Origin of the sequence: Vibrio sp. F13 (assembly GCF_020806305.2) — a bacterium.
Classification (GTDB): Bacteria; Pseudomonadota; Gammaproteobacteria; order Enterobacterales; family Vibrionaceae; genus Vibrio; species Vibrio crassostreae_C.
Genome location: NZ_CP170176.1, coordinates 1,729,570 through 1,787,240, shown reverse-complemented (window position 1 = coordinate 1,787,240; position 57,671 = coordinate 1,729,570). Strand labels below are relative to the sequence as shown.

Here is a 57,671-nt window from a genome sequence, read left to right as displayed (position 1 = left end):
TTCTGTTTCATCGCCTGTTTCATTTACGTAAGTCATCACGTGATTCTGTTTTTTCTCAAACAGTTCAGCCTCAAACTTTATGAGTTCGGCTTTAAGCTTCTGTGACTGTTCAGACTCAATAGCGTGAGATCTAAAGGTCGCCAACCAACCATTCAAGCCTGTCAGCGTACTCTCTTTTTCGAGAGGATCTTGAATTTCATCGATAACAGCGAGTTGCGTTTCGATAGCAGTAATCTGTTCGGCAGAGCTAAGAAATTCCGTCCACTGAGTCTGCGCGAGTGTCGAACCATCGTGGTCGTCACTGATCCCCATATATGTATCCCAAAAGAAGTCTTCTTTCGCTTTATGAGTCGCAAGATACTTTTGATTCAATTGGTTGAGATAGTTCGTTGCAGTCATGACATTCCTTGAAAATTAACCAGTAATTTCAACATTATGACACATTCATTGAATGTATTTTGTGATGATAGATATAACTGAATGCAAGTCACAGCCTATCGGTTTACTTTACAGCGTATTAGTGATAATTAATTAACTGTTAATGATTTATAATTAATTAACTGTTAATGATTTGTTGTTTGCTAGTATTAATTAGAAATAGTTCGCTGATTTATCCAGCCTTTTATTGAGTAAATTGATGTACTCAAGGTCAGCGTTTTTGTAAGGAAGAGGTTTAGGATGGATCCTATTTTATATATCGAAGTTGGTGGTGTTGTTTGGCAAGTATTCCCTGATGGTACTTGGCTTCAATTACCTGCTACGCAGCCAAAAGTTGAAGGCGTGCAAGTCGTCAGCATTGAACCTCAGAACTTACAAGAGGCTCAGCCCTTAACTGCACCACAAATCGCCGCAGTTGAACAACAGTTGGAAAAGGTGGTCACCGAACTCGTCAACAACATTGAAAGCGCACCTCAACAGCCTAACTCAGTAAATGACCAACCTAGTTCCAGCGCCTCATTTATTGTTTATGTTCGTTCCACCTTAGATGAAACGCTCGCTGAGGCGGGTTTTGATACGCGTCCTGCAGAATATGCCGACGAAGATACAACCTCGAATGAGGGTAACCTTGATATTCTGTTACCTAGTGCACTATTAACCGTTGATATTTTGGATGGTGGAGACGGTTACGAAAATCAGTTTGAAGTACCAAGTGTCACGATTACGGGCACGGCAGTGGATGTTCGAGACGGGCGTACCGTTGTTCTGACCATCACTGATGTTAACGGAAACACAGTAACCACCACAGCCATCACAAGCGATGAAACGTATGTCGTCAATGGCGTCGACCTCTCTTCATTGGAGGAGGGGGATCTTCAAGTCGATGCTGTCATTGCTGATGATTTTGGCAATAGCATTGCAGCTAACGATTCCACAATCAAAGACACATTAGCCAACATTGAGGTTGACTTCGATGGCTTTGGTGATGAGTTTTACAATCAATTTGAAATATCGAATGGGGTGCTAGTTGGTACGATTGCCAATGTAGAAGATGGGCAAACCATCAACATTTCAATTACCGATAGCCAAGGAACGATACAAGAATACACAACGGAAGTATCCGGCGGAACTTGGACTCTGACTCTTCAAGACTACTCAAGCTTTGCAGAAGGTGAGCTAACCGTTGTTGCCAATACTATCGATATTGCTGGAAACCCTACAACAGCGACCGACACGATCGTGAAAGATACGCTAGCGGACATCACCGCTGCGGTTGATGATGGTGGCGACGGTGTCCTCAATAGCTTCGAAATTCAGTCGGCTAAATTCTTTGGTACGGTACAGAACGTAGAAGATGGCCAAACGGTCAATATTCGTATTTCTGACAGCACAACGAATGTCATTGTTCTGACGGCAACTGTGATTGATGGTGCTTGGTCAGTTGAAGGCGTGGATCTAACCAGCTTTTCCGATGGTGGCATTCAAATTGAGGCTGACACTGTTGACGTTGCCGGTAACCCTGCTTCTGCAATAAATAGCGCAGGGCAAATTGTTATTGATACTGTTTCGCCTGTTATAGACATTGATACGCTAGACGGTTTTAGTATTTTGGCATTTCGTGGCGGCCAACTTACAACCATGCAAGGCACAACCAATGTTGCCGAAGGTCTTCCTGTTTATATTGAAGTTAATGATGGCTCTCAGACTCTTGTGTTTGAGGGTGTTGTTGATGCATCAGGTAATTGGGTTGTTGAAAATATAGATGTCTCGTCCCTAAACTTGGCGTCAGAATGGACGGTTGATGCCAAAGTTTTCAATACGGTAGGCAATCAAGCTATCGATGATATGCCAAGCATTATACTGCCCGAGTCGGTTGTGTTCTCAGAAACTGTTGTCGGGATTTTTGGAAATCAAACTCAGACCTCTGATATTCGCATCGATTATGCGGACTTCTCTTTTAGCGATGATCAAAGCATCGCAGAGTCACTAACTTCTCAAACCCTATCGATAACCGTTGCTGTATCGGCTGATAAACAAAGCCTCATTGGCACACGAAGCGATGGGCAAAAAGTATTCGATGCGTCAATTTCCGGCAGCAACGTAAATATCAATTTTTATAAGGCGATTGATCAGGAAGCTGGGTTAGATTCAATTCTGACGGCTTTGCTCATCGAAGGTTTGCAAACCGATGCTGATGGTACAACGGAGTTAGTGATAGGACGTTTACCTATTGTCATCAAAGATTCTGAACCTCTGGTTTTTGATGAGTCTTATCAAATGATCGAGGGTGAGATTGCGTCAGGGAACGTGTTGAATAACGACATCGATTTGGATACTCAACTTACGATAAAAAGTGTTGAAGTTGATGGTACGACCAAGACGATTGTTGGTGGCTCTCCGGTTTCATTTGCTACTAGCGAAGGCACCTTGACCGTATTTGCGAATGGCCACTGGACGTTCGTCGCCAACAGGAATTTGGACCACACAGTTGATCAGAACATCACCTTCAACTATGTTGCTGGCGACATCAGTAATGATTTCGGAAACGGCACTGCGGTCATTGATATTTTTGATGGTGATGCAGGGCTAGTTGTTGATGGGACAACGACCAGCTCTGAAGGTGATGTGTCTGATGGAATTCAAACTGTAGTCGGCCAGTTTACCGTTTCCGCTGGATCAGATAATCCAGATCCCGCTTCTATTGTATTTAATGCTAATACTCCGGTGCAGTTAGACGCCTTGGGCTTGACGACCGGAGATGAGAACTTTCCTCTAACCTACACGTTAGCGAATGATGGTAAAACGATTACCGCACAAGCAAATGGTGAAACGATATTCACGCTAACGTTGAGTGCAGTCGCTAGTGGTATCGATGTTCTAGCAGATGTCACATTAGTGTTAGAACAGCCTATCAACCACCTGTTCAGCAACGACTCCATCACCCTGCCACTTATTATTGATGGAACGGATTTAGATGGCACTTCTTTAAAACAAGGGCAATTCGACTGGATCATCCAGGATGGAGCCGACCCAATATTAACTTCAACTAGCAATGCTGCTGTGGACGAATCAGATCTTATTCACGGCAGTGTTTCAGATACTGGCACTTTCAATCTCAACGTCGGAAGTGACTTTGTTGAGTCTGTATTTTTTGATGTTGGAGATCAGCCGCAGTTGTTTAGTGGGGGTGTACAGATCATCTATGTGGTCTCTGCAGACGGAAATGAACTTACTGGTTATGTTGGCTCTGAAAGTGCTGAAAATAAAGCGTTCACCTTGAGCTTTACCTCTCTGTCAGGTGAGACCGATACTGATGTCACTTACACCTTTGAACTATTCAAGGGCCTCGACCAAACGAATGGAACCGACCAAATTCCTTTTGTCATCACAGCAAAAGATGATGACAACGATGAAACTCAATTAACCTTGAACGTCTCGATTACGGATGGTGGGGAGCCTACGATTGGCTCTGGCATGGTCGAGTTGAGTGAAAACCCTGTTGCTGATACAACCCCGTCTGGTGTTGGAACAACAGCGAGTGCAAGCTTAGCCGTGAGTGCGGGCAACGATCCACTCGTGTTCTTGGGGTTAGATGTGACAACTGGCCAAGCCGTTCTTGATAGTGACGGTGAGGCGGTGACACGTAATGGTGAAGCATTGTCTTGGCGAGATAATGGGGATGGAACGTTTGATGCGGTATTGTCGAATGGCGATGCTGTTTTCCAAGTGAGACTTCCTGAAGATTTTAGCTTAGAAGCCAATGGTTCCACGAATGTCACGGTTGAGATTGATTTGTACCAGTCAATAGACCACGGAACCGGTGTGAAGGACACAGAGCTGTCGATTCCAGCCTCAATCGTCACAATCGATTCAGACGGTTCACGAGATACACAAGAATCTGATATTAAGATTTACGATGGTGCAAACCCTAAAATTACTGTTATCGGAAGCATTTCTGTTGATGAAGACGGTCTGCTTGGAGACAGCGAACAGGTTGGTGTTGAAGATTCTAGCCCTTCGTTAGGAATCATCGAAGGTTCCGATGATGTTGTCTCTGTGACGGTCGACACCGCTGCGTTTGATGCACTTTCATATTCGAGTGCAGGGAAAGACATTTCACTGCAAGCTGTCGATTCTGATGGTTGGTATTACGGTCAAGATTCTGATGGAAACAATATATTTAGGATTCGTTTTAATACTGACGGGACAACAGAGTTCGACCTTTATGCACCTCTCGATCACGCCAATGCTGATGGAGAGAATAATCTAGCCCTCAATTTTGAATTGGTGGTCAACGATGCGGACGGCGATAGCTCTGATCCGGCAATTTATTCTGTCAACGTAACAGATGCTGTCCCAGTTGCGCGTTCAGGGGCAATTGAAATGGTTGAGGGTGATGACCTTAATGGACAATTTCTAACAGAAAAATTCGCAGGTGCCGATGGCGCAACCATTGTAAGTTTTGACTATCGCGGTACTACCTATACCTTTGATAACGCAGGCACTCCTATCACGATTAATCTAATTAATGATTATGATGGTGGGTCTACTTACGGTCAGTTTACGCTTTCTTCAGATGGTAGCTACCAGCTGACTACAAATCCCAATGTATCAACAAACCCTGCAGATCCTAAGATCGTCGATGACATCGATTATCTGGTGCGAGATGCGGACGGTGATAAAGTTACCAGTACTGCTGAGCTTATTCTGGATGATAACGAAGGTTTTATTCGTTATGAAGATTCTGAAACCACAGAAGACAATGACGCGATTATCGTTGTAAGTGTGGCAACCGGCGATGTCGACCAAAGCGAAACCGTTACTGCTATCGAGTTCTCAGAAGCATCGCTAAACGGTGGTAGCTTGTACCTTGATGGGGTGTTGCTTCAAGTTGTAGACGGCAAGGTCACCTTGTCTGGAAGTCAATTGGCAGCGATTGATAGTCAGTTCACTGGGCCTAATGGACAGTTGACTTATCGTCCCGCGCTTCATGAATCCAATACCACCTCAACGGTTATCCTAGCGATCAACGCAATCATTAGCACTGATACGGATCCTAAAGAACTGACGGCTGATGTTGCAGTGTCTGTTTTACCGGTGGCTGATGCACCGGATTGGTCGGCTTCCGTATTCTCCTATCATTCAGTAGAAGATGACTCAGACCCAGTCAGTTTGGACATAACAGCTCAGCTGGTGGATCAAGATACGTCAGAAACATTGAGCTACCAGATTAGTGGGATTCCTGACGGCTTGAATTTGACGTTAAATGGCAACGCAGTCAAAGAAGGGAAATCTTACACACAGGCTCAGATTGATAAAATGGAAATCAGGGCTGACGACAACCTAGCGGGTCGCTTTGAGTTTGAGATTACTGCGGTTGCAACAGAGTCTGGCAATTCATTCGCTGACCCAGATGATAAAACGGCAAGTATTGTACATACCGTTACTGTCGATATTTCACCTGATGCTGATACTCCTCATGTGTCTGTTAAAGACTACAAGGGACTAGAGGATGAAGCTATTTACCTCAAAGACGTTATTGAAGGCGCTTTGGCGGACACCGATGGTTCTGAATCGTTAAGTTATATTATCCAAGTTCAAGATGGCTGGTCTGTTGAAGGTGATGGTACCGCAAAGATAGGCAATAACTCCTATTCAGTCACTGCCGAAGCTATCGCCAATGGTGTTGCTTATATTCAGCCTAAAGAAGACATCAGTTCCTTTACTGAAGATCTGTCAATAGACGTAACAGCAATAGCGACTGAGTCGACGATCGATTCACTTATTCCTATCAATGGGCAAGCGTCAAGTGATACAAAAACCATCAATATCTTTTTGAAAGGTGTTGTGGATGAACCTATCGCGGTAGACGGTGGTAATGGTCATTGGCAATACGACAGTGACAGTAAAGTCATCAGCAACCAATCGGTCTTGAATGAAGATGGGTTAATACAGCTCGACTTCCTCATACAAACGACGGATGACGATGTTTCAGAAGAGATCAACATACTGCTTACTAACATTCCTGAAGGCACTTTGCTGGTGGATGCGTTGGGTGAACCAGTCTCGCTGACGATTGCGTATGTTGATGATGTGACAGGGCCCGTATTCCAAGTTTCTAACGCTCAACTGGATGATCTGTATCTCAAGCCAGTTCTTGATTTTAGTGGTGAATTAGAACTCACCGTTATTGCTATCTCAACTGAGCCCGATGGTGATTCGGGCGAGTTTCCTATGACACTTAAAGTAGAGCTAGCGCCGGTCGTTGATCAAGAAGACGGTCAAGTGGTCAGTACTCAAGGCATCGAAGACAGTCAAATCGGCCTGAACCTTGAACCTTCAGTGAATCAGGATATTGATGGCAGCGAATCCTTGACGGGATATGTCATTGATAGCCTACCTGCAGATCTCACTCTTTATTTTGATGGGAGTGTTATTCAGGTCCCAGCTTCAGGCTTAGATTTGGATACTCTACTGGACTCAACAACGCCAACGCTTTCGGATCTTCTAAGCAGCGGCAGGCTTTCTGTTACAGCGACAGAAGATTTAAGCGGAACATTCTCAATTCCTATCACCTATGAAGTCACGGATACCTCTCCAACTGGTGCAACGGATATTAAAGATATTACTGGTTCTATTAGCGTGACTGTAGATGCTCGTGTCGAGCTAGATACTCGATTAGAAGGCTCTACAGAGCTGTTACAGAGTACAGACGGCTCGCCTGTTGATATCTCTAACGCCGTGACGTTCGTCGACGCGGATATCGATGGGTCAGAGTACCTCGATTATATTTTGATCGAGATTCCCGACGGCTATTCGTTGATTGTTGAGCACCCTAATGGTGCCGCTCAAGATAGCTCTGGGAATTGGATCATATCTGCGGATGGGTTAACGAGTGACTCTTTCCAAGAACTCGCAGCGTACATTTTAGATAATGCGACGATTTCCAGCCCAAGTGATACTCCGGTACTGGATATTGTGGTTCGTGCTCGTGTGATTGATGGTGATGATGCGAGATATATTGATGCGACTTTCCCGCTGCAAATTACTGGTCATGACGGCGGTGGCGGTTCTTGTGACCCTGTTGGCCCACCAAGCCCGATTCAACCCGATGGCGAAATTAAAACACCTGAAGGGGAAGATATTGATCTCACTGGCTTGCTAAACACCGATGTTGGCAGTGATCCAGACAATGAAATCTCTTTCTATATTCCTGCCGATTCACTTCCTGAAGGCGTTGAGATCTCCGGTGATGGTGTGATTGCTGAATACGATGCTTCTGGTGAGATCGTCGGTTATTCAATCACTGCAGATGGACTTTCGAAACTAACGTTAACGGGCTTGGATGAAGATTTTGCAGGGTGTATTGATTTCACCATAGAGACAATTGAGACCTCACCATGTAGCGGTGATACGGTGACGACGGCCCAAACCATTAGTATCCAAGTTCTGCCTGTGGTCGATGACATTACGGTTGAAGCCGACTCCACAACCATTCAAGAAGACATCGCGACAGACCTTAACCTTGAACTGGTTCTTGGTGATAGCGTTGAAGATGGACAATTAATCACTGGTGAAGGCAATAGCGCTACCGGTAAAGAAACCGTTAACTCTCTAACGGTGAGCATTTCGAATGGAGCGACCTTGTCTGAAACTCCAACTGACACCGGGTTGTTAGTTGATAATGGCAATGGTACTTGGACGGTAACGGATCCTAGCCGCTTGAGTGATGTGTTAGTTACGCCACCTGAGCATTACAGTGGTGAAATTACCCTCACTGTGACAGCAAATATTACCGATGAAGCGGATTGCGTGACAGAAACGGATACGCAAGATAAAACGACGGTCGTGACTATTACTGTTGAGCCAGTCGCTGATGCGGCGAACTTGATAACAGAGGATATTATCGGAGATGAAGATAATTACATTTCGTTGTCATCACTTAGCGCAGAGCTGATTGACCAAGATGGTTCTGAAAACATGTCGCTTTCGTTGAAGGGAGTTCCTGAAGGCGCAGTTGTCGCGATTAAAATCGGAGACAACTATGAGTTGGTTCCAAACAATGGTGCTGATGGCGGTACCTTCGATGGAAACCCTACCTATGAGTGGCAGTTAGATCCAAGTCAGTTATCTAATCTAGTCATTCTGCCACCAAGAGACTTTAGTGGTGACATTAATCTGTCTCTAGAGGCGATTACTCAAGAAATTGGTACGACGGATATCCGTTATACACAATCTGAATTTACTGTAGGTGTTAACCCTATAGGTGACAAAGTTGAGTTCTTCGATTTACCTGAACAGCTCACTGGAAGTGAAGATGATGGCATCGTGATTCCTCTTGATGCCAATAGCTTTGAAACTAACAGTGATGAGTTTTTAGCAATTACGGTAACAGTGAATGGAACTTCGGACCCATCAGGGTTAGTTGGGTTAGACCGAATTCGAATTGGATCAGAAACCAGTTCTTTCACCAGTGTTGGTGGCATCATACAGGCGACGATCCTCGTTAAAGCAAGTTCTGTTGATGAGCTCGAATTCTTTGCAGGCGATGCGTTTGGTAACCTCGATATTACGATTACCGGCCGAACGGTTGATCAAAATACGGTACTCGGTGAGTTAGTGGTCGACACGGGTGACCCGAGCTCGCAAGACATGACGCTTATTATCACACCAGAGCCTGATGCACCGTTATTGAGCGTTGAATATTCTTCGATCGTGGCAGAAGCAAGTGGCACGATTCCTCTTGGTTTAGACCTTTCTCTTGTAAACCCTGCTGATTCAGAAGTGGGCTTCATTACAATTCATGATATTCCCGCAGGTTTGACGTTCTCACACGGCTCTATGGTCGATGGTCAATATGTGGTGGACTTGGCAGATGTGCCTAACCTAGCGATTACCGGGGGCTACAACAGTGGTGATCAATTTGACCTAACGATAGAGCCGTCTGCAGAGATAGGCAATAACCAAGCGGTCGGGTTACCCCAAACCGTATCGATTGAGTTTGTCGCTGAAGGGGATTCTACGATTACCGCGACAGATGATAACGACCTGCTGATTGGCGGGACGGGCTCAGATAATTTTGTGTTCGCCTCTTCAGGCTTAGGGAGTGCAGAAGCACCAAGCTACGATGTGATTCAAGATTTTGATGCGTCTCCAGATACTGATGCAATTGACCTCTCGGGTATTTTGGGAAGCCTAGGGCTTAATACAGGGCTAGGGGCAACACAATATCTAGATTTAGAAGAATCTGGTGAAGGCGTGACCATTTCTATTAAACCTAATGGCGACGAAGACGTTCAACAAAACATCTTAATAGCCGATGTCACGTACGACGATCTGTATCAAGGTGACAGTAGCAGTGCATTAGAAGCACAAATTTTACAAAAAATGATAGAAGACAATAATTTAACGCTGTAAGCTAGATGTACAGTCTATAAAAGGAAGTTTAGATTGGTAGAACAAAAAGACAGCTGGCTAGCTTGTGTTGAGTGGTTGTGTGAGCATTTTAATGTTCGCAGTCACCCTTCCAAAATAGTGTCTGGCCTACCTTTAAATGAAGGCAGGCTCAATGAATCCCTTTTTCCAAGAGCGATTGAGAAATCGGGGTTAACGCTGAGCCACGTTAAAAAAGAATTATTGAATCAATGTCAGTTCCCTGTTGTTGCTGTTGAGTCCGCGACAGGGTCTCCTCTTGTCGTAACCCAAAGCTCCGTTGGCGACTTTCAAGTATTGAATTGTGAATCCAACTTAAGCCAACAAATTCTCCTTAAAGACTTAGTCATTAAAGTGGATGCATTTGTTTGGCAAGTGGGTGCTCAAGCGCTTGATGATGCGCGTGTTCAATCCCATGAACGTAGCGAGAATAAGTCCAACACCCGTTGGTTATGGCGTGTCGTCAAGGAAGTGAAGCCTTGGTATCGCGATCTGTTTATCGCTTCGTTCTTGATCAACGTGCTTGCGCTAGTGGTTCCGTTATTTACCATGAATGTGTACGACCGTGTTGTGCCAAACCAAGCGTTTAACACGCTTTGGGTATTAGCAGCAGGCGTTGGTATCGTTGTTATTTTTGATTGGGTATTGAGAAGCTCACGAAGCTCTGTGACTGATATGGCTGGGCGCTATATTGATAACAAGTTGTCTTCTCAGCTGTTCTCGAAAGTCCTTGGTATGAAGCTCGAAAATCGACCTCAATCGGTAGGCGCATTTGCCAGACAGCTTCAAGACTTCGATAGCGTGAAAGATTTCTTCACTTCTATCTCGTTAGTCACTTTAGTCGATCTGCCATTCACTTTGTTATTCCTACTGCTTATCGGCTGGCTCGGTGGCGCAATGATGTTCATACCTGTCGCGATCATGCTTGTTTTGATTGTGCTGAGCATCGCGATGAAAGGCAAGGTCGAGAAAACATTCGATGAAACCGCACGTCTCTCGACACAAAGACAAGCCCAGCTGTTTGATTGCTTAACAACCCTTCCGGATATCAAGCAAAACAATGCTGAGGGTATTACCCAGAAGCGTTGGGAACAGACGATTTCGTCGCTCTCTCAATGGCAGACTCAATCTCGTCATTACTCCAATATCGTGACGCACTCTATTCAGTCCAGTCAGCAGATCGTTACCATCACTCTGATCATCTTCGGCGTGTATCAGATCTCTGAAGGCTTGCTGAGTATGGGTGGTTTGATAGCCGTTGTGATGTTGAGTGGGCGCGCTGCAAGTTCGGTGAACCAGCTTTCTCTTCTATTGCTGAGGTTCCAGCAAACACGTTCGGCCGTTGAAGGGCTGAATCAGATTATGGAGCTACCTCAGGAAGAGTCCAAACACCAAGTTATCGACAAAGGAGACTTTGATGGTGGGGTTAGGTTAGATGAAGTGACGTTTACTTATCCAGAGACTCAAAGCCCTGCATTAAAGGAGATTTCCCTAGAGATCAAACCGGGTGAGCGAGTTGGTCTTGTCGGTGCGGCAGGCGCGGGTAAAACAACTCTACTATCGATTGTTGCGCGCCAGTATTTGCCAACAACAGGACAAGCTTTCTATCAAGAAATCGATGGGCAATTATGGCCAACCAGCGTTCTGCGTAGTGGCATGGGTTGGGTAGGGCAAACCACTAATCTTATTTTTGGCAGTGTTTACGACAACGTTACGCTTGGTGCGACCAACGTTGATGAAGAAAAGCTAAGACAAGCTCTTCAACAGTCGGGTTTGAATGGTTACATGGGGCGCCTAAGCAATGGCCTTGAAACACCTGTCGGTGAGGGTGGTCGGTTACTTTCTGGTGGTCAGCGCCAAGCCGTTGCCATTGCGAGAGCTCTGTATCGTTGTCCAAAGTTATTGATCATGGATGAGCCCACCAGCGCGCTAGACAAGAAGGCCGAGATTCAGTTCTTTAATGCACTTCAAAGTATGCCGAGAGAAACCTCAATGCTAATCAGCTCCCATAAGTCTTCATTCTTGATGATGTGTGATCGAGTGATTGTATTGGATAAAGGTCAAATCGTGGCAGAAGGTGAACCTAAAGAAATTCTCTCTTTACAGAAGAAAAGTGTACCTAAAGGTACGAGCCGGTTTAAGACGGTATCTGTGGTGAAGGGAGGTCGTCATGAGTAATGATATTCAATGGAACAACAACCACTTAGCATTCCGCTCTCGAAAGCTGATTTGGTTGAGTGCTCTACTCATTGTATCAATTATCGGTTGGGCTACGTGGGCAACATTAGAAGAAGTCGTGATCGGTGAAGGTAAAGTCGTTCCAAGTCTTTCGGTGCAAACCATTCAGAGCTTAGAAGGTGGACTGGTTCAAGAGATCATGGTGCGACAAGGCCAATCTGTAGTGAAGGGGCAACCTCTAGCTAAGTTAGAAGACACACGTTTTAAGGCGGCGTTTTTAGAGTCGGCTCAACAAGCGGATACCTTGCTTGCTCAGCAATTAAGATTAAAGGCTGAGCTGTCGACGGTCGTTTTAAATAACGATGCGAAAGAGTGGTATGAGCGAGTGGTCTTGGTGCCTCAAGATATTGCGGTTGATGTATCAAGCCACCCTGCGTTAATGAATGCCAAGGCGAACTACCGAGAACGTTTAGGACAGTTGAAGTCTGAACTGGAAGAGGCGGCACTTCGTATCGAGCAACAAGACCAAGCTCGTGTCGATACGTTTAACAATATCCAGACTCTTGAAAGCAGCCTCGAGATTGTGATTCGTGAGCGCAACATGCTGAAAGACGTGGTAGCGAGCGGTGCTGTTGCGGAAGTTGAGCTACTTAAACTCAACCGTGATGTAGTCAAACTCAAAGGTGATATTGCTAGCTCAAAAGTAGCAGCGCAGAAGCAGATAGCTGCCTACTCAGAGTCGATAGCGGATCATCGAAGTATCGCTTTAGATTTTCGTACCAAAGTGCAAGGCCAGTTGAATGAAGTGGCGAGCAAGATAGCGCAGCTGAACGAAAGCCAGCAGGCGATTGCCGACCAACTCAAGCGTACTGAAATTGTCGCGCCCGTTGATGGCACAGTCAAAGAGATCTTTGTGCGTACCATTGGTGGTGTAGTTCGTCCCGGCGAGCCGATCATTGAGATCATTCCATCAAACAGTGACCTGATTGTTGAAGCGAGAATCTCTCCGCAAGATATTGCGTTTGTTCATAACGGGTTAGGTGCAACAGTGAAATTCACGGCCTACGATTTCGTCATTTATGGCGGACTTAAAGGCGAGGTGATTTACGTGAGTGCCGACGCCTTACAAACGGAAGACGGAAACGCCTATTATCGTGCCCATATTCAGTTAAACGAAGACCAGCAACAAAACTCTGCCTTTAGCATTATCCCAGGGATGCAAGTCGCGGTCGATATATTAACCGGAGAGAAAACAGTATTGAGTTATTGGTTAAAACCTATTTTACGAGCTAAGGAAAACTCACTTCGTGAACGATGAAGTGGGTTAAAGCATAAATATAAAAGGAAGTGTAATGCATTCAAAATTCTTACTCTCTTCTTGCTTGCTAATGAGTGGGCTGTCTCAAGCAGCTTCATTAGAAGAGTCCGTGGCCTTTGCCATCGACTATAGCCCAGAGATATTGGCGCAATACTCCCGATACCAATCGGTGGTCAGAGACGGAGACGCGGCGAGTGGTTTGTATATGCCGCAAGTGAACTTGTACGCGGCAGCAGGTTATGAAGAAACGCGCTACAACAGTGGTAGCAAACTTGATACCGATGATCGAGGCCTAACGAGAACGGAAATTGGCGTTAAAGTATCCCAGTTACTATTTGATGGTTTTAAAACCACATCGAATGTCGATCGACTGACGTTCGAAGCAGAAGCTGAGCGTCTAACTCTGATTTCGCGAGCTGAAAACGTATCGTTAGATGTGGTGAGAAATTACCTCGATATCCTAAAAGCAGAGACGCTACTTGAATTGTCTAAGCGTAATGTAAAAGAGCACCAAGAGATCTATCAAGATATCCAAGATAAAAAGAGCAAAGGCTTGAGTAGCAACTCGGATCTGGCTCAAATCTCCGCCCGTGTCGCGACCGCGCAGTCTTCACTTATCGCCGCTCAGAACAACCTGTTTGATTTGCAAACTCAGTATCTACGCTTGGTTGGCAAACCTGCGGTGAACTTGGTTTACCCCCGGTTTGATTACGCTCTATTACCAAGCTCAGCACAGGTCGCACTTGAACAAGCTGTCGAGAATCACCCTGAAATCAAAGCCTCTTTGCTTGATATCGACGCGGCTCGTAAAGAGATGCGCCGCGAGAAAGGGGATTACTACCCAGAACTAAAACTTGAGCTTCATGCCAATAAGAATGACAACGTATCTAACCCGCCAGGCGGTGTCGATGAAGATGCACGTATCATGTTGACGATGGATTATGACCTGTTTAATGGCTTCTCTACCGACTCCAGGGTTGAATCGTCAGCTTGGCGAGTGGAAGAGGCAAGGGCGATCCGATTACGAACAGAGCGTGAGGTTCGAGAAGGTACACAACTGGCTTGGAACGCTTACAAAATGCTTGAGCAGCAAAAATCCTTACTTCAACAGAATGTTGATGCAGCGAAAATTGCAGAGCTTGGCTATATCCAGCAATTCAATGTTGGCAGACGAAGCCTTCTTGATGTACTGGATGCAAAAGTAGAAGTGTTTTTGGCTCGAAGAAACTTCATCAGCACTGAATATGATCAAACGTTAGCGGCTTATCGAGTGTTAAATGCGATGGGTATGTTGACGTATGCGTTGAGGATTGAACATCCAGAAGAGTGGCAAGGGGAGAATAAGTAATGAGATATTTTAAACTAGCGCTACTTAGCTCTATCTTGCTAATGGGATGTGCAGAAACGCCTGATACGACAATGACACGCCACCAAATTGATGACTTAGCGGATAATGACCGAGATGGTGTGATTAACCAGCGAGATCTATGTGCCGATACGCCAGAAGGTGTAACGGTAGACATTAAAGGGTGTGCCAATTGGAAAATTGTCGAAGACGTTGAAGTATTAAGTGTGGCATTTGATTTTGATAAGTATGACCTTAAACCTGATCATACCGCTGTATTAAATGAGTTGGTGCGTTTACTAGGAGAGCAGCCTGATGCTTCGGTTACCTTGGTCGGAGATACCAGTGCTGAAGGTACAAACGTGTATAACAAAGCATTGGCCAAGAAAAGAACGGGCGTGATTCGAGACGCATTGATTGATAGAGGCATCAATGGTGAGCGAATCTTTGAACAAGAGTTTACTCAGATAACCAGCTTAACTCAGCATCTTCACAAGCGTAAGCGTAGAACGATCGCGGTGATTAAAACAGAAAGCATGGAAGTGAACCCATCTTGGAACATCTTCACTTCAGAAATGCAGCTCGATAGTAATAGCGATGTTGAGTCTAAAACGTCGATTGATCCAGTAGGAGGCCAGTAATGAAATGTCTAGCTAATAAATCGGGCTTGCTGCTTGCTGCTGTACCTGCGTTGTTCTCTGTATCGACATTTGCGAATGATGCCAGTGACATTGGTTTGGTCGCGATTGAGCCGAATATGCAGGGGCTTGTAGAAGATCTGCTTAAGAGCCAAGAGATCGACTTAGAAATCTTGTTGAGTGACAGCGTCCCAGAACAGATGATCATGCAGCGCTCGCGTGTTGGTATCACTTCCAAAAAGTGGACTGACAAAGAGATGGCAAGGTTTGATATGCGTTACGGTTATAGGCCAACAGAGCTGATGTTTACCGCTGACGTGATTGCGATTCTAGCCAATGAAAATAACCCTGCGACATCAATCACCGTCGCTGAATTAATTGATGTGTTTGGTTGTTCTAACGATCCTAAACATCCAAAATGGTCAGCAAGTAGTGATATTCGTAACGGTGAAAGCCTAGATACTCATATGTTGCCCTTTGCCATTGATCACAACCTGAAAGGCCATACTACCTTTTCAAGTTGGGTCGAATGTGGAACAGAAGGAGAATATGCCCATACTCAGTTCTTAGCGGATTTACCTGATCTGATTAATAAGATTGAAGACGAAGATGCCGCCATTGGTTACACCGTTTACTCAGATCAGATCTCTGATGTGAAATGGTTGAGCGTGGTTGATAACCTAGGTGTGAACTACGACCTAAACAAAGAAACGATCCTCTCTGGTCGTTACCCGTTAGCAACGGTTTATTACATGTACTTGAATATTCCAGCGCATCGCAAAGGCTTTACGGAACAAGAGGAGTTCTTTGTTGGGCTTACCTTGTCACAAGATCATCAAGTCGTTTTGAACCAATACGGCTTCATCAGCTTGCCGCCAGAAGCTATTCAACGTAACAAAGTCAGATTGTCGCTTGAAGAGCCTGCTATTGAAGGTGGCTACAAGTAATGGGTATGTTATGTTGTAACTGTTGTGGGAGAGTGATATTCTCTCTTTCGTAATGGTTCTCAACGTGACGGATTACGTTATTCGGTGATGAAATTATCTAGCGGGCATGTATGCCCGTTTTTTTTCGCCTAAAATTTGCGACTCGAGCAGTTGTTTGTCGTTTGGTCACGTATAATGGACACTTCATATAGCGCTAAATAAGCCCAGTCGATGAAAATCTTTCAAGTTCTAATCTTGCCTCTAATGCTGTCCCTCAATGCTATTTCATTTTCAGCGCAAGCAACCGAAAGCTGGTGGCTAAGAACAGTATTTAACAGCAGCCCAAGTCTGCCGAATTCTCAAAACTATATTAATGATATCGAGTTGATGGATTGTGGTGAGATCGAAGGTACTTTGTTGTGCAGTGACTTAACCCAATATTACGACCTGGATGTGTATGTTGAACTGGAGTTGGGGGACTCAAGTGTCGAAACGGTTCGCTTAAACCTGCCATATTCGGACCTAAGTTACACAAAGCTTCAGGCATACCTTCGCCAAGATGGCTTTGCTCTCAGTTCAATTCGTATTGGTGAAGATGAATTCGATGTTACAGCTCAACTCGAACAAGCTCGAAATGAAGGTGTTGGTTTCGATAAGGTGGATAAACAGCTGGTCGAATTCATCAACGCGCCTCACGGTTCAGCAGAGCAACTGAGTGTGTGGAATGTGCCTAGCTTATCTTCTTCTAGCTCTACTTCTCCTTGGATTCAGTTACAGAGTGATGGTGACAACTTAACGGTTGAACTTAATCGTTTTTAATTGCTCAAATTTATAGATAGTTTCGTTATTTATTAGGCTAAACAAGCCTTTCAGGAGAACGGCTCGCGGGCAGACAGCAAGTTATAATTCATTTAAGTGTTCGTTTTTCTGCGGCTCTCACATTTTTAATAAGCGTTTAGCTTTGCCATTTGTTATACGTTGAGCCTTCGGTAAAACGAGATTAGGATACGTTCAGTATTGATAAAGGAGACAACCCATGGTTGCAAGAGTAACGATAGCGCCACAAGGCCCAGAACTTTCTGAGCTGGTGCAAGGATACTGGCGTACAGCAGAGTGGGGCATGACCCCGCAACAACGCCTGACTTTCCTGAAGCAACATATTGATCTTGGCATCACAACTGTTGATCACGCGGATATTTACGGTAACTACCAATGTGAAAAGTTGTTTGGTGAGGCGTTAGCGCTTGAACCAAGCCTTCGTGATGATATTCAAATCGTCACCAAGTGCGATATCAACCTATGTGGTGACCACACTCCAGATCGTAAGATCAATCACTATGACACCAGCGCGCAGCATATTTACCAATCAGTAAATAACTCATTAGAGCACTTAGGTGTTAACGATATCGATGTATTGTTGATTCACCGCCCTGACGTGTTAATGGATGCCGATGAAGTAGCAGAAGCGTTCGCAGAGCTACACAAAGTAGGTAAAGTTAAGCACTTCGGTGTTTCTAACTTTTCACCGCGTCAGTTCGAACTGCTTCAATCTCGACTCGGTAAGCCGTTAGTGACCAACCAAGTTGAAATCAACCCATTGAACTTCGAAGTGGCTCATGATGGCACGCTAGATCAACTGCAGATGAACCGCATTCGCCCGATGGCGTGGTCTTGTCTCGGTGGTGGTAGCATCTTCAGTGGTGATTCAGCGCAAGCGGTTCGCGTTCGTGATGAGCTAGAGGCGATTCGTCAAGAAGTCGGTGCAGACAGCATTGATCAAGTGATTTACGCTTGGGTTCGTCGTTTACCATCTAGTCCAATTGCAATTATTGGTTCTGGTAAGATTGAGCGTGTGAAGACGGCCGTTGATGCACTGAAAATCGAGCTGACGCGCGAACAGTGGTATCGCGTATGGGTGGCATCTAAAGGTCACGGTGTGCCATAGAAAGCAATTCGTATAGAAGTCAAAGCCAGCTAAGTAAGCTGGCTTTTTTGTGTTCGCCTAACATGTTTCTCCAAAACTGTGATTAAGGTGGAATAATTTTCAAAAACACTCATAATGCACTCTGTTTTTCACCAGTTGGATATTTCCATTGAGCACTTCAAAATTCTCTTCAATCGCCCTTAAACCAGAGCTTCTAAATACGTTAGATTCTCTTGGTTATACTGAAATGACGCCGATCCAAGCGTTAAGTCTTCCTACTATCCTAAATGGCAAGGACGTTATCGGTCAGGGTAAAACGGGTTCAGGTAAAACAGCTGCTTTCGGTTTAGGCGTGCTGCAGAACCTACGCGTTAAGCGTTTCCGTGTTCAGTCTTTAGTGTTATGTCCGACTCGTGAGCTTGCAGACCAAGTAGCAAAAGAGATTCGTACTCTTGCTCGTGGTATTCACAACATTAAAGTGCTGACACTATGTGGCGGTATGCCAATGGGCCCACAGATTGGTTCACTAGAGCATGGCGCACACATTCTTGTGGGCACACCTGGTCGTATTCTTGATCACCTAGAGAAAGGCCGCATTGACCTGTCTGAGCTGAACACACTTGTGTTAGATGAAGCGGATCGCATGCTAGAGATGGGTTTCCAAGACGCTTTGGATGCTGTGATTGAAGCGGCGCCAAAAGAACGCCAAACTCTGCTATTCAGTGCGACTTTCCCTAAACAGATCAAATCTGTTGCAGACCGCATTATGCGCAATCCAGAAATGGTGAAGGTTGAATCAACACACGATCACTCAAGCATCCAACAACACTTCTACAAGTTAGAAGGTTCTGAAGCTCGTGATGACGCTCTAGAGTTGCTGTTACTTCATCACCAACCGGAGTCTGCGGTTGTGTTCTGTAACACTAAGAAAGAAGTGCAGAACGTAAACGATGAGCTAAGCCACCGCGGTTTCAGTGTTATCGAACTTCATGGTGACATGGAACAGCGTGAACGTGACCAAGCTTTGGTTCAGTTCTCAAACAAAACCATCTCGATTCTAGTGGCGACAGACGTTGCGGCTCGCGGTCTTGATGTTGATAACCTAGATGCTGTGTTCAACTTTGAATTGTCTCGCGACCCTGAAGTTCACGTACACCGTATTGGTCGTACTGGCCGTGCAGGAAGCAAAGGCGTAGCGATCAGCTTCTTTAGCGAAAAAGAGATGTACCGTGTTGCTCAAATTGATGAGTACATGGACATGCCAATCGAGCCATCTGAACTGCCAGCAAAACCAATTGCTAAGCCGTACTACTCAAACATGGTTACCATCCAAATTGATGGCGGTAAGAAAGCTAAGCTTCGTGCTGGTGATATTCTTGGCGCACTGACGGGCCAAGGCGGCATTGATGGTAAATCAGTAGGTAAGATCAATCTGTTTGCAATGCGTGCTTACGTAGCGGTAGAAAGATCTGTGGCTAAAAAAGCACTGAACAAAATCGAATCAGGTAAAATGAAGGGTCGTCAATTCCGCGCCCGAATCCTGAAGTAATTCGAGACTGAATCCCTTTGCTGCGATATGTCTAATTAACGACATTGCTAATTAATGGCATTGCAGTAAAGGGTGTTCCACAAAATGCCACTTAAGTTTCTTATCTTAGGTTTATCGACCTAGTCCTCTATACCAAAGCATTATTCATCGGGTCTTATCGAATAAAGATCGTTGATATGTTTTCCTTCGCTAAGATACCAAGTCATCGCTTCCTGTCGATTGTGAACGAATATCGTGATTGTGGTTATTGATCCATCGTCAAAATAACAAAGCTCATATTCTAAATCGCTTGTATGATCAGGAATAGCGGCCATAGCTTCCCTCCCAAATATCAATCATTTTAAATACGTCAACCCAACTCATTTATAGGGCTCGTATCACGTCAAATGAGTAATAAAATCAAGTTACATCACTGCCATTAATTATTTTTAGTTTAATCATTTGCCTAAATAGCTAGATTAGCAAGTTTGGGTCTCAATTTATCTCAAAGTTTTACGACCACTGTTTATTAAGACTACTTTTATAAGAGCTAGAATTAGCGTTATAAAAACTGGGCTAACCTTAAAGGGATGAGTTAATCGGTTTGTGGCTTTGTTGAATGTCGTGAGAGGGTAGAATGAGAAAGTGCCGGTGGTTAGTTTTAGTGATCTGTTTTCTATTTACTGGGTGCGGGACCAAGTTCGCCTATAACAATATAGGTTGGTTTGTCGTTAGCTATATAGAAGATTTTGTTTCCCTCTCAAATAGCCAAGAATCAGAGCTTGAAGAGCGATTAGATATATTACAGAAATGGCATAAAGAAACTCAGCTACCTCTGTACATCTCGCAATTAGAAGCGATTCAAAACGTAGATCGGTCGGATATGAATCCCGCTTTTATTGTGGGCCAAAGTGAACAAACGAAAGAGCATATTCGCACAATCGTCAATAAGTTCGCTCCAGATATTTACGCCTTGAGTATGCAGCTTAGCCCTAAGCAAGACAGGGAGTTTTTAAAGAACTTTCGTGAAAAGCAGCAAGACTATTATGAAGAAAGGTTGTCGTTGAACGATGACGATTCGAGAGAGCGATACCGAAACAGAATAGAAGAGCGTGCAGAACGGTGGTTAGGTTCAGTATCGAAAGAACAAAAACAGATTATTTTGGCTTGGTCTAAAGAGTGGGTAAATACCAATAGCAGTTGGCGACAATATCAAAACAACATCTATGAAGAGCTAACGACGCTGATGGCAAAGAAGAGCGACCTACATATTGCTCAGCCAATTATTATGAAGTTGCTTTTAAACAATGAAGCTTATTATCCTGCTGAACTTGAGCCGCAGCTTAACCAAAATATGGAAACATCAGCCAAGTTTTTAGTAGATATGGCCGCGACCAGCAGTAACAAGCAGTGGGCGTATTTTATGAATGAGTTAGAAAGCCTCAAAGGAACGTTGGAGTCATTGCAAGAGTAGGGCGTCCCTTTTAAAGGCTAGCGGTTATTGTCGAGCTAGCCTTTCATCACACTTTAAGGTGAATTTCGGAACCTAACCCCTGTTACTCATCAGTAGTTTTGGAATCGAACTTTTGGCTGTCTTCGATATTTTCTGCATCAATTGGAAGCTCGGTTGTTGAATACCGTGGTCACTCTTCAGCTCATCGATCATTAATAACCACAACCTTGCTGTCATTTCTGAATCGGCTAATGCTCTGTGGAAAGTGCCGTCGTTATCTATGCGCTTGAATCGAACTAGGTCGCCCAACTTATGGGTCGGAGCGTCTTGGATTAGCCGACGAGCAATCAACATTGAGCATGCAAACTGTCCATTGTAATCACGTCCAATATTGTCTAATTCTGCGTCGAGAAAGCGTTTATCAAACGAGGCATTATGAGCCACAAGCTGACTGCCTTGGATAAAGTCTGCAAACTCATCCATCACTTCGCTGCAACTGGCCGCAGTGCTTAACATACGGTTACTGATCCCGGTATAGCTTTCAATGAAGCCACTCACACGAAACCCTGGATTCATGAGTTGTTGGAAGGTGTCGACGACTTCGCCGTTAACGAGTTTTACCGCACCGATCTCAATCGCTCGGTCGCCCATATTGGGTGATAAGCCTGTGGTTTCGAAATCGAGAACGATAACGGAATCTGCGGAGTTTGGAGCCATCGTGTTTCCTAATTGCTGTTTGGTAGTATCGCTTTGTATGGGGCGTTTGGTGTTGCTATGGGTAAATCAGTTATTTGCTATTGCTGATAGTAAGTTCAGTGTAACCCGTCGAATCGTCATGCTCTCTGTTGAAGGTCAAGGTATCGTAGCGGTGAACAATCAATTCAGCCGTGGTCGCGATAATCGTCCCTTCAAGCAAATGCCCACCAATTACATTGCCATTCTCATCAGCAACGGAGATATGAATATGCTGGTGGTTTGGGGTTAGCGTTGCCATCACCGAGACTATTTCGAACGGAGCTTGAACTAGCTTGGTGTTGTTGGCATTAGCTAAGCGAATATTGAGTTGAGAAACACATCCGACACAAGACGCAATAGAGCCCGCGGAGATATTGTGCGCTGTCACTAGCCTCTGGATCTCTAGCTTTAGGTCTTGGCCGCGGGTTAATCTCGTTGCGATAGGAGTGATCATCTTATTGCCTCAACGTTATATGTATTTCAAAGAACAAAACGAAGCCACATAGGGCTTCGTTTTATTTTCATTTTGGCTAACGCGACTTTTCTTTTGGTTAATGCAACTTTGCATTTTCTGTCGCTGAAATTACTTAGTCTTGTTGCTGTTCTCTTTTCTTCTTAGGAACGAAGTTCAATACTGAAATGGGTACTTCTTTGCGTGGTTCGAAACCTTCAACAACGCGACGTTCAATCAAGTGACCAAGACGCTTTTCAATAATGCACAGGTTTTTGAAGTTATCTTTTGATAGGAAAGAGATCGCTTCGCCAGATGCATCAGCACGGCCTGTACGACCAATACGGTGAACATAATCATCTGCTGGGAATGGCATGTCGTAGTTCACTACGCGGCTTAGGTTGTCGATATCGATACCACGAGCAGCAACACCCGTCGCGACTAAGTATTTTAGGCGACCTTTCTTAAAGTCAGCCAAGATTTTTTCACGAATCGCTTGGCTACGTCCACTGTGGAAAGCTTCCGCTTGAATACCACGTTTCTCAAGTTGAGCAACCAACTTAGCCGCGCCGTGCTTGGTTTCGATAAAGATAAGCGCTTGGTCCCAGTTACCTTCGGTAATCATGTGGCTCAATAGTGCTGACTTACGGTCTTTATCTACCGTTACCAACCATTGCTCAATGTTCGCTTTAGACGCATCAGTCTTGGCAATCGAAATCTCTTCCGCTTCACTGATTGCACTTTTCGCTAGTGCACGCACTGGCGTTGAAAGCGTTGCCGAGAACAGCAGGTTTTGGATGTCTTGTGGTAGACGCGCGATGATCTTGTTGATGTCTTCAATGAAACCCATGTCTAGCATGCGGTCAGCTTCATCTAGAACCAGTACTTCCACTTCATCAAAGTGAACGGCACGTTGTCCGTACATGTCGATCAAACGACCTGGTGTTGCCACAAGAATATCCACGCCTTCAATAAGACGATCTTTCTGGTGTTGGTAAGACACGCCACCGTACATCGCTAGTGATGTTAGGTTTAGGAACTTCGCGTACTTAGTGATGTTCTGTTCAACCTGAACTGCCAGCTCACGCGTTGGTGTCAGGATAACTGCGCGGATACGTTTTTTACGCTGCGTTTCACCTTTGCTTAGCATTTCTAAGATAGGGAGAACAAAGCTCGCAGTTTTACCTGTACCTGTTTGTGCTGCAGCAATAAGGTTCTTACCAGAAAGAACAATCGGAATTGCTTTTTCTTGAATAGAGGTTGGCTTTTCATAGCCTTGTTTTGCAACGGCTTTAACAATAGGTGAGCTTAATCCAAGCTTGGAAAATGGCATAAGTTTCTCGGTATGATTTGGCTAAATAGCGATGGAAAGGTTTAACAATCTTATACAAGGATAAGATTAATGGCGGCATTCTACCATGTTGCTTGCTCACCGCTAGTCACATGCACATAAAAAAATCCAGTGTCGACAAGGCACTGGATTTTTAGTTTTGGTTGATCGCGATCTAGCTTTGCTTTATCGAAAGCGCTTAAGCGATCTCAATCTTCTCAGCTTGGTTCTGCTCTACCATTGATAGTGCTAGCGCTTCTGCGGCCTTAATGCCGTCGATACCAGCAGACAGGATACCGCCTGCGTAGCCTGCACCTTCACCAGCCGGGAAGAAGCCCTTAAGGTTGATGCTTTGGAAGTCTTTGCCACGTTTGATGCATACAGGAGAAGACGTACGTGTCTCAACACCGGTAAGTAGGCCGTCTGGCGTAGAGAAACCTTTGATCTTCTTCTCGAACGCTGGGATTGCTTCACGAATCGCTTCGATAGCAAAATCAGGCAGCGCTTTTGAAATATCAGTCAGGTGGATACCCGGCGTGAATGACGGTTGTACTTCACCGATTGCACTTGGATCGCGACCTTTCAAGAAGTCACCGATTTTTTGAGCTGGTGCATCGTAGTTTTCACCACCAAGAACATAAGCGCCGCTTTCTAGTTCACGTTGTAAACGGATACCAGCCAGTGCGTCACCTGGGTAATCACGCTCTGGGTCGATACCTACAACGATCGCGCTGTTTGCGTTACGTTCTGCACGAGAGTATTGGCTCATGCCGTTCGTTACTACGCGGCCTTCTTCAGACGTTGCAGCAACCACAGTACCACCTGGGCACATACAGAAGCTGTATACAGTGCGGCCATTCTTACAGTGGTGAACGAGTTTGTAGTCCGCAGCACCTAGGATTGGGTTGCCTGCGTTCTTACCGAAACGAGCTTCATCGATCATCGATTGCTTGTGTTCGATACGGAAACCAACAGAGAAAGGCTTCGCTTCCATGTAAACGCCACGATCGTACAGCATTTCAAACGTGTCACGAGCACTGTGGCCAACAGCCAATACCACGTGACGAGATTTGATCTCTTCACCGTTAGAAAGCGTTAGGCCAGTGATTTGACCATCTTCCATATGAACGTCGTCAACACGAGTGCTGAAACGGATTTCGCCACCAAGTTCAATGATAGAAGCGCGCATCTTTTCGATCATGGTAACCAGTTTAAAGGTACCGATGTGCGGCTTACTTACGTATAGAATTTCTTCTGGTGCACCCGCAGCAACGAACTCTTCAATTACTTTACGGCCGTAGTGCTTTGGATCTTTAACTTGGCTGTACAGCTTACCGTCAGAGAAAGTACCTGCGCCGCCTTCACCAAACTGTACGTTTGATTCTGTGTTCAGCGTACGCTTACGCCAGAAACCAAAGGTATCTTTCGTACGCTCACGAACTTCTTTACCACGCTCAACGATGATTGGGTTGAAACCCATTTGAGCAAGCACTAGGCCAGCGAATAGACCACATGGGCCAAAACCGATAACCACAGGGCGCTCAGTTTGGTTCTCAACCGCTTTAGCAACAAACTTGTACTCCATATCAGGAGTCACTTTTACGTGCGGGTCGCTAATGAATTGTTCTAACAACTCAGCTTCGTTTTCAACGAGAACGTCAAGCGTGTAGATAAGTAAGATCTTTGATTTCTTACGAGCATCGTAGCCACGTTTAAAGATATTAAAAGAGAGTACCTGATCAGAGTTAATACCAAGTTTCGCTTCAATAGCGTCTTGAATAGCAGACTCTTCATGGTCTAGTGGGAGTTTAATTTCGGTTAAACGTATCATTTCGATGTCTCGTTTTTATAGGTGTCTTAGCTAGTTCGTTTCTTTATACAGAGTTTGATGAAAACGCTGATGTTGAAAGAAGCGATAAGCTCACAATGGCGCGCATTTTACGAGAAATTGATTTATCTGTCATACTAATTTGGAAACATGGAGCAAATAGACACGATATTAGAGCCGTATGATGTTGAATTTTGCTTTGGGATGAGTATTATCCCCATTCTTCAATTTTGACTAACTTATAGAGCAGAGCATCATGGCATTTGTCGTAGGCGATAATTGTATTCAATGTAAATACACAGACTGTGTGGCAGTGTGCCCCGCAGATGCGTTCCATGAAGGCCCAAACTTCATGGTAATTAACCCAATCGAATGTATTGATTGTGGTTTATGTGTACCTGAATGTGATGCTCAAGCGATCTTCCAAGAAGATGAGCTACCAGAAGATCAAAAAATCTTTATCGAAGTGAACGCAGAGCTTGCCGAAATCTGGCCGGTACAAACGGAAGTAAAAGCACCAATGGATGACGCTGAGAAGTGGAATGGTGTCGCTGATAAGTTGGCAATGCTAGAAAAGTAATTGTTGAAAAGAACTTAGATAAAAAGGCGTACTGATTTAATCAATACGCCTTTTTTAATATTTGAACATTGTCGACTGGATCGTTAGCTTATGAGACCTAGCTGTGCTGACGACGCATGTTGTCGAGAATGATGCCAGTCGCCATTGCAACGTTCAAAGACTCTGCGCCACCGAATGCTGGAATCGTAATCTTATCTGTCACGTATTTAGCGGCGTGTTCACGAATACCGTGAGACTCGCTGCCCATCAGCAAAATGCCATTTGCAGTGAAGTCAGTCTTATGAACACTTTCGCCTTCCAAAAATGCACCGTAAACCGGTAGATTCGCTTGCTCTAAGTAAGCTGGTAAGTCAGTTTGACTTACGTGTACTCGGCCAAAGCTGCCCATAGTCGCGCTGATCGTTTTAGGGTTGTATGGGTCTGCGCAATCGCTGCTCGCAACGATATGCTTGATGCCGTACCAGTCTGCTACGCGAATAATCGTACCTAGGTTGCCAGGGTCTGAAACGCCATCAAGTGCAATCATCAGTCCTGTCGCTTCTGGTAGTTCAAACGTTGGGATCTCAACAACCGCAATCGCTGCATTGTTACTTACCAAAGTGCTCGCTTTGGTTAGGTCATCCAGTGAGGCTTCAACACAATCAAACTCAATCAGTGATGCGTGATTTTCAGATAAGAAATCAGCGGTAGCAAAGACGTTCTTCACGACTAAGTCACTATTGAACAGCTCAAGAACGTTCTTTTCACCTTGAACTAGAAACAGGCCGTGGGCTTTACGTTGTTTCTTTTGGCCCAAAGCACGAAGGAGTTTTAATTGGTTTTTTGAAATCATGTTTTTATCCTAGATATAAGCCCGCGCATTATAGAGCAAAGGTTAGCGAACCAAAAGCGTGATGACTCAATGCGATCTACATAAAAAGCAAAAGCAACTCACTTAAAAAAGAAAAGCGCACTAAATAGCGCGCTCTTATGGGATTTACTCACCTAAGTTAAGCTGAACTGACAGCCTAATACGGAGCAGGATAGCGTTTAAATACTGTGTTGATATCAGTCAGGATTTCTTCTGATAGCGGTTTACTAAAAGCGGCTACGTTCTCTTTTAATTGCTCCATTGTCGTTGCACCGATGATGGTGGACGTCACCCCATCAACTTGATTACACCATGCCAATGCCAGTTGGCTCGGAGTAAATCCATGAGCGTTTGCTACTTCAACATAGCCTTTAACCGCTTCGTTGGCAGATTCAGTGTCACGGAAAATGCCTTTACGTTGCATGTAAGTCCAACGGCTGCCTTCCGGTCTTGCGCCATCAATGTACTTTCCACTCAACATGCCTGCAGCTAAAGGTGACCATGGCAGGTAAGCTACATCTTCATGCACACAGTTCTCAATCAGATATGGCCAGTCTTTTGCGTGCAGTAGGCTAAATTCATTCTGAATCGAAACCATACGTGGCAAATCGTGTTTTTCACTCAGCTTGAGGTAAGTGTTAATGCCCCAAGTAGAATCATCTGAAAGCCCGACATGGCGAATTTTCCCCGCCTTAATGCAGCTTGCCAGTGCTTGTAGGATTTCCAACATCTCAGCTTCATGCTGCTTTCGGTCAATATCACTGAATCGAATGTGATTCGGGAAATGCTTACCAAAGTGAGGCGTTGTACGATTTGGCCAATGAAGTTGGTAAAGGTCGATATAGTCTGTTTGTAGGCGTTTTAATGATGCGTCAACGGCTGCGATCACCGCTTCACCCGTTATCGGGCCGCCATCTCGAACCCAAGGAAGCCCTGGCCCGGCAATTTTGCTCGCAATGATCAACTCTTGTCGACGCTGTGGGTTACGCGATAACCAGTTACCAATGATCGCTTCTGTTTTTCCGTAGGTATCTGGAGAAGGTGGAACCGCGTACATCTCTGCAGTATCGATAAAGTTAATACCTTGGCTTAATGCGTATTCGATCTGTTGGTCGGCTTGCTGCTGCGTATTTTGTAGCCCCCAAGTCATGCTGCCAAGACAGATACGGGAAACGGGAATTTGACTACTTCCTAGCTTTGAATATTCCATTGAATTCGGGGTTCCTGTGGTTAGGTTCTCTGGTACTCGCATTATAGTTTTGAAAAGAGAGCGAGTGAGGAATGAAAACGAATATGAATTATTAGCACAAAATGACACGACAAGGTATGGCATCGGGGAGTTTAGTGAGTCATTTCTCAGCGCTGCAAGCTAGTGTGTGCAATGCGTGAAAATACATTCGCGAGAAACTATGAGCCAATTGGTGATCGAGAAGTGAAGAACAACAAGCAATGAGCGAAGGTTTAATGTTCAGCTTGTTTGGGAGTGGGGGAGAGGAGAACAGATCAAAAATAAAAAAAAGCTCTACCGGATAGAGCGTAGAGCTTTTTTATAGGGGTCTTAATAGTGCTAGGTATTCATTGAGTTACGAGGTCGCGTTTGTGTCTAATCCACCCTGGATCTGCGCCTGTCTTAGAGCTTCCTGCCTTTGAACTTCTTTCTCAGTTAATACTGGTCGAAGCGTTTCCTCAGAGGCTTGAGGAGAGAAAATGAAATATTTATTAATCGTCATAACTGTGTCTCCGTGTAACGTATGACAGATTCTGCATCAAGGATAAATTGTGATCATCATCCACTTTGTACTTTTGTTAGGCTGAGAGCGGAGGGCGTAGAATGCGTACAAAGCGATCTCTTATCATCCGTATGCAATGTTGAACTGACGAAACCCTCTGTTTTCAAGTATAGGAAGCGCATCTAATTTCGCACAATAATGATTTAGAGCAATTACATACATGGTCAGGGGCGTAAGATGAAAACCCTCGCTACTGACTCTGTGCTCGTATTTATTTAACGATGTATCACTTATCGACATAATAATTAAGTCAGTAAATCAATTACTTAATCCATGGTGAGATGAATTATGGAAAAGCTTGTAGAACGTTTTCTGAATTACGTTACTTTTGATACCAAATCCGATCCTTCTAATCAGCAATGCCCAAGTTCACCGGGTCAAATTACCTTTGCTGAAGCCTTAAAGTTAGAATTGGTGGCATTAGACTTAGTTGATGTGTCTTTAGATGACAATGGATACTTGATGGCGAAACTGCCGTCGAATGTCGATTACGATGTGCCTGCGATTGGCTTTTTGGCGCACATGGATACCGCTCCTGACGCATCAGGCGCCAACGTGAAACCACAAGTGATTAAAGATTACCGAGGTGGAACGATTGAATTAGGGGAAAGTGGCGAGAGTTTGAACCCAAGCCAGTATCCAGATCTTGATTCTTTACATGGTCACGACCTGATTACGACTGACGGCACAACTCTGCTTGGTGCCGACAACAAAGCGGGCATCGCTGAAATCATCAGTGCAATTGCTTACCTGAAAGCGAATCCAGACATCAAACACGGCGACATCTGCATTGGTTTCACGCCGGATGAAGAGATTGGTCGCGGTGCGAACCTGTTTGACGTTGAAAAATTTGGCGCCGAGTGGGCGTACACCATCGATGGTGGCCCAGTAGGGGAGTTGGAATTTGAGAACTTCAATGCCACGAGCGCTGATGTTATCTGTCATGGCGTGAACGTTCACCCGGGCACCGCAAAAGGTAAAATGGTGAACTCGATGAACATTGCAGCGCAATTCCAATTGATGATGCCTGCGCAAGAAACACCTGAGTGCACAGAAGGTTATGAAGGTTTTTACCACCTGAAATCGGCTGAAATGGGTGTGGCTCGCTCTGAACTGGGATACATCATCCGTGATTTTGAACGTGAGGGTGTAGAAGCGCGTAAAGCATTCATGCAGCAGAAAGTCGATGAGCTGAATGAGCGCCTTGAGAAAGGCCGTGTTGAGCTGGTGCTAACCGATAGCTACTTCAACATGAAAGAGATGGTTGAACCGCATCAACATATTATTGAATTGGCCAAGCAGGCGATGATTGAGTGCAATGTCGAGCCAATGGTTAAACCAATCCGAGGTGGTACAGACGGTGCTCGCTTATCTTTCATGGGGCTACCATGTCCGAATATCTTTACTGGTGGTTACAACTTCCACGGTATTCATGAGTTCATTATCATTCAAGGCATGGAGCAAGCGGTAAAAGTGATTGTCGAATTGTCTCAACGTACAGCAACGCATTACCAAAAATAGAACATCAGAGCGTTATATCTCTTTGTATTTTTGAGAGTATTCAATAATACTCTCTTTAAGCATAAGGGAGTACGCGATGAAAAAGTTAGTTTTACTTTGCACCCACTTAGCCGTGGGTGCTGTTGGTTTTGGGCTAGGTGTTTACGCATTGCCTATCTTGATTGAGCCTGATTCTCCTTCCTCAAGTTCTGTTGAAGCGATCAGTGAGCAGGCTATCTACACGGGCGAGTTCACTAAAGATCGACAAGACAGTGACTTCTTGCACTGGGGAGAAGGCATCGTCTCAGTATCCGAAAGTGCGATCGCTTTTGAAGGTGAATTGGCGCCGGGACCTGATTACAAGGTTTATCTCTCGCCTAAGTTCATTGAAACCGAGCACGCTTTCAATGACAGCAAGAACGAGTTATTGAGAGTCGGAGATGTGAAAACATTCGACCGCTTTATGGTTGAGCTTCCCGAAGGTACTGATCTTAATCGATTTAATACGGTTGTGATTTGGTGTGAAACTTTTGGCCAATTTATTACTTCTGCCAAGATAAAATGATAGCCTTACCAATAGCTGATTTAGGCACGTAAAAAAGCGCTCTATTTTTGAGCGCTTTTTCATAGCGAAGTCTCCGCTAATCGTTGTAAAGCTCGTCGTTGTAATGCTAAGGAATAAGTAATGGAAAAAGTGTGGCAAGTAATTGATTTTCTACTCGCTCATAAGTTTATTTTTAGTGCGTTGATTATCACTATTATTTTAATCATTCGCCGAATCACCTTATCTCAAATAAGAGGTGATGTTGCTTTCCTTAGTGAAGACCAACGTAACTGGATGTCACGAACCAAAAACGGCACATTCGCGATTATTGTTGTGACGTTATTTGTGCTGTGGAAATCCGAAATCAGCGAGTTTGCGCTATCTGTCACGGCCATTGCTGTTGCGATAGTAGTGGCTTCAAAAGAGATCATTTTGTGTTTCACCGGTTCTATTCAGCGTGCGAGTTCTCGTTCATTTAGAATTGGCGACTGGATCGAAGTGGGTAAAATCAGCGGTGAAGTGATTGAGCACAATCTGATGGCGACCGTGATTCAAGAAATCGATTTGTATCATGGGCAATATCACTTCACTGGCAAGACAGCCACGCTGCCTAATAGCATGTTCTTCACTTATCCGGTTAAGAACCTCAACTTCATGAAGCGTTATGTTTATCATAACTTTTTTGTGACGGTGAAAGACTTTGTAAACCTATACCCTATGCTGTCGGGTCTTATTGTGAAAATTGAAGAGCATTGCGAAGAGTTTATCGATGTTGCTCGCCGTTACAACGGTGTGATCGAAAAGCACGCTGGTGTTGACCTTCCGGGTTCTGAGCCTCACATCCATATCACAAGCAGTTCGACAGGTGAGCAAGAAGTGCACTTTATGATTTTCTGTCCAACCGAGAAGGCGGTTCATCTAGAGCAAGAGATTCGTAAAGATTTCATGGAAGCATACGCTGAAGCATTTCCTGTCAGTGCTTAATCCTGCAGTCCGCTGAGCCCCAAACAAAAGAAAGCCGAGAGCGATAATATCGACTCTCGGCTTTTTTGTTCTAACTATCTGTTCGTTTAATCTAGGTCAGCCAGTGGCAACCAATCGACTTTTACGCCTGCTTGTTCAAACATATCTTGGCTCACTTTGATTTTGTCTCCCCAGCGAGAAAGAAAGTCTTCACTTTGCTCTGGGCAGTGAACCGCAGAAATACCGGTTTGGATGATTTTCGCTGCGCAGTTTGGGCAAGGGAAGTGAGTCACCCAGATTTCACAGCTGTCCAAATCACGCTTGGCGAATAAGATCGCATTTTCTTCAGCGTGAAGTGTCTTGAGGTACTTCATCTCTCTGTCATCAGTATCCGCACTATCAGACACGCCATGTGGGTAGCCATTAAAACCAACAGAAACAATGCGGTTGTGCTTAGTGATTACGGCGCCGACTTGAGTTGAAGGATCTTTACTCCAAGAACCGACCAATTCCGCCATTTGATAGAAACGTTTAGCCCATTTTGAAATCATGAGAATTCCTTAACAATTAAATGTGAATGCTTATCTGTCTGACAATACATTATGTTAGACAATATCCATAGAGAACAAAAGCTGAGAGATTGATTTACTTAGGAATTGTAGCGTGTTTGTAATCACTTTATAAGCACTTGGTTTCAATTAACATATTGATACACTTTGGCCAGTTATAATTGATATTCCTCGGACAATGGTAACAGAGGTGTTACGTAAATTTTATGCTGTTCAAATACTAATAAGTGACGGTATAACCATGCGTAAAAAGTTGATCCTTACTGCTCTTGCAAGCTCTCTTATTCTTGCTGGATGTGGGCAAGATGCTCAGAATGCCAAGCAAGCGCCTTTACCTCTCGTAGCTGTACAGGATGTTAGCGTCGTTTCTCACCAACAAAGTAAGTCGTACATCGGTCGTATTGAAGCCGTTGAAGACACGGCAATTACTGCACAAGTTTCTGGCTACCTGCAAAGCCGCCATTTCAAAGAAGGCCAAATGGTCGAGAAGGGGCAATTGCTTTACTCAATTGAGCCTTCATCATTTGAAGCAGAAGTAGCAAGCGCGAAAGCGGCTGTTGCTCAAGCGAATGCCAACCTTAAAAAAGCCGAACTTGATTTCAATCGTGGTAAGAACCTACTTCCTAAGGGCAGTATTTCTCAATCTGAATTTGATGCATTAACGGCAAACCTATTAGGTTCTCAAGCACAGTTAGAAGCAAGCCAAGCACAGCTTAATGCTGCGAATGTTCAGCTTTCTCATACCAAAATCATCGCGCCTTTCTCTGGCCGTATTAGCGATACCAAAGTGAGCACGGGTGATCTGGTTTCGCCGTCTTCAGGTGTACTGACGACTTTGGTTAGCCTAGACCCAATCCACGCATCGTTCAGCATCAGTGAGCGAGAGCCTATTGAGCTGGGTATGGACCGCATCGAAGGCGATGGCAGCAGCGACTCTGCAGGTGTTGAAGTTCAGATCATGCTTGAGAACGGTGAAGCGTTCGAACATCTAGGTCAGCTTGACTTCTTGGGCAACCGTATCAACCTTAATACTGGTACGATCGCGATGCGTGCGATTGCTGATAACCCGAATCAGCAACTACTTCCAGGCCAACACGTTCGTGTTGATCTACGTGAAAAACAACCTATTGATGTTGTGACTATTCCTCGTCGTGCAGTGCAAACCGACCTCGAAGGCGACTTCGTGATGGTATTAGTTGAAGGAGAAGCCGAACCCGTTGCTGAGCGCAGAAACATCGAGATGGGTCGTCAGGTTGAAGGTGGTGTGATTGTTCATTCCGGTCTGGAGAAGAATGACACAGTGATCACTCAAGGCTTACAGCGTGTGCGTAATGGTATGTCCGTTCGCATTCAACCTGCTGCTGAAAAAGCTGAGTAAGGGGCTTATTTATGTTAAGTCGTTTCTTTATTCAAAGGCCTAAGTTCGCCCTTGTTATATCCATAATCTTAACGCTGGCGGGTGCGATTTCTCTCGCTATCTTGCCAGTGGCTGAATATCCAAAAATTAGTCCACCTTCTGTTAGCGTGTCAGCATACTACACAGGTGCAAGTGCTGAAGTTGTAGAACAGGCTATAGCCGACCCCATAGAAACGTCGGTTAACGGCGTTGAAGATATGATCTACATGTCTTCTAAAAGCGCTAACGATGGTTCATACAACCTTAATGTGACCTTTGATGTTGGTACTGACCCAGATATGGCTCAGGTCAACGTTCAGAACCGAGTTGCTCAAATCGAATCGAAGCTTCCGCAAGAAGTTCGAATGGTGGGTGTAACGGTTAAGAAGCGTTCTCCTGACCTGTTGATGGTATTGAACTTCTACTCGCCAAACGGTGAGTACAACGACCAATTCCTGATCAACTACGTGAACTTGAACATTAAAGATCAGCTGGCTCGTGTGAAGGGCATCAGTGAAGTTAACGTGTTGGGTGGTGGTGAATACGCGATGCGTGTTTGGTTAGATCCTGAGAAAATGGCTAACCTCAATATCACCACTTCAGACGTGAATCGCGCGTTGGCAGAGCAGAACGTTCAAGTTGCTGCAGGCCGTATTGGTGCTGCACCTTATAACAACGCACAAGAAGTACAATTCAACTTGGTAACAAAAGGCCGATTAGAAACAGCTGATGAGTTTGAAAATGTTGTTCTTCGTGCAACTCAAGACGGTTCAACGGTTTACTTAAAAGACATTGCACGTGTTGAGCTTGGTAAAAAGTTCTACGACGGTAATGGTAAATACCGTGGTCAAGATGCGTCGATCGTAACGCTGTCACTTCAATCAGACGCTAACGCGCTGGAAAGTGGCAAAGCTGTGATGGCGATGCTGGAAAACTTAAGCAAGAACTTCCCAGAAGGCGTGGCGTATGAAGCAAGTTACGACACTACACTGTTTGTTGCTGAGTCGATCAAAGGGGTAGTAAAGACCTTAATCGAAGCCATCTTGTTGGTTATTGCGGTAACGTACCTGTTCTTGGGTAGTGCGCGTGCAACCTTGATTCCTGTAGTTGCGATTCCGGTATCTTTGATTGGTACGTTTGCCATCATGCAGATGACGGGTTTCACCATCAACACGGTAACCCTGTTTGGTTTGATACTAGCGATTGGTATCGTAGTAGATGATGCGATCTTGGTTATCGAGAACGTTGATACCACAATGGCTAAAGACCCAACCATTTCACCGCGTAAAGCCACGCTTATTGCGATGAAAGAAGTAACGGGGCCGATCATTACGTCGACCTTGGTTCTACTTGCGGTATTCATCCCTGTTGCAATGCTTCCTGGTATTACTGGCATCATGTACCGTCAGTTCGCTCTGACTATCTGTATCGCGGTTGTTATCTCTTCAATTAACGCATTAACGCTATCACCTGCATTGTGTTCACTGGTTCTTAAGCAGGGTGGTGGTAACACGGCGCGTTGGTACCAAGCATTTAACCGTGGTCTAGAGTCTGTTACTAACAAATACGGTCAAGTGGCTGGCTTCTTAGTTAAGAAAGGCGTTCTGCTGTTCACTTTCTTCTTTGTGGCTTTGGCGGCTGTGACTTATTTTGCGAAGACAACGTCTACGGCGTTTGTACCTCAAGAAGATAAAGGCATTTTGCTGGTTAACGTTCAGCTTCCTGACGCGGCATCCTTGTCTCGAACCGAAGAAGTGACTAAGCAGCTGCTTGAAATGGTTGAACAAGAGCCGGGTGTTGATGGCGTAACACTGGTTAACGGCTACGCATTTATGACGGGCGCTTCTGCGTCGAATGGTGCGTCAATGTTCATCAAGCTTCACGATTGGGACATGCGTAATGCACTGGATGGTCAACACTCTGCTCAGGCTATCTCACAGCGTATTAATGGTCGTGCTGCGACTGAACTTCCTCAAGCTGTCGTGTTTGCGATGGGGCCTCCAGCAGTACCGGGTATGGGTGCAGCGTCTGGTTTTGAATTCGTTCTTGAAGATACATTAGGTCGTAGCCGAACTGATCTAGCGATGGTGATGAATGACGTGATAGCTGAGGCGAGCAAACAGCCTGAGATTTCACACACATTCAGTACTTTCCGTGCGAACGTACCTCACTACTATGTCGATATTGACCGTGAGAAAGCGCAGCAATTAGGTATTCCGTTGTCGGAAATTTTCCAAACACTACAAGGTAACCTTGGTTCGTTGTACGTGAACGACTTCACCATGTTTGGTAAGAACTTCCGCGTAACCATGCAAGCTGACAGTGAACACCGTAGCAGCATGGACGACCTACAACGATTCCACGTTCGTTCGTCTAATGGCGAGATGATCCCGTTAAGCACATTGGTGACTTACGACCAGATCTTTGAACCAGATGTAGCATGGCGTTACAACATGTACCGCAGTGCCGTGATTCAAGGTCAACCTGCAGAAGGTTACTCAAGTGGTGATGCGATTGCGGCAATGGAACGCGTAGCTGCAGAAGTATTGCCTCAGGGGTATCAGTACGAATGGACAGGCATGGCTTACCAAGAAGTACTAGCAGGTAACCAAGCGATCTTTGCTTTCGCACTGGCTCTGATCTTCATCTACCTGTTTATGGTGGCTCAATACGAGAGTTGGACAATTCCGATTGCGATTATCCTCGTGGTACCTGTCGCAACCTTAGGCTCCTTCTTGGCATTGAATCTAACGGGCACTCCGCTGAACCTTTATGCACAAATAGGTTTGGTTCTCTTGATAGCCTTGGCCGCGAAGAACGCAATCTTGATTGTGGAATTCGCAAAGGTAGAGCGTGAAGAGAAAGACGCACCGATTGAAGATGCGGCGGTGAAGGGCGGTACTTTACGTTTCCGTGCTGTGAACATGACGTCTTGGTCGTTCATCTTAGGTATCTTCCCGCTTATCTTTGCTGCGGGCGCAGGTCACGTGAGTCAGAACTCTTTGGGTATTTCACTGATCGGCGGCCTGTTATGTGTGTTACTGGCGGGTACGTTCCTAATCCCTGGCTTCTACGCATTCGTGCAACGTAAGCGTGAGAAAGCACACGGTGGTAATACCAAGCTGGTTCCGCTTGATGACGAATAGGGGATTGAGTGTCTTGTAAGATTCGTCTCTTACAAGACCAACCCTCGGAAAACTAATTCCTTGTAAAAACTAAGGTTTAGCATTGCGCTAAGCCTTTTTTTATTCCACTTATGAATAAAAACGCCTTTTATATAAACAAATGTTTGTCATGTGATAGAGCTAATACTCTAATTTGGGTTTTGTAATAAAATGATGTTTTATTGGTAAGTATATGTTTAATATGATTTTAACAAGGTTCAGCTAACGGTTGTATGCTCGAAAACATTTGCACAATAGTGTGAAGTGTTTCAAAATTACGAAGTTATATTGAAATTTTTTGTGCATTGAGGTTCTTATGAAAGTCATTGATTTATTTAAACACCGAGGCGATAGCATGTCTTCGCAACACTCAGAGTTTATGCAATGGATGTCTCCAGCTCTTAGAGATTACTGGGGCGACTTTCTTAATCGTACGCAAAATAGCCATTTCTTTGCGTGGGTTCGTGATCACCACAAACCTGCTGTCAATGAAGATGCACCAGAGATGCCGGTGGAACAGCCGATCGTACTTAAGCCAGAAGCACAACTTGTGTTTGATGAGCTTAATCAACAGATCGGTGAAGTCATCCATACTGGCGACTGGATCAATGTAAGTCAAGACCGTATTAACCAGTTCGGCCTTGTTACTGAAGATATGCAGTGGATTCACACTGAGCCTGAAAAAGCGGAAACAGACTCTCCGTTCAAAACAACCATCGCACATGGTTTTTTAACTTTATCTCTGCTTCCTCGATTGACTGACAGTGTTGACCCTGACAAGTCTCAATTCCCAACAGCGAAGATGGTCGTAAACATTGGTCTTAACCAAGTACGTTTCCCATACCCTGTTAAATCGGGCAGTAATGTTCGTGCTAAAAGTACGCTAACAAAAGTAACGCCAATTAAGAAAGGCCTAGAGATTGAACGCGAAATTCGCGTCGAAATCGAAGGTATTCGTCGTCCTGGCGCTGTGATCGTTTCAGTGATTCAACTTCACTTCTAAGTGGTTTGTAAAGAAGCGATTTATAAAGATTCAAAAAAAGAGAGAGCATAGTGCTCTCTCTTTTTGTTTACATTAGATAAAACTATCCCACTTATTTAATGCGAGTGTAGCCGTACTCTTCGATAAGGTCTTGCCCTTGCTTTGACTTCACGAACTTGATGAAGTCTTTGCTCTCGTCAGAAACTGAGTCTGTCTTGTGCAGCAACAAGAATGGGCGAGCCAATTCATAGCTGTGGTTAGCAATGTTCTTAGATGTTGGCTCTACGCCTTCAAATGTAATTGCTTTAATCGAACGGTCGATTGAACCAACAGAGATAAAACCAATCGCGTGTGGGTTATGGTTAACAATCGTTTTAACCATGCTGTTGCTGTTTACAACCAAGTTATTTGGGTTGATGTCAGACACTAGACGGTCATTAATGATCTTCGTTAAACCAAGCAAGCTTTCGAAGCTATAGCGTGAGCCAGAAGACGCTTCGCGAGTGACAACTGCGATAGGCTGATCTGCGCCACCCACAGCTTTCCAGTTCGTGATTTTGCCTTTGTAGATATCGAACAGCTGCTCACGTGTAACGTTGCTTACAGCGTTTGAGCGGTTAGTTACTACAGCTAGGCCGTCAAAGGCAATTGGAAATACCTTCAACTTCTCGTCTTGTTCGCGGTCGGTTAAATAACGCGAGCTCATACCGATGTCAGAGACACCTTTATTAACCATGGTAATACCTGCTGTAGAACCAATGCCCTGAACCGCAATATAGTTATCAGGGTGAGTCTTGTTGTACTCCTCAGCTAATACATCCATCACTCGTGATACTGAAGTGGAGCCCGAAATAGTGGTTTCTTGTGCTAAAGCAGCATGAGAAGACAGGGCTAAGGATAAAAGAGAGGCAAGCGCGACTCGTAACATAAACAACTCCTAGTTAATAACATTTGTCGCATATGATAGGTCGGTTATATGACACTTTTGTGAAATTCCATACTCTCGATGTATAGCTGTTCGCTTGATGAGTCGTAGCTTTCTGGGTTTCCGAAAGCAAGATTAGTTTCTGGGAGCAGGGCGGGTATTTTGTTTGCACTTGTTCGCTAAAATGATCGTTGAGTCCTAAGCTAAGTAGAGGAATTCACTACTTAGAAGTTTCTATGAAGTTACAAGGGGTGTTATGTCCGTTATTCATATAGAACTGAATCGTCTTTTAATTGGAGCTGAGAGGCTCTGTACTTCACGAAATCGTAGTTTACCTGTAGAGCTAGGCAAATCCCTTTATGAAGAGTGTGAGGGTGGTGTGCTGTTTTCTCAGGCGCATTATCTACTCGACTCATCTCATAGTGATTATACCAACGAGATCGCCTGCGTTACCTTTGATGAGTCGTTATCTTGCTGGGTGGTGATGGTGCCACTTGAAGATAATGCGGAAACCGACTCTGTCAATTGGGGACCTTACCCTTACCTTCCTCAATCCAAGGATCTTGATGCTATTTTGGCTGAAATAGAAAAAGACCCTAAATCTTACTTCTGGTCGTGACCATTTTACTTAGGCGTTCGCTGGTGGTTTGATACCAAAAACGAATGACCTTCGTAAATTACCACCAACACATTTCAGATTTATACTTTTATCTGCATCTGCACTCGTACTTTCTAAGACTGTTCAACCAATAAGACAGTACAGCCAATAAGACTATGCAACTAATAAGACTGTGCAACCAAAGAGCGGAAGTCTTTTGGAGTCTTGCCATGATAGGTTTTAAAGGCTGTACTGAAGTGTGCCGCGCTTTTAAATCCAGATTCATAAGCGATTTGAGTAATAGATTTATTCGATGTTCTGAGCTGTGTCGCTGCGTGGGCGATTCGCTTTATCTTTAATAGATTTGAAAAGGAAAGGTCTTCAGCCGATAAACGGCGTTTAAGTGTGGCTGGTGACATCCCCATATAGCTGGCTAGGGTATCGAGTGAGATATTATTCTCAATGTTCTGTTCAATATAATGAATGACCTTTTGCGTCACGGTTAACCTTGACGCTCGGGCAATAATAACTAACAGAGCAGGGTGCTGCTCGACCATTAGAGAAAGCAAACCTAAACCTAATTGAGTGAGTGCGTAGTCATTCTGAGTCGATGAATGAACGAGCGACATGATGAGTTCTTTCAATTGGCAGATTTCGGTATCAGTTTGATTAAACTTAATGTATTTATCTGGGACTCGAGTGGGTTCTAGGTCGCTAAACTGATTAATGAATTTCTGAAAAATAGCTAAATCAAAATCTACACAGGTTGCGCTGAATTCGCCATTATCAGTGTCAACGGTGATGTCTTTAATCTGACCAGAATTGTAAAGAGTAAAATCTCCCGCTTGCAACGAGGCTTGAGTACCATTGGGCAACACAAAAGAAATGCTGCCTTTCGACACTATAAAGATACCGTTTTTAGAGGCAGGATAACGTTCTCGTCTCCTGGGAATGAAGTTTCTGAACTGAGTAACTGTGATTGATGACATAGTGAGCTTCTTTGACGTTGTAAATTGATTGCTTATTGATTGTTTTTTTAAGTATTGTTTAAGCATGAGACATTTACAAAAAAGGCGCTAATAATTAGCGCCTTTAGAAGTGAACCTTTGAAGCTTTTGACCTTGAAAGCCGTAACCTTGAAAGCTGTAGCTGTTAAAGCCTTTAAGCTTCGGTTTCGTTTGTCGTTTCAGGCTCGCTAGGCAAGTCCGCAAATACTTGAGTAGGTTTTGCTACTAAGTTACGGTTTTCCTGATTAACTTCAGAGAGAACTACTTCTAAAACGTCTCCCAGTTTGTATACCATTTCTTTATCGATAGATACAGTACCCATATCACCGTTGCACTCTATTCTTTCTTTATTATTAAGAATGAGAGATCCAGGGATAAATGCAGCAGCACCATTTTCAAGTAAACGTACACGCATACCTGCACGGTTAATATCGAAAATCTCAGCTTGGAAACGAGTTTCTTCTGCTGGAGCATTGGCTAGAGTGCGAGCATACAACCAATCGCCAACATTACGCTCAGCCATGCCGTGGTGACGGCGGTGCAGGGCAAGTTCATCACCGATAGTTTCATCTGGTGTTTGAATTGGCGCTTTACCTAAGATGTGTGCTTTAAGCATACGGTGGTTAATCATGTCGCCATATTTACGAATTGGAGAAGTCCAAGTTGCGTAAATATCTAATCCCATCGCGTAGTGCGGTGCAGGCTCATTGCTGATCTCGCTATACGCTTGGAATTTACGAATACGGTTGTCGTAGTAGCTGTTATCTAAAGAACCTAACCAACGACGTAGAGTAGCAAAACCTTCTAGAGAAATGATTTGCTCTTCAGTGAACGGCGTTTCCGCTTGCGGGTTTACCAGTTCAAGAACGTCGGAGATTTTCTCAGCCTTGAAACCAGAATGGCAGTTAAACACACCTTGGTTGAAGCTCTCTTTTAGTACTCGGCCCGCACAGATGTTCGCGCTGATCATTGATTCTTCAACCAGCTTGTTTGCGCTACGACGCATGTCAGCGTGGATAGCGACAACATCGTTATCTTCGCTCAGTTCAAAGCGGTAGTCAGGGCGATCTGGGAACACAACAGCGTTTGCTGAGCGCCATGCTGAACGTGCTTGAGCAAATTGGTGAAGATCAGAAACAATTGCAGCAATCTCTTCTGATGGTTGCCATTTCTCTGATGCACCTGTTTCTAGCCAGTCTGATACGTTGTCGTAAGCAAGACGAGCATGAGATTTGATGTTTGCAGCGAAGAAGTTAATGTCATCACCGATAACGCCATCTTTAGATACCGTTACTGTGCAGCAAAGTGCAGGACGAACTTCGTTCTCGATCAGTGAACATAGGTTGTCAGCAAGATCACGAGGCAACATTGGGATGTTGCGACCAGGAAGGTAGATAGTGAAACCGCGCTCGCGTGCCACTTTATCCATCGCATCATCTGGAGAGATGTAAGCCGTTGGATCAGCAATTGCGATAGTCAGTTCAAAATCACCGTTCTCTTTCTTCTTCGCGTAAAGCGCGTCATCCATATCTTTTGTGCTTTCGCCATCGATAGTCACAAAAGGGACGTGCGTCATGTCTACACGTTCAAGATCGGCGTCATCGTTGATTAGCCAGTTGTCGATGCCTTCAGGCTCGCTGTTTGGTAGATCGTTTTGTGCCAGCGTTACCCACCAAGGTGCAATCTTGTCGTCAGCGTCTGTGATTTTCTCAGAGATCTGAGCCAAGAAACCATTGTCACCTTTTAATGGGTGTTGAACGATATGAGCAACAACCCAGTCACCTTCTTTAAGCGTTTCAGGGTTTAGACCCTTCATTGCTTTCGCTTTAAGTTGCAGTTTTTTGAGCTGCGGGTGATCAGGAACAACGTTCAATCGGCCTTTGAAAAGCTTAACTCGTGCAATAAAGCGAGTAAGACCTTGTTCAACCAATTCCTCAGGCTCTGCTACTTCGCGCTCTTTCTCTGTGCGAATGATGGCAATCACCTTGTCACCGTGCACACATTTCTTCATGTACGGAGGCGGGATAAAGAAGCTTGTTTTGCTATCAACTTCGAGAAAACCAAAACCTTTTTCAGTGGCTTTGATGGTACCTTCCTTTTTAGGGAGGGTTTCTTGGATTTGCTGCTTGAGCTGAGCGAGTAGAGGATTATCTTGAAACATTTTGACTTTTATCTATCGAGGACAATTGAGCACACTATAATCATTGCGAGGCTTGATTACTACTTAAAGGCGAAGTGAGCGTTAATTAATTGCCCTCTTATTTAACTAGGTCAATTTGCTAGGAGATGGGTGCTGTGACGAGATATTCATCAAGTTTTGACGATATGATAACCAGTATTGATGTAAAAGCGAAAAATATGTGATGTATTTCAATTTTTTCTGGATTTTTTTATGCATTTAGGGAATAATCCGCCTCCCTTAGACGTCCCTAATGGCTTGAAGTGTTTTATTACTGCTTCGTAACTCTGAATGGAATCAGTATCTGATTGGATCAGTATTGGAATTGATAGAGCTCCCGGGACCTTTTGTTTACTTATATATAGTGGGATCCCAATGTCCGAATCTGTAATTCAATTTAATGAATTAGCCCTAAACGATAACATTCTTTCAGCTCTTGATAGCATGGGTTTCGTTTCTCCGACTCCAATCCAAGCAGCAGCTATTCCTCTTCTTCTTGAAGGCCGTGACGCACTAGGTAAAGCACAGACTGGTACTGGTAAAACAGCAGCATTCTCTCTGCCTTTACTTAACAAAATCAACCTGAACCAACACAAACCACAAGCAATCATCATGGCTCCTACTCGTGAGCTAGCGATTCAAGTTGCTGCGGAAATCAAAAACCTTGGCCGTGATATCAAAGGTCTTAAAGTTATTGAAATCTACGGTGGTGCTTCAATTGTTGACCAAATGCGTGCTCTAAGCCGCGGTGCTCACATTGTTGTTGGTACTCCAGGTCGTGTTAAAGACTTACTAACTCGTGACCGTCTACACCTAGATGAAGCACACACATTTGTTCTTGATGAAGCAGATGAAATGCTGAAAATGGGCTTCGTAGATGACGTTACTTGGATCCTAGAGCAAGCTCCAGAATCTGCACAACGTGTACTTTTCTCTGCAACTATGCCTCCAATGGTTAAGACTATTGTTGACCGTTACCTACGTAACCCGGCTAGAGTTGACGTTGCTGGTACTAACCACACAGTTGATAAAGTAGCGCAGAACTTCTGGGTTGTTAAAGGCGTAGAAAAAGACGAAGCAATGTCTCGTCTTCTAGAAACCGAAGAAACTGACGCATCAATCGTATTCGTACGTACTCGTCAAGACACTGAGCGTCTAGCTGATTGGCTATCTGCACGTGGCTTCAAAGCTGCTGCACTGCACGGTGATATTCCTCAGTCTCTACGTGAGCGTACTGTTGATCACATCAAACAAGGTGTTATCGACATCCTAGTTGCAACTGACGTTGTAGCTCGTGGTCTTGATGTTCCACGTATCACTCACGTATTCAACTACGACATCCCATTCGATGTTGAATCTTACATCCACCGTATTGGTCGTACTGGCCGTGCTGGACGTAAAGGTAAAGCGATCCTACTAGTTCGCACTAACCAAATTCGCATGCTTCGCACAATCGAGCGCGTAACTAAGTCTCAAATGGAAGAAATTCAACTTCCTCTACGTGACCAAGTTGCTGCTGCACGTGTTGCTAAGCTTGGCGCTGAACTTGAAACTGAGAAAGAAAGCAAAGCACTAGAAAACTTTGCAGGTCTTATCTCTACTCTTCAAGAGTCTCTAGAAGTTGATGCTGCTACTCTAGCTGCAATGCTTCTTAAGCGTCAGCAAGGTAAGAGCCCACTATTCTACGTTGGCGAAGACCCAATGATCGCTGCTATTGAGCGTGATAAGAACCGTCGCAAAGAGCGTCGTGAAGATCGTGACAACGGCCGTGACGGTGGTGGTCGCAACTTCAATACTCAAGATTGGGATACTTACCAACTACAAGTTGGCCGTGAGCAAGGCGTTCAGGTTAAAGACATCGTTGGCGCACTAGCAAACGAACTTGGCCTAACTAAAGGTTCTATCGGTGCTATCAAGCTAGACCAAGGTTCTACTTACGTTCAACTGCCAAAAGCAATGAACTCTGAAACTGCTGGTAAGCTAAGCAAACTTCGCATTCGTCAAAAAGAAGCTGGCGCTGTAGTTGTTGATTTCAATGACTTCCGTGAGCCTCGTCGTGGCGGCGGCGGTCGTGATGGCAACCGTGGTGGCAACCGTGGCGGTCGTGATGGTGGCGGCTACCGTGGTAACCGTGAAGGCGGCAACCGCGAAGGTGGTAACCGTGAAGGCGGTCGTGGTGGATACCGTGGCAACCGTGATGGTGCTCGCGATGGTAACTCTGCTGGCGGACGTGATGGCGAACGTCGTTTCGACCGTAACCGTGGTGGCGATCACCGTGGTAACTTCCGTGGCGAACGTGGCCATGGTAACGGCAATGGCGGTGGTAACCGTGGTCGTCGTCCAGAGCGCAACGAAGGTTAATCAACCTGTCGCTTAGACGCTTTAGGTCTAGACACTGAATTTAAAAGCCGAGCGTAATGCTCGGCTTTTTTGTGCCTGTTATTTGAACTTAAGCTTTGGTTGGCTCGATATTCGTAGCTAACTTACTTTAATCAAGCTTCGTTCCTGTAACTATGCTTCGTCCATGAAACTAAGCATCGCGCCTAGAACGAATGTTAGTGCCAAAACTTAGCTGTATCGCGTTCTAAGCCTATACCAAAAGAACGTGCTACAAGATGCTGAAACAAAGAGTGAAGGCTATCTAAGCGTCGTTACAGTGCATCTATTCGTAGAGTTGTGCTCGAAGGCAATCAAAATAAGATCAGATCACTATTCTCAACTTCAGTGAGCTTTTTGATGCAAGCACTGAGCAGTTGAGAAATCGAGCAAAAAGTTATCGGTAATGATAAGCAGACGAAAGGGAAGGGTGGTTGTTTTTCAAGCGGATCACCTGCATTTGTTCGAGTCGCTTTAATTAACTGAATCAAGTTAAAAATAACGTGAGCACTCGTTTGCGTCACCTGTTCATTAATTTTCTTATTCAACTATTTTTTAATTCCGCTCTCGAAATAAATAATTTAATGACCAAGATCAACTTAATTGTGTTCATTTAGTGATTTTTTCAAAACAAAAGTTGAAAGATTCAAAAATTATTGAATAATGGACTTAACTAAAATTGAAGTAAACACTTCATCCAATTCGTACTGAAACAGGATCCATATCCAATGTCTAATTCGTTTGTTCTGGTTATTAACTCGGGTAGTTCATCCCTAAAATTTGCTGTAATCGATTCTGTTTCTGGTGAAGCAGTATTAAGTGGCCTAGGGGAGTGTTTTGGTCTTGAAGATGCTCGTATGAGCTGGAAATTCCAAGGCGAGAAAACTGAAATTGCCATTCAAGGTGAAGATAACCACCACAAAATTGCCATTGGCAAATTGGTTGGCCTGATGGAAGACCTAGGCTTCACGGCTGATATCGTGGCTATCGGTCACCGTATCGTTCACGGCGGTGAGAAGTTCACTCAAACGGTTCGCATTACTGAAGAAGTAACGAACGAAATTGAAAGCCTATCTGACCTAGCTCCCCTTCATAACCCAGCAGGTGCTATCGGTATCCGTGCTGCAATTGAAGCTTTCCCTTCTCTACCTCAGTTCGCTGTATTTGATACTGCTTTCCACCAAACAATGCCTCAACGTGCATTCACTGGTGCAATCGCAAAAGAGCTATACACAGACTTCGGCGTACGTCGCTACGGTTTCCACGGCACTAGCCACTACTTCGTTAGCCGTGAAGCTGCGAAGATGGTTAACAAGCCAATCGAAAAATCGAGCTTCATCTCTGTTCACCTAGGTAACGGCGCATCTGTATGTGCTATTAAAGATGGTAACAGTGTTGATACTTCTATGGGCTTCACACCACTTTCAGGCCTAATGATGGGCACACGTTGTGGTGACCTAGACCCAGGCATCATCGAATACCTACTTAAGAAAGGCTGGTCACAAGAGCAAGTATTTAACTCTCTAAACAAGGAGTCTGGCTTCCTTGGCGTGTCTGGTCTTACGAGCGATGCTCGTGGCATCTTAGAAGCAATGGAAGAGGGCCACGAAGGCGCTAAGCTTGCGTTTGAGGTGTTTACTTACCGCGTAGCGAAATACGTTGCTTCTTACCTAGCAACGCTAGATTCTTTAGACGGTATCATCTTCACTGGTGGTATCGGTGAGAACTCTCTACCAATTCGTCGTGAGATCTTAAACAACCTTAAGATTCTAGGTTTCGTTGAAGATGTAGCAGGTAACGAATCTGCTCGCTTTGGTGCTGAAGGCATCATCGCTAAGTCTGAAATGTTAGACGCAGTAGCAATGGTTATCCCAACCAACGAAGAATTCGTGATCGCCCAGCAGTCGGTTGAACTGCTGTAATTTTTTCAAAAACAGATAGTTAAAAGCGAGCTTAGTGCTCGCTTTTTTGATCTTATATGTTGGATAGACCATCGCTAAGTGGCCTTATAGCGAGATAGTCAAAACTCATTCTATTGATTTCGGCAAATCATTTTGTAGCTTCAAACTAGTGATGTTAGGGCTGGCTTGTGATGCCCCAAAAACGCCTAGAATTGAACTTGCAAGGTTTCAGATACAAAAAGTAATAGATGCGACGATCTAGCCCCATCGCCCTCAATGAAATTAAGACTATTGCTTGAATGTAGTGCGCCACTGAATCGGCGATACATGAAAAGCCGATTTAAAGTGCTTTCTGAATACACTGTCAGAGCCAAAACCCGCTTGCTCTGCAACTTGAGGTATCGATAGTTTCGTGGTTTCTAATAGACGTTGGCTAAGCACCAAACGTCGGTTTTGCAGCCATTCACCAAATGTACAGCCATAGGTGGATTTAAACTGGCGTGTGAAGGTACGTTTACTCATCGCACAGCGCTCAGCGACTTCATCTAGTGAGTGACACTGATTAAGGCTCTGCTCCACCAGCTCAATCACAAGGCTAATACTTGTCTCTGTAAGAGGTTTTATGTTGACTGGTGCTGGTATGTATTGCTGCTGTCCACCAGTACGAGATGGCGCAGTCACCATCTTACGTGCGAGATCATTCGCAAGCTCACTACCACACAAACGGCGCACTATATGTAGACAACAATCGAGTGAAGCAGCTACTCCAGCAGAGGTAATGATAGTCTCATGTTCAACAAATAGAGGGTTTGGGTCAAAATCCACCTTAGGAAATTGCTGCTGAAATTGTTCGGAAAACGCCCAATGGCTTGTGGCACGTTTTCCATCGAGAACGCCAGCACATGCAAGTACATAAGACCCGAGGCAGAGTCCTACTAGTAGCTTACCTTTCCCATGATGCTCTATTAGCGCCTCTATAAGTCGCTCACTTGGCTCTGGCAGGTCATTTGGCCAGCTTGGAACAATCACAATATCCGCCTCTTTAATAGCGCTCAAATCTCTATCGATCACCACACCAAATCCAGAGCTTGTTTCAAACTGCAAGCTGTTTTCGCAACAGATCCTCAAGTCAAACCGAACCGGCTGACCGGAAAAGATATCTTGAAACACCAGACAAGGCACAGAGAGATGAAAAGCACTGATGCCTTCAAAGGCTACCATCGTAATTTTAATTAGCTCGGTTGATTTGTTCACAAGTGTCTCGATTTGCGCGAATGTTGACTTTCAAGACAGTATCACAAGAAACTAGAAAGAAGCATACTAAATCTCATAGAGAACATGGCTTGTTAGTGAGTTTAGAGAGGCATTATGAAGATCCACCACCTACGTAGCGCAACATTTATTATTGAATCTGGCGAAAAATTTATCCTTATTGATCCTATGTTGGGGAAAAAAGGCTCTATGCCTCCGTTTTCAGTCATTAAGGCTAAGGCCGCGAAAAATCCAACCGTTGAGATGCCAAGTAATGCCGATGAGCTACTAAACAAGGTTACTCATACCTTAATTACTCACAGTCAAACACTTGGTATCAAGGCATTACAACATGGAGATCACCTAGATCCGGCAGGTGAGACGTTTTTAACAAGTCGTAATATCCCAGTTGCGACACCAGCCAAAGATAAGGCTTACCTAGAAAAATATGACTTAACGGTAAATTGGGGAATTGAAGACTGGCAAACTATCGACTTTCTAGACGGAAAGCTCACCGCGGTTCCGGCTTTGCACGGCCATGGATGGATTCACAAGGTAATGGCTAATGGTGTTGGATTTTTCTTGGAGCTCCCCAATGAGCCTTCTATTTACATTAGCGGTGATACAGTTCTAACCGATGATGTAAAACGAGCGTTGACTGAGTTGAAACCTGATATCACAGTAGTCGCGGCAGGTCGTGCTCGTATGGACGTTGGTCAACCGTTATTGATGTCTATTGATGAGGTCATGGAGTTTATTCGCCTTTCCCCTAATAAGGTGGTTGCGAACCATATGGAGGCACTCAATCACTGTGCAGTGACTCGACCAATTCTTAAAGAAGCAATTGATAAAAACGGTTTGTCAGATAAAGTCCTTATTCCTGCTGATGGTGAGACCTTGGAGTTTTAGATACCTGAACTAATCCGGTGACTCCCGATTTAAGTAAATAGTCTAAATGATTTATGTCCAAACCCGTGTTAATAGGTGCGATTATAATAGCTTGCCAACCAACGAAGAATTCGTGATTGCTCAACAGTCGGTAGAACTTCTGTAATCTGAACTGAAGTCTAAGCAAGAAAAAGACAATCAAAAGCGAGCCTAAGTGGCTCGCTTTTTTGTGTTTAGTAAAGATGCATCTGAACGCTTTAACAGAGGGAATTGCCCACATGGTCAAACGCTTTTAGAACAGAGTTTCAATTACAACTCACTTGGTACTCTGGAAGAGTTAAGGTTATTTAACCTCTGAGCGGTAGTTTGGATTTGTCCAGCATCGAGGTAACTCTTCCCCTGACATAAACATCAGTTCGGACTTTTTAAACATCTCAGGGTCTTGCTGTTCTTCGCCTGCTTGAAACCGACCTTCGATACTGTCTTGAAATAAGTTGGTTAATTTGTTCATTTCAGTTACATCAACGAGGTCACCGGTTTTTTCTCTTTTAGAAACATTTTTTTGCCCTCAATCTAATCGGTCACCCCTAATTATAATTGCTATTTGGAAAATGAGAGTCTTTTCAATTCCGGCACTTCTTGACTAAGCAGACCCCAGAGCTACGCTTATGATCATCGACAACCCAATCGATGAACAAACTTATCCTCAACAAATAAATGGAGTCGCGATGTCATCTGCCCATATTGCAAACAATCTCAGTGAACTGATTGGCGATACCGATCTTGTTAGAATCAACAGTCTTTCAGAGATATCAGGTTGTGAGATTCTTATTAAGTGCGAACACCAGAACCCGGGTGGTTCGATTAAAGATAGAGCGGCACTTCAGTTGGTTATGGATGCAATAGAAGCCGGTAAGCTTAAGCCGGGAATGACAATCGTTGAAGGTACTGCTGGTAATACGGGAATAGGACTTGCTCTGGTCGCTAAATCCCTTGGTTACAAAATGTTGGTGGTGATGCCAAAAGGGCAGGCACAAGAGAAAGAGCGCATGATCTCGCTTTATAATGCTGAACTGTTATTGGTCGACCCTTGTCCTTTTGCAAACCCTGAACATTTTTACCACACGGCTAAGCGGATTGGTGTCGAAAATGAGAGTTATTGGTGGGCAGATCAGTTTGAAAATCTCAGTAATTATCGAGCGCACTATTTAAATACTGGACCTGAGATCTGGCAGCAAACACAGGGGAATATTGATGCTCTAGTTTCAGTGGTGGGGACGGGTGGAACCATTGCCGGAAACTCACACTATCTATCTGAGCAGCAACCCAATCTCGAAACTTGGTTAGTTGACCCAAATGGGTCCGGCATTTATTCGTTTCTACGTAATGGACACTATCAATCAACGGGAAGTTCGTTCACGGAAGGCATAGGGATCATGCGAACGGTTGAAAATTTCAGGCAGGCAAAAATCAATCGTGCAATCACGCTTCCCGATCAGGATTTGGTGACGATATCCCGCCTTGTTGCGGAACATGACGGTATTCTTCTAGGAAGCAGTTCGTCGTTGAACGTAGCAGGTGCGCTATACGCTGCGGCTAGAATGGGGAAAGGGAAAACCATCGTTACATTTAGCTGTGACCTTGCTGAGCGCTCGTATTCGAAGCTGCACAACGAAACGTTTCTGAAAGAAAAAGAGATACAGCTTAATAAAGAAAACCTCTCTCAACTATGGGCTCGTTATCAAGCCGAAGATGGCAGCATGGTCGTCAACGTATAGTCGCTTTAAGTTAGTAACAGCCAGTGGTCTGCCAGCTCTTTCGTTAGCGCTGAACATCCGGTTAGAGCTAAACATCCGTTAGCACCAAATCCGGCACTATTGCTTGTTATTAGGGTAGTGAATCACATTATGAAATACGGCGTTTCCTTCACCGATATTTTTGTAGGCATGGGTCTGGTTGGCATTGAAGCGAACGGCTTGTCCTGCGCGTAACGTATGCCACTCATCATCAAACATCACGGCCATCTCTCCTGAAATGCATAAGATGTGCTCAGTGACGCCTGCGTTATGTGGGGCGGATTCATGCTGGTAATCGGGTGCTAGGGTGAGTTCGAATATTTCAAATCCTAGTGCTTCCTCAAAAGGAAACAACAAACTGACGAAAAAGCCAATGTTGTATTCCTCATGTCTTAGTTCGTTTGCATCTCTGAATAAACTCGTCAGTTCACTGTTTGGGCTGGCAGCGATAAAGCTCGAAAGTGACACCTCGAACCCAGAAGCTATCTGCCAAAGCTTAGCGACTGTCGGGCTGGATTCTCCACGTTCAATTTGTCCTAGCATTGCTTTGCTCACGCCAGTTTCTTTCGCTGTTTTGTCTAAGCTCCAGCCTTTTTCTTGGCGAAGGCGTTTCAAGTTAACGCCAACTTTAATTTCTGTTTGCATATTTTCTCTACAAGTTTTTTACAAATAAGTTGTGCGTTATAGCGCACAGTGCTAGGTTTAGTCTATGGACGTTATAACGCACGCAGGAAGAGATTAACATGACTAAGCTAAAATTTTCTCACGTCAGTACCGGCTTTATCGCTGTTTTCATTGGTTATGCGAGCGCCGCGGCGATTATTTTCCAAGCGGCAATGAGTGCTGGAGCAACCGAAGAACAAGTGGCGTCATGGTTTTGGGCGTTGGGAATTGGCATGGGGATAACCACAATACTGCTCTCGTTTCATTACAAGAAGCCTGTGGTTACAGCGTGGTCGACGCCTGGAGCGGCGTTGTTAATCACATCTCTTGAAGGGCTGACAATGAATCAGGCTGTGGCCGTGTTTTTGTTCAGTTCGATGTTGATCACGTTAGTTGGATTAGCGGGGATATTTGAGAAAGTCCTAAAACAGATCCCAACATCGATTGCCTCAGCGATGCTCGCGGGGATTCTATTGCAATTCGGTTTGGGTTTGTTCACGTCGCTAATGGAAGAGGCACAAGTCGTAGCGGTCATGCTCGCTGTATTTATTCTGGCGAAAGCGCGGTTAGGAAATTTACTGATCCCAAGCATTTTCATCATCGCATTGGTCATGTGTGTGGGTTTTGGCAAACTCGATGTTAGTCAGGTGACTATGGGATTAACGACCCCAGTGTTCATTTCGCCCGATTTTGAGTTCTTTTCGTTGTTTAGTGTTGGTATCCCATTGTTTATAGTGACGATGGCTTCACAGAACTTACCGGGATTTGCGGTTCTAAAAGCGAACGGATACCAAGTTGATTCATCGAAGATCATTACCACCACCGGGGTAACAGGTTTGATCTTCGCACCGTTTGGTGGCTTTGCGTATAACCTTGCAGCGATTACGGGCGCTATTTGTATGGGCCCGAATGCGGATAGTAACCCCAAGACACGTTATATGGCTGGGATCTGTATGGGCGGGTTTTACTTGTTAGCTGGTGTGATGGGGATGTCATTTGTGTCGCTGTTTAGCGCCGTACCCTCCGAGATTGTCATTGCGGTTGCTGGCTTAGCGGTGATGCCCACCTTGATGAATTGCCTTGCGGTATCAATGGCAGACAGTCACTACAGAGAACCCGCACTGCTTACTTTCTTATTCACCGCTTCTGGCACCAATTTACTGGGAATCGGTAGCGCATTTTGGGGTTTGTGCATCGGGTTGTTTTGTTGCTGGTTACACAATTACAAAGCTAAGTCGCGTGGAGCAAACAAGACTTCGCAAACTTCGTCGTAATCAAGCGACCCAAGATTAGGATCAGGTTCGCTGTGAATTAGAAACATCAGCAAGTTGTTTGAGTAGTAAGCCCAGTCATACTCGTGACTGGGCTTGCTTACAAAGGAATAAAGCTACTTAACTTCGTATCTCAGTAGCACTTCATTATCGAGAACGACATTTGTCGACCAGATAAAGCTTGCGCCAGCACCACTGAATTTTTCGATAAAGTTCATGTACGCTTTTTTATTGTTCACGCCAATATCGTCTTCTGAATATACCGATGCTAGAGGCCAAGATGTTGAATCGAACTCTTGGTTCATCCAGTTGGTTGGTGTTTCCCAATGAGCGGCGTAGGCATCTTGACCGTGGTCAGTTCCTTCCGTGGTGCAGCTTTCAGAAAGACGCTTCCCGTCCACTTCACTCAAACAAGTCAGGTCATAAATCGGTGAGGTATAAAAGGTTTGTGCTTGCCAGTCTGGACCTGTCACGGTTCCGTCACTAAAGCTCGCGATAAAGCCACCATCACCAGCGTGGTATGCCTTTCCGCGGTTATCTTCGCTGCCAAGACCTAGGTTTTCTTCCCAATCAATCACTTTCACCGCAATCGTGTAAGGCTTCTTCACCTTAAATTTGACGATGTTTGAGTTAAACGGTGTGAAAGGAACGGTGTCTACCGCGATTAACTTGCCGTTGATATAAAGTTCGAAATAGTTATCGGCAAAAATATAACCTGTTATTTCCTCACCGTCTTGATCCACAACAGCTACCGGTACAGAGCTTTGATCGACTTCGGCTAGGCTGCTTGGCGTGGTGTTTGAGCACTCTTCATAAAGATCAAAGGCTTTCGGCCCTGTTGAAAAGTTGTTTTTGGCTGGAACCGTCCAAACCTTTCCTTCTGAGTCCGTAATCTCCCCGACGCCCGCCACTCGGCTGCGTCCGTTTGCACACTCAAAGAGATTCGATTCAACGGTGGTCGCCAACCCTTGAGTAATACTCGCTGAGCCTTGGTAATCACTGACGTTGCTGACCGAGGGTGTATCTGATGATGGTGAGCAGCCTGTAACGAGCAAAGCAACTGATGAAAGGGCAAGGGCTTGATATTTTGTGATGATCATTGATTGGGTATCCGAGAAGGGGTTATTTAAATAAGCGTGGTTCAAAATAAGCCAAGTGCAAGTAAGTTAATTGAAAACAAAGCTATTTCAAACAAATCCGAGCTAAGTAGCTAAGTAAGCCGTGATCTCATAGCTAACAGCTGGAGCGACGAAACTAAGCAAGAGCCAAAATATTTGTGAGGTGCCACGCTTGTTATCTGATAAGGCATATATTACCCGTACAAATGTAAACAATCGTAAAGCTGAGTAAGCATGGGTAAAACAGCGCTTTTATCGGATGATCACATCAGCTTGCGCGGCGCTGGTAAAAATACTCAGCCCGAAGCGGTTTCAGGTTGTGATTGAGATAGTATTTTGCTACAAAACGCGCATAATCTCGCTATACAACATTTAAAGAAGAAATTACTTATGACTACCTTTCAATACTATTTTCATCAACTGCCTTGCTTCGACTGTAAAAAAACGTCGGTAAGTACTGATCTTGGTTGGTTAACGCCTGCGATGAAAGAAGATGTGATAGCTCAACTGACAGCAACGCTTGCGCAAGGTGAGATTACACCTGATCTTTCAGCAAACGTGGTATGTACTAAAGAGGAAGCTCGTGAGTACTTATTGCTTAACTTCTTCGGTTATTCAGAAGAAGAGCTAGCAAGCGAAATTGAAGCGGATGATGAGAAAGAAGTCGCGGATGAAATCGCAGAGCTACTGGAAGAAGGCGAAGACACCATCACCTTCGAACATGAAATTGCTCTTCAGTGCTGTGCAGGCTGTGACGTTGTTGAAGACGAGTCAAACTAAACTCTTGTATTAAGGTTATTAAACCAAGTACTTGCAATAAAGTTAGTATGTTCATCATACCCATATGATGTTCAAATGATTAAAGGCGTTAGCGAATTGAAGTTCGCTAACGCCTTTTTTGTATCTCTACTTCTTATCTCTAAGCTGCATTAGATCCTATGATATTTTGCTTTCTATAATGCCTTGCTCACTAAGTTGCGAAAGGATCTCCGCGGTCTTCTCTCTGAATAAATCTCTCAGTAGTCGCACTGTCGGGGTGATGGATTGACGACTTGGACACACTAACCACAGCTCGGTAGGGGTCGGCTTAAACTCAGGCATGACTTTAACCACTTCGCCTGAAAGCAGATGACGTGACATGTCTAGACAAGATTTTATTGCCACTCCTCTACCCGCGATACACCAACGTCTTACAAGGTCAGCGTCGTTCGAAGCTCGGTTCCCTTTTAGTTTCACTTTATGATCTTGAGTGCCATCGTTGAATATCCACTCGTCTTGCAATATGTCATGAAGTTGGTAGAGCAAACCATTGTGTTGAGTTAAGTCACTCGGGTGTTTTGGTGTTCCCATTTCAGCCAAGTATTCAGGGGCCGCACACAATATTCTGGGTACATCGCAGATTTTAAAGCCATACATGTTGGCATCAGTCGGGGAGCCATAACGCAGCGCCATATCGACGGAATCTCGGTAGAAGTCGATATTGCTATCGCTGATGCTAGTACGAAGCGTCGCCTTTGGGTATTCAAGCAAGAACTCATCTAACCAAGGTGTGATTAGGTTTCGTCCTAGATCAGAAGAAAGCGCGATGCGAATTTCACCGTCAACAATACCAAGCTCTTCTCTCATGTTGAGTTTCGCTTGCTCCAACATTTTTAAGGCTTGTTCACAATCAGGTAAATAGCGTTCGCCTGCTGAAGAGAGCCTTAGGTGGCGCGTGGTTCTTACAAACAATTCCGCCCCCAGAGCCGCTTCAACACGTTTGACGGCAGCGCTTGCGGTAGCCGTACGCATGTCTAGGTTGGTGGCTGCTGCGGTGATACTACGAAACTCCGCCACTTTCAAAATGACCTGTAAGTCTTCAAGAAGCATATTATCTACCTGTATTGAATTATGTTCTAACATGGTGTTGGGATATTTCCCCATCACAATCTGCAGATGGGTTATCTCTGCTTATCGCTTCTAAGTTAGCTTCAAACACTTAATTGTCAAAATTAATTTGATAATAATTCAAATGTGAGGCTGTTTTTCATTAGTAATTTTCTCACTATCATTTCCCATATCGACAACGTAGCGCAGTACACATCGTATGGACGAAGCCTACAATCTAGGGGATAAGATGACTAAGAAAATCATAATGGGTGTAACGGATTTGTCGTTCCACCGTACGACCGCATCATTGGTTGCCAATGTATTGAAAGCCATGGGCTTTGAGGTAGAGCGCATTTTCTCTCCACATCAGGAGAACTTTGAAAAGCTGAAAACAGGCCAAGTGGATATGCTTTCTTCTGCGTGGTTGCCATCAAGTCACGGTATCTACAAAGTGGGCGTTGAAGAAGTTGAGCCGCTTATCGAGCTTGGGCTTCATTATGAACCTTATGCCTTGTGGGGCGTACCAGACTATGTGCCTGAAGCGGCGGTTTCTGAAGTCTCTGATTTATTAAAAGCCGAAGTGGTCGAGAAAATGAACTCGACCATCCAAGGCATCAACCCTGGCGCTGGCATCACACGCTTCTCTATCCAGATGATGAAAGACTATGGCCTGAGCGATGCCGGCTACCAGTTCTTTCCTGGCAGTGAAGACGATTGTTTCAGTGCCTTTGAAAGTGCAGTGGTAAACAAAGAGTGGGTGGTAGTGCCACTGTGGAAACCTCAGTTTTTGCACTATCGTTACGATATTCGTGAGCTCAAAGAGCCAAAAGGCTTACTCGGAATTGTTGATAGAGCGGTACTTCTTTTAAGAGATGACAAGAAGCATCTGTTCAGCGAGCAACAGATTCAGAAGTTGGATTCCCTACGTTTCTCGAACGACATCATCGCAGAGCTGGATTACAAAGTTTGCCGTGAAGGTAAACCACAAGATCAAGTAACACATGATTGGTTGATTGAGAAAGGCCTTATTTAACCTCTAAGCCGTTGGCAATGCAGTTAGATGTCTGCATTACCCAGATAGCGGTAACACCATTATCAAAAAATATTTGAGAATCATTCAAATATTAGGCGGTTTATCTAGAGTGAGAATTGACTAAGATTAACTCGTCTAATTCAAGGAGAAAGCACAATGTCAGTACCATCAAAAATGAAAGCTATCGGATTTACTCAATCACTTGCGATTACAGAGCAACACAGTTTATTTGAGTTTGAAACGAGTCTGCCAGAACTAAAAAATAATGACTTGCTGGTAAAAGTGAGCGCGACTTCTATTAACCCTGCTGACGCAAAAATTCGTATTCGTAATGCCAAAGACAAAACTCTTGAGCAGCCAAAAGTGCTGGGCTATGACGCAGTCGGCGAAGTTGTTGGCAAAGGTGCTGACGTTGAAGGCTTCGAAGTCGGTGACCGTGTGTACTATGCGGGTGACGTAACACGTATGGGTGCTAACGCAGAATTCCAAGCTGTGGACTACCGTATTACCGCTAAAGCGCCTAAGAGCCTTTCTGATGAAGCTGCAGCCGTTATGCCACTAGCAACACTAACTGCATGGGAAGCGTTGTTTGACCGCCTGCGTGTTCGTCCTGAAGAGAAAAAGTCTATCCTGATCATTGGTGGAGCAGGCGGTGTAGGTTCAATTACGATTCAACTGGCTAAGCAGCTGACCAACTTAAATGTTATCGCAACAGCTTCAAGACCTAAAACGGAACAATGGGTAAGGGATATGGGGGCGGATCATGTGGTGAACCACCGTAACCTTGTAGAATCAGTGCGAGAGCAAGGCATTCAGCATGTCGACTACATCTTCAATGTCGCTGATACCAAAGGGCACTGGGAATCGATGGTTGAGCTGATTGCACCGCAAGGCATGATCAGTTCGATTGTTGAATTTGATGGTGGCATTGACT

At 44.6% G+C, this 57,671-nt stretch carries 44 protein-coding genes (2 of these 44 only partly in view); 26 read left to right on the top strand and 18 right to left on the bottom strand.

Annotation, left to right across the window (positions count from 1 at the left end; translation table 11 throughout):
- Positions 1-399: the 5' end (the start) of a M3 family metallopeptidase gene (locus tag LMH68_RS22715; protein WP_229647363.1), read on the bottom strand. Its footprint begins 1,449 nt before the window's first position; 399 of the gene's 1,848 nt are visible here — the first part of the coding sequence; it begins with the start codon at positions 397-399; the stop codon falls past the left edge of the window.
- 279 nt (positions 400-678) lie between these two features.
- Between LMH68_RS22715 and LMH68_RS22710 the strand changes: the two genes are divergently transcribed.
- The 9 genes from LMH68_RS22710 to dbpA all read left to right on the top strand — a co-directional run bounded on the left by LMH68_RS22710 (position 679) and on the right by dbpA (position 19,748).
- Positions 679-9,855, top strand: coding sequence for an RTX toxin (locus LMH68_RS22710; protein ID WP_229647362.1), 9,177 nt, complete (start codon positions 679-681; stop codon positions 9,853-9,855).
- A gap of 33 nt (positions 9,856-9,888) precedes the next feature.
- Entirely contained in the window at positions 9,889-12,048 is a 2,160-nt protein-coding gene (locus LMH68_RS22705) for a type I secretion system permease/ATPase (RefSeq protein WP_229647361.1), read from the top strand.
- Positions 12,041-13,366: an HlyD family type I secretion periplasmic adaptor subunit gene (locus tag LMH68_RS22700; protein WP_229647360.1), complete on the top strand. Its 1,326-nt coding sequence runs from the start codon at positions 12,041-12,043 to the stop codon at positions 13,364-13,366. Before LMH68_RS22705 ends, LMH68_RS22700 begins: the two co-directional genes overlap by 8 nt.
- A 34-nt stretch (positions 13,367-13,400) precedes the next feature.
- Positions 13,401-14,714: a TolC family outer membrane protein gene (locus LMH68_RS22695; RefSeq protein ID WP_017059472.1), complete on the top strand. Its 1,314-nt coding sequence runs from the start codon at positions 13,401-13,403 to the stop codon at positions 14,712-14,714.
- On the top strand, positions 14,714-15,352 hold the full coding sequence (locus LMH68_RS22690) for an OmpA family protein (RefSeq protein WP_017059473.1): 639 nt from the start codon (positions 14,714-14,716) through the stop codon (positions 15,350-15,352). The genes LMH68_RS22695 and LMH68_RS22690 overlap by 1 nt, the downstream gene beginning before the upstream one ends.
- Positions 15,352-16,296 (top strand): PstS family phosphate ABC transporter substrate-binding protein, encoded by a 945-nt coding sequence (locus LMH68_RS22685; RefSeq protein WP_017059474.1) that lies wholly within the window; start codon positions 15,352-15,354, stop codon positions 16,294-16,296. The genes LMH68_RS22690 and LMH68_RS22685 overlap by 1 nt, the downstream gene beginning before the upstream one ends.
- A gap of 210 nt (positions 16,297-16,506) precedes the next feature.
- A complete protein-coding gene (locus tag LMH68_RS22680; protein WP_017071598.1) occupies positions 16,507-17,094 on the top strand; it encodes a hypothetical protein in 588 nt (195 codons plus the stop codon).
- A gap of 217 nt (positions 17,095-17,311) precedes the next feature.
- A complete protein-coding gene (locus LMH68_RS22675) occupies positions 17,312-18,220 on the top strand; it encodes an aldo/keto reductase (RefSeq protein ID WP_017064347.1) in 909 nt (302 codons plus the stop codon).
- A 148-nt stretch (positions 18,221-18,368) separates the two neighbouring features.
- Positions 18,369-19,748 carry an ATP-dependent RNA helicase DbpA gene (dbpA, locus tag LMH68_RS22670; RefSeq protein ID WP_017064348.1) on the top strand — a complete coding sequence of 460 codons (1,380 nt, stop codon included), beginning with the start codon at positions 18,369-18,371 and terminating at the stop codon, positions 19,746-19,748.
- A gap of 140 nt (positions 19,749-19,888) precedes the next feature.
- Here dbpA and LMH68_RS22665 read toward each other — a convergent pair whose 3' ends face one another.
- Positions 19,889-20,062 (bottom strand): RNA helicase, encoded by a 174-nt coding sequence (locus LMH68_RS22665; protein WP_065677708.1) that lies wholly within the window; start codon positions 20,060-20,062, stop codon positions 19,889-19,891.
- A 302-nt stretch (positions 20,063-20,364) separates the two neighbouring features.
- Here LMH68_RS22665 and LMH68_RS22660 point away from each other — a divergent pair, with 302 nt between their 5' ends.
- Positions 20,365-21,201: a DUF6279 family lipoprotein gene (locus LMH68_RS22660; protein WP_102320724.1), complete on the top strand. Its 837-nt coding sequence runs from the start codon at positions 20,365-20,367 to the stop codon at positions 21,199-21,201.
- A 72-nt stretch (positions 21,202-21,273) separates the two neighbouring features.
- On the opposite strand, the gene LMH68_RS22655 is transcribed toward LMH68_RS22660, so the two are convergent.
- The 4 genes from LMH68_RS22655 to LMH68_RS22640 form a co-directional block, all read right to left on the bottom strand.
- Positions 21,274-21,897 (bottom strand): PolC-type DNA polymerase III, encoded by a 624-nt coding sequence (locus LMH68_RS22655; protein WP_102320725.1) that lies wholly within the window; start codon positions 21,895-21,897, stop codon positions 21,274-21,276.
- A 70-nt stretch (positions 21,898-21,967) separates the two neighbouring features.
- Positions 21,968-22,369: a PPC domain-containing DNA-binding protein gene (locus LMH68_RS22650; RefSeq protein WP_017059481.1), complete on the bottom strand. Its 402-nt coding sequence runs from the start codon at positions 22,367-22,369 to the stop codon at positions 21,968-21,970.
- Positions 22,370-22,502: 133 nt separating this feature from the next.
- Positions 22,503-23,699 (bottom strand): DEAD/DEAH box helicase, encoded by a 1,197-nt coding sequence (locus LMH68_RS22645; RefSeq protein WP_017064352.1) that lies wholly within the window; start codon positions 23,697-23,699, stop codon positions 22,503-22,505.
- A 196-nt stretch (positions 23,700-23,895) separates the two neighbouring features.
- Positions 23,896-25,527, bottom strand: a complete 1,632-nt coding sequence (locus tag LMH68_RS22640) for an NAD(P)/FAD-dependent oxidoreductase (RefSeq protein ID WP_048606003.1) — start codon at positions 25,525-25,527, stop codon at positions 23,896-23,898.
- A 253-nt stretch (positions 25,528-25,780) separates the two neighbouring features.
- On the opposite strand from LMH68_RS22640, the gene fdxA reads away from it, so the two are divergent.
- Positions 25,781-26,104 carry a ferredoxin FdxA gene (fdxA, locus tag LMH68_RS22635; RefSeq protein ID WP_010431058.1) on the top strand — a complete coding sequence of 108 codons (324 nt, stop codon included), beginning with the start codon at positions 25,781-25,783 and terminating at the stop codon, positions 26,102-26,104.
- Between the two features lie 97 nt (positions 26,105-26,201).
- Here fdxA and LMH68_RS22630 read toward each other — a convergent pair whose 3' ends face one another.
- From LMH68_RS22630 to LMH68_RS22620, 3 genes are all read right to left on the bottom strand, one after another.
- Positions 26,202-26,936, bottom strand: a complete 735-nt coding sequence (locus LMH68_RS22630) for an RNA methyltransferase (RefSeq protein ID WP_065584752.1) — start codon at positions 26,934-26,936, stop codon at positions 26,202-26,204.
- A 175-nt stretch (positions 26,937-27,111) separates the two neighbouring features.
- Positions 27,112-28,104 (bottom strand): aldo/keto reductase, encoded by a 993-nt coding sequence (locus LMH68_RS22625; RefSeq protein WP_017059485.1) that lies wholly within the window; start codon positions 28,102-28,104, stop codon positions 27,112-27,114.
- A gap of 433 nt (positions 28,105-28,537) precedes the next feature.
- On the bottom strand, positions 28,538-28,684 hold the full coding sequence (locus LMH68_RS22620) for a hypothetical protein (RefSeq protein WP_017059486.1): 147 nt from the start codon (positions 28,682-28,684) through the stop codon (positions 28,538-28,540).
- 348 nt (positions 28,685-29,032) lie between these two features.
- Between LMH68_RS22620 and pepT the strand changes: the two genes are divergently transcribed.
- The 3 genes from pepT (at position 29,033) to LMH68_RS22605 (ending at position 31,772) form a co-directional block, all read left to right on the top strand.
- Positions 29,033-30,265: a peptidase T gene (gene pepT / locus LMH68_RS22615; RefSeq protein ID WP_229647359.1), complete on the top strand. Its 1,233-nt coding sequence runs from the start codon at positions 29,033-29,035 to the stop codon at positions 30,263-30,265.
- 76 nt (positions 30,266-30,341) lie between these two features.
- Positions 30,342-30,809 (top strand): DM13 domain-containing protein, encoded by a 468-nt coding sequence (locus LMH68_RS22610; protein ID WP_017064357.1) that lies wholly within the window; start codon positions 30,342-30,344, stop codon positions 30,807-30,809.
- 120 nt (positions 30,810-30,929) lie between these two features.
- Positions 30,930-31,772: a mechanosensitive ion channel family protein gene (locus LMH68_RS22605; RefSeq protein ID WP_017064358.1), complete on the top strand. Its 843-nt coding sequence runs from the start codon at positions 30,930-30,932 to the stop codon at positions 31,770-31,772.
- Positions 31,773-31,858: 86 nt separating this feature from the next.
- Here the strand turns inward: LMH68_RS22605 and LMH68_RS22600 are convergent, their stop codons facing one another.
- Positions 31,859-32,302 carry a dCMP deaminase family protein gene (locus LMH68_RS22600; protein WP_017059490.1) on the bottom strand — a complete coding sequence of 148 codons (444 nt, stop codon included), beginning with the start codon at positions 32,300-32,302 and terminating at the stop codon, positions 31,859-31,861.
- A gap of 259 nt (positions 32,303-32,561) precedes the next feature.
- Between LMH68_RS22600 and LMH68_RS22595 the strand changes: the two genes are divergently transcribed.
- From LMH68_RS22595 to LMH68_RS22585, 3 genes are all read left to right on the top strand, one after another.
- Positions 32,562-33,698: an efflux RND transporter periplasmic adaptor subunit gene (locus LMH68_RS22595; RefSeq protein ID WP_229647358.1), complete on the top strand. Its 1,137-nt coding sequence runs from the start codon at positions 32,562-32,564 to the stop codon at positions 33,696-33,698.
- A gap of 11 nt (positions 33,699-33,709) precedes the next feature.
- Positions 33,710-36,862, top strand: a complete 3,153-nt coding sequence (locus LMH68_RS22590) for an efflux RND transporter permease subunit (protein ID WP_229647357.1) — start codon at positions 33,710-33,712, stop codon at positions 36,860-36,862.
- 334 nt (positions 36,863-37,196) lie between these two features.
- Complete coding sequence (locus LMH68_RS22585) at positions 37,197-37,883, top strand: MaoC family dehydratase (protein ID WP_017059493.1); 687 nt, start codon at positions 37,197-37,199, stop codon at positions 37,881-37,883.
- A 91-nt stretch (positions 37,884-37,974) separates the two neighbouring features.
- Here the strand turns inward: LMH68_RS22585 and LMH68_RS22580 are convergent, their stop codons facing one another.
- A complete protein-coding gene (locus LMH68_RS22580) occupies positions 37,975-38,790 on the bottom strand; it encodes a phosphate ABC transporter substrate-binding protein (RefSeq protein ID WP_017064361.1) in 816 nt (271 codons plus the stop codon).
- A gap of 253 nt (positions 38,791-39,043) precedes the next feature.
- On the opposite strand from LMH68_RS22580, the gene LMH68_RS22575 reads away from it, so the two are divergent.
- Positions 39,044-39,406 (top strand): DUF3024 domain-containing protein, encoded by a 363-nt coding sequence (locus LMH68_RS22575; RefSeq protein WP_017077443.1) that lies wholly within the window; start codon positions 39,044-39,046, stop codon positions 39,404-39,406.
- 161 nt (positions 39,407-39,567) lie between these two features.
- Here LMH68_RS22575 and LMH68_RS22570 read toward each other — a convergent pair whose 3' ends face one another.
- Complete coding sequence (locus LMH68_RS22570; RefSeq protein WP_229647403.1) at positions 39,568-40,374, bottom strand: helix-turn-helix domain-containing protein; 807 nt, start codon at positions 40,372-40,374, stop codon at positions 39,568-39,570.
- A gap of 172 nt (positions 40,375-40,546) precedes the next feature.
- Positions 40,547-42,553 carry an exoribonuclease II gene (rnb, locus tag LMH68_RS22565; protein ID WP_017059497.1) on the bottom strand — a complete coding sequence of 669 codons (2,007 nt, stop codon included), beginning with the start codon at positions 42,551-42,553 and terminating at the stop codon, positions 40,547-40,549.
- Between the two features lie 309 nt (positions 42,554-42,862).
- On the opposite strand from rnb, the gene LMH68_RS22560 reads away from it, so the two are divergent.
- Positions 42,863-44,932: a DEAD/DEAH box helicase gene (locus LMH68_RS22560; RefSeq protein ID WP_081325397.1), complete on the top strand. Its 2,070-nt coding sequence runs from the start codon at positions 42,863-42,865 to the stop codon at positions 44,930-44,932.
- 743 nt (positions 44,933-45,675) lie between these two features.
- Positions 45,676-46,869, top strand: coding sequence for an acetate/propionate family kinase (locus LMH68_RS22555; RefSeq protein ID WP_017064366.1), 1,194 nt, complete (start codon positions 45,676-45,678; stop codon positions 46,867-46,869).
- 267 nt (positions 46,870-47,136) lie between these two features.
- Here LMH68_RS22555 and LMH68_RS22550 read toward each other — a convergent pair whose 3' ends face one another.
- On the bottom strand, positions 47,137-48,102 hold the full coding sequence (locus LMH68_RS22550) for a GlxA family transcriptional regulator (RefSeq protein ID WP_229647356.1): 966 nt from the start codon (positions 48,100-48,102) through the stop codon (positions 47,137-47,139).
- A 114-nt stretch (positions 48,103-48,216) separates the two neighbouring features.
- On the opposite strand from LMH68_RS22550, the gene LMH68_RS22545 reads away from it, so the two are divergent.
- A complete protein-coding gene (locus LMH68_RS22545) occupies positions 48,217-49,008 on the top strand; it encodes an MBL fold metallo-hydrolase (protein ID WP_017068423.1) in 792 nt (263 codons plus the stop codon).
- A 322-nt stretch (positions 49,009-49,330) separates the two neighbouring features.
- Here the strand turns inward: LMH68_RS22545 and LMH68_RS22540 are convergent, their stop codons facing one another.
- Positions 49,331-49,498, bottom strand: coding sequence for an acetyltransferase (locus tag LMH68_RS22540; RefSeq protein ID WP_413755952.1), 168 nt, complete (start codon positions 49,496-49,498; stop codon positions 49,331-49,333).
- Between the two features lie 217 nt (positions 49,499-49,715).
- Here LMH68_RS22540 and LMH68_RS22535 point away from each other — a divergent pair, with 217 nt between their 5' ends.
- Positions 49,716-50,765, top strand: coding sequence for a cysteine synthase A (locus LMH68_RS22535; RefSeq protein ID WP_102320367.1), 1,050 nt, complete (start codon positions 49,716-49,718; stop codon positions 50,763-50,765).
- A 96-nt stretch (positions 50,766-50,861) separates the two neighbouring features.
- On the opposite strand, the gene LMH68_RS22530 is transcribed toward LMH68_RS22535, so the two are convergent.
- Entirely contained in the window at positions 50,862-51,428 is a 567-nt protein-coding gene (locus LMH68_RS22530) for a helix-turn-helix domain-containing protein (RefSeq protein ID WP_050620555.1), read from the bottom strand.
- A gap of 98 nt (positions 51,429-51,526) precedes the next feature.
- Here LMH68_RS22530 and LMH68_RS22525 point away from each other — a divergent pair, with 98 nt between their 5' ends.
- Positions 51,527-52,720, top strand: coding sequence for a benzoate/H(+) symporter BenE family transporter (locus tag LMH68_RS22525; RefSeq protein ID WP_229647354.1), 1,194 nt, complete (start codon positions 51,527-51,529; stop codon positions 52,718-52,720).
- Positions 52,721-52,833: 113 nt separating this feature from the next.
- Here LMH68_RS22525 and LMH68_RS22520 read toward each other — a convergent pair whose 3' ends face one another.
- The gene (locus LMH68_RS22520) at positions 52,834-53,817 is read right to left on the bottom strand and encodes a hypothetical protein (RefSeq protein WP_229647353.1); all 984 of its coding nucleotides are present in this window, start codon (positions 53,815-53,817) and stop codon (positions 52,834-52,836) included.
- A gap of 408 nt (positions 53,818-54,225) precedes the next feature.
- Here LMH68_RS22520 and LMH68_RS22515 point away from each other — a divergent pair, with 408 nt between their 5' ends.
- On the top strand, positions 54,226-54,615 hold the full coding sequence (locus LMH68_RS22515) for a hypothetical protein (RefSeq protein WP_017077452.1): 390 nt from the start codon (positions 54,226-54,228) through the stop codon (positions 54,613-54,615).
- Between the two features lie 156 nt (positions 54,616-54,771).
- Here LMH68_RS22515 and LMH68_RS22510 read toward each other — a convergent pair whose 3' ends face one another.
- Positions 54,772-55,704, bottom strand: a complete 933-nt coding sequence (locus LMH68_RS22510; RefSeq protein ID WP_229647352.1) for a LysR family transcriptional regulator — start codon at positions 55,702-55,704, stop codon at positions 54,772-54,774.
- 265 nt (positions 55,705-55,969) lie between these two features.
- Between LMH68_RS22510 and LMH68_RS22505 the strand changes: the two genes are divergently transcribed.
- Complete coding sequence (locus LMH68_RS22505) at positions 55,970-56,737, top strand: glycine betaine ABC transporter substrate-binding protein (protein ID WP_102333934.1); 768 nt, start codon at positions 55,970-55,972, stop codon at positions 56,735-56,737.
- 156 nt (positions 56,738-56,893) lie between these two features.
- Positions 56,894-57,671: the 5' portion of a zinc-binding alcohol dehydrogenase family protein gene (locus LMH68_RS22500; RefSeq protein WP_229647351.1), read on the top strand. It continues 248 nt past the right edge of the window; 778 of the gene's 1,026 nt are visible here — the first part of the coding sequence; its start codon is at positions 56,894-56,896; the stop codon falls past the right edge of the window.

Excerpts from the sequence above, each read along its gene's own strand:
- LMH68_RS22505 (WP_102333934.1), top strand. The coding sequence starts at position 55,970 with ATGGGTGTAACGGATTTGTCGTTCCACCGTACGACCGCATCATTGGTT.
- LMH68_RS22600 (WP_017059490.1), bottom strand. The coding sequence starts at position 32,302 with ATGATTTCAAAATGGGCTAAACGTTTCTATCAAATGGCGGAATTGGTC.
- pepT (WP_229647359.1), top strand. The coding sequence starts at position 29,033 with ATGGAAAAGCTTGTAGAACGTTTTCTGAATTACGTTACTTTTGATACC.
- LMH68_RS22610 (WP_017064357.1), top strand. The coding sequence starts at position 30,342 with ATGAAAAAGTTAGTTTTACTTTGCACCCACTTAGCCGTGGGTGCTGTT.
- LMH68_RS22605 (WP_017064358.1), top strand. The coding sequence starts at position 30,930 with ATGGAAAAAGTGTGGCAAGTAATTGATTTTCTACTCGCTCATAAGTTT.
- LMH68_RS22645 (WP_017064352.1), bottom strand. The coding sequence starts at position 23,699 with ATGCCATTTTCCAAGCTTGGATTAAGCTCACCTATTGTTAAAGCCGTT.
- LMH68_RS22695 (WP_017059472.1), top strand. The coding sequence starts at position 13,401 with ATGCATTCAAAATTCTTACTCTCTTCTTGCTTGCTAATGAGTGGGCTG.
- LMH68_RS22545 (WP_017068423.1), top strand. The coding sequence starts at position 48,217 with ATGAAGATCCACCACCTACGTAGCGCAACATTTATTATTGAATCTGGC.
- LMH68_RS22590 (WP_229647357.1), top strand. The coding sequence starts at position 33,710 with ATGTTAAGTCGTTTCTTTATTCAAAGGCCTAAGTTCGCCCTTGTTATA.
- LMH68_RS22530 (WP_050620555.1), bottom strand. The coding sequence starts at position 51,428 with ATGCAAACAGAAATTAAAGTTGGCGTTAACTTGAAACGCCTTCGCCAA.
- LMH68_RS22625 (WP_017059485.1), bottom strand. The coding sequence starts at position 28,104 with ATGACTTGGGGGCTACAAAATACGCAGCAGCAAGCCGACCAACAGATC.
- LMH68_RS22525 (WP_229647354.1), top strand. The coding sequence starts at position 51,527 with ATGACTAAGCTAAAATTTTCTCACGTCAGTACCGGCTTTATCGCTGTT.
- LMH68_RS22640 (WP_048606003.1), bottom strand. The coding sequence starts at position 25,527 with ATGATACGTTTAACCGAAATTAAACTCCCACTAGACCATGAAGAGTCT.
- LMH68_RS22540 (WP_413755952.1), bottom strand. The coding sequence starts at position 49,498 with ATGAACAAATTAACCAACTTATTTCAAGACAGTATCGAAGGTCGGTTT.
- LMH68_RS22515 (WP_017077452.1), top strand. The coding sequence starts at position 54,226 with ATGACTACCTTTCAATACTATTTTCATCAACTGCCTTGCTTCGACTGT.
- LMH68_RS22655 (WP_102320725.1), bottom strand. The coding sequence starts at position 21,897 with ATGGCTCCAAACTCCGCAGATTCCGTTATCGTTCTCGATTTCGAAACC.
- LMH68_RS22520 (WP_229647353.1), bottom strand. The coding sequence starts at position 53,817 with ATGATCATCACAAAATATCAAGCCCTTGCCCTTTCATCAGTTGCTTTG.
- LMH68_RS22660 (WP_102320724.1), top strand. The coding sequence starts at position 20,365 with ATGAGAAAGTGCCGGTGGTTAGTTTTAGTGATCTGTTTTCTATTTACT.
- LMH68_RS22630 (WP_065584752.1), bottom strand. The coding sequence starts at position 26,936 with ATGATTTCAAAAAACCAATTAAAACTCCTTCGTGCTTTGGGCCAAAAG.
- LMH68_RS22535 (WP_102320367.1), top strand. The coding sequence starts at position 49,716 with ATGTCATCTGCCCATATTGCAAACAATCTCAGTGAACTGATTGGCGAT.
- LMH68_RS22570 (WP_229647403.1), bottom strand. The coding sequence starts at position 40,374 with ATGTCATCAATCACAGTTACTCAGTTCAGAAACTTCATTCCCAGGAGA.
- fdxA (WP_010431058.1), top strand. The coding sequence starts at position 25,781 with ATGGCATTTGTCGTAGGCGATAATTGTATTCAATGTAAATACACAGAC.
- LMH68_RS22700 (WP_229647360.1), top strand. The coding sequence starts at position 12,041 with ATGAGTAATGATATTCAATGGAACAACAACCACTTAGCATTCCGCTCT.
- LMH68_RS22665 (WP_065677708.1), bottom strand. The coding sequence starts at position 20,062 with ATGGCCGCTATTCCTGATCATACAAGCGATTTAGAATATGAGCTTTGT.
- LMH68_RS22585 (WP_017059493.1), top strand. The coding sequence starts at position 37,197 with ATGAAAGTCATTGATTTATTTAAACACCGAGGCGATAGCATGTCTTCG.
- LMH68_RS22675 (WP_017064347.1), top strand. The coding sequence starts at position 17,312 with ATGGTTGCAAGAGTAACGATAGCGCCACAAGGCCCAGAACTTTCTGAG.
- LMH68_RS22555 (WP_017064366.1), top strand. The coding sequence starts at position 45,676 with ATGTCTAATTCGTTTGTTCTGGTTATTAACTCGGGTAGTTCATCCCTA.
- LMH68_RS22685 (WP_017059474.1), top strand. The coding sequence starts at position 15,352 with ATGAAATGTCTAGCTAATAAATCGGGCTTGCTGCTTGCTGCTGTACCT.
- LMH68_RS22595 (WP_229647358.1), top strand. The coding sequence starts at position 32,562 with ATGCGTAAAAAGTTGATCCTTACTGCTCTTGCAAGCTCTCTTATTCTT.
- LMH68_RS22690 (WP_017059473.1), top strand. The coding sequence starts at position 14,714 with ATGAGATATTTTAAACTAGCGCTACTTAGCTCTATCTTGCTAATGGGA.
- LMH68_RS22710 (WP_229647362.1), top strand. The coding sequence starts at position 679 with ATGGATCCTATTTTATATATCGAAGTTGGTGGTGTTGTTTGGCAAGTA.
- LMH68_RS22580 (WP_017064361.1), bottom strand. The coding sequence starts at position 38,790 with ATGTTACGAGTCGCGCTTGCCTCTCTTTTATCCTTAGCCCTGTCTTCT.
- LMH68_RS22620 (WP_017059486.1), bottom strand. The coding sequence starts at position 28,684 with ATGACGATTAATAAATATTTCATTTTCTCTCCTCAAGCCTCTGAGGAA.
- LMH68_RS22650 (WP_017059481.1), bottom strand. The coding sequence starts at position 22,369 with ATGATCACTCCTATCGCAACGAGATTAACCCGCGGCCAAGACCTAAAG.
- LMH68_RS22510 (WP_229647352.1), bottom strand. The coding sequence starts at position 55,704 with ATGCTTCTTGAAGACTTACAGGTCATTTTGAAAGTGGCGGAGTTTCGT.
- LMH68_RS22680 (WP_017071598.1), top strand. The coding sequence starts at position 16,507 with ATGAAAATCTTTCAAGTTCTAATCTTGCCTCTAATGCTGTCCCTCAAT.
- rnb (WP_017059497.1), bottom strand. The coding sequence starts at position 42,553 with ATGTTTCAAGATAATCCTCTACTCGCTCAGCTCAAGCAGCAAATCCAA.
- LMH68_RS22560 (WP_081325397.1), top strand. The coding sequence starts at position 42,863 with ATGGAATCAGTATCTGATTGGATCAGTATTGGAATTGATAGAGCTCCC.
- LMH68_RS22575 (WP_017077443.1), top strand. The coding sequence starts at position 39,044 with ATGTCCGTTATTCATATAGAACTGAATCGTCTTTTAATTGGAGCTGAG.